Origin of the sequence: Halodesulfovibrio sp. (assembly GCF_015482765.1) — a bacterium.
Lineage (GTDB): Bacteria > Desulfobacterota > Desulfovibrionia > Desulfovibrionales > Desulfovibrionaceae > Halodesulfovibrio.
Window position 1 is genome coordinate 1 of record NZ_JADMLB010000065.1, and the last position, 57671, is coordinate 57671.

Annotated in this window: 44 protein-coding genes and 1 tRNA gene (1 of these 45 running past the window's edge); 33 read left to right on the forward strand and 12 right to left on the reverse strand. The window is 45.4% G+C overall.

Annotation, left to right across the window (positions count from 1 at the left end; genetic code table 11):
* Positions 1-11: 11 nt before the first annotated feature.
* A tRNA-Gln gene (locus QZY95_RS11540) sits at positions 12-86 on the reverse strand.
* Positions 87-264: 178 nt separating this feature from the next.
* Between QZY95_RS11540 and larB the strand changes: the two genes are divergently transcribed.
* From larB to QZY95_RS11555, 3 genes are all read left to right on the forward strand, one after another.
* On the forward strand, positions 265-975 hold the full coding sequence (gene larB / locus QZY95_RS11545; protein WP_290923618.1) for a nickel pincer cofactor biosynthesis protein LarB: 711 nt from the start codon (positions 265-267) through the stop codon (positions 973-975).
* A gap of 225 nt (positions 976-1200) precedes the next feature.
* On the forward strand, positions 1201-2181 hold the full coding sequence (locus QZY95_RS11550) for an arginine N-succinyltransferase (RefSeq protein WP_290923621.1): 981 nt from the start codon (positions 1201-1203) through the stop codon (positions 2179-2181).
* A 335-nt stretch (positions 2182-2516) separates the two neighbouring features.
* The gene (locus tag QZY95_RS11555; protein WP_290923622.1) at positions 2517-3131 is read left to right on the forward strand and encodes a TetR/AcrR family transcriptional regulator; all 615 of its coding nucleotides are present in this window, start codon (positions 2517-2519) and stop codon (positions 3129-3131) included.
* A gap of 90 nt (positions 3132-3221) precedes the next feature.
* Here QZY95_RS11555 and QZY95_RS11560 read toward each other — a convergent pair whose 3' ends face one another.
* From QZY95_RS11560 to QZY95_RS11590, 7 genes are all read right to left on the reverse strand, one after another.
* Positions 3222-4175 carry a DUF4037 domain-containing protein gene (locus QZY95_RS11560; RefSeq protein WP_290923624.1) on the reverse strand — a complete coding sequence of 318 codons (954 nt, stop codon included), beginning with the start codon at positions 4173-4175 and terminating at the stop codon, positions 3222-3224.
* A 22-nt stretch (positions 4176-4197) separates the two neighbouring features.
* Positions 4198-4773 (reverse strand): DUF4125 family protein, encoded by a 576-nt coding sequence (locus QZY95_RS11565; RefSeq protein WP_290923626.1) that lies wholly within the window; start codon positions 4771-4773, stop codon positions 4198-4200.
* A 351-nt stretch (positions 4774-5124) separates the two neighbouring features.
* Positions 5125-5862, reverse strand: coding sequence for a sulfite exporter TauE/SafE family protein (locus tag QZY95_RS11570; RefSeq protein WP_290923628.1), 738 nt, complete (start codon positions 5860-5862; stop codon positions 5125-5127).
* Positions 5863-5888: 26 nt separating this feature from the next.
* Positions 5889-7283: a sigma 54-interacting transcriptional regulator gene (locus tag QZY95_RS11575; protein ID WP_290923630.1), complete on the reverse strand. Its 1395-nt coding sequence runs from the start codon at positions 7281-7283 to the stop codon at positions 5889-5891.
* Positions 7284-7379: 96 nt separating this feature from the next.
* Positions 7380-8306 (reverse strand): glycyl-radical enzyme activating protein, encoded by a 927-nt coding sequence (locus QZY95_RS11580; RefSeq protein ID WP_290923632.1) that lies wholly within the window; start codon positions 8304-8306, stop codon positions 7380-7382.
* A gap of 84 nt (positions 8307-8390) precedes the next feature.
* Complete coding sequence (locus QZY95_RS11585) at positions 8391-10253, reverse strand: TRAP transporter large permease subunit (protein WP_290923634.1); 1863 nt, start codon at positions 10251-10253, stop codon at positions 8391-8393.
* Between the two features lie 64 nt (positions 10254-10317).
* Positions 10318-11328 carry a TRAP transporter substrate-binding protein gene (locus QZY95_RS11590; RefSeq protein WP_290923635.1) on the reverse strand — a complete coding sequence of 337 codons (1011 nt, stop codon included), beginning with the start codon at positions 11326-11328 and terminating at the stop codon, positions 10318-10320.
* A gap of 1489 nt (positions 11329-12817) precedes the next feature.
* Here QZY95_RS11590 and QZY95_RS11595 point away from each other — a divergent pair.
* The 9 genes from QZY95_RS11595 to QZY95_RS11635 all read left to right on the forward strand — a co-directional run bounded on the left by QZY95_RS11595 (position 12818) and on the right by QZY95_RS11635 (position 24889).
* Positions 12818-15298, forward strand: a complete 2481-nt coding sequence (locus QZY95_RS11595; protein ID WP_290923637.1) for a glycyl radical protein — start codon at positions 12818-12820, stop codon at positions 15296-15298.
* 192 nt (positions 15299-15490) lie between these two features.
* The gene (locus tag QZY95_RS11600) at positions 15491-17551 is read left to right on the forward strand and encodes a sigma 54-interacting transcriptional regulator (protein ID WP_290923639.1); all 2061 of its coding nucleotides are present in this window, start codon (positions 15491-15493) and stop codon (positions 17549-17551) included.
* A gap of 324 nt (positions 17552-17875) precedes the next feature.
* Positions 17876-19324, forward strand: coding sequence for a sodium:solute symporter family protein (locus QZY95_RS11605; RefSeq protein ID WP_290923640.1), 1449 nt, complete (start codon positions 17876-17878; stop codon positions 19322-19324).
* 390 nt (positions 19325-19714) lie between these two features.
* Entirely contained in the window at positions 19715-20089 is a 375-nt protein-coding gene (locus tag QZY95_RS11610; protein ID WP_290923642.1) for a RidA family protein, read from the forward strand.
* Positions 20090-20260: 171 nt separating this feature from the next.
* Positions 20261-21376: an FAD-dependent oxidoreductase gene (locus tag QZY95_RS11615; protein ID WP_290923644.1), complete on the forward strand. Its 1116-nt coding sequence runs from the start codon at positions 20261-20263 to the stop codon at positions 21374-21376.
* Positions 21377-21407: 31 nt separating this feature from the next.
* Positions 21408-21701, forward strand: coding sequence for a (2Fe-2S)-binding protein (locus tag QZY95_RS11620; protein ID WP_290923646.1), 294 nt, complete (start codon positions 21408-21410; stop codon positions 21699-21701).
* Entirely contained in the window at positions 21701-23083 is a 1383-nt protein-coding gene (locus QZY95_RS11625) for an NAD(P)/FAD-dependent oxidoreductase (protein ID WP_290923648.1), read from the forward strand. Before QZY95_RS11620 ends, QZY95_RS11625 begins: the two co-directional genes overlap by 1 nt.
* A gap of 216 nt (positions 23084-23299) precedes the next feature.
* Positions 23300-24016 carry an aspartate/glutamate racemase family protein gene (locus QZY95_RS11630; RefSeq protein WP_290923650.1) on the forward strand — a complete coding sequence of 239 codons (717 nt, stop codon included), beginning with the start codon at positions 23300-23302 and terminating at the stop codon, positions 24014-24016.
* A gap of 495 nt (positions 24017-24511) precedes the next feature.
* Complete coding sequence (locus QZY95_RS11635) at positions 24512-24889, forward strand: nuclear transport factor 2 family protein (RefSeq protein WP_290923652.1); 378 nt, start codon at positions 24512-24514, stop codon at positions 24887-24889.
* Between the two features lie 171 nt (positions 24890-25060).
* Here the strand turns inward: QZY95_RS11635 and QZY95_RS11640 are convergent, their stop codons facing one another.
* Positions 25061-26224 carry a M20 family metallopeptidase gene (locus QZY95_RS11640; protein ID WP_290923654.1) on the reverse strand — a complete coding sequence of 388 codons (1164 nt, stop codon included), beginning with the start codon at positions 26222-26224 and terminating at the stop codon, positions 25061-25063.
* 198 nt (positions 26225-26422) lie between these two features.
* On the opposite strand from QZY95_RS11640, the gene QZY95_RS11645 reads away from it, so the two are divergent.
* From QZY95_RS11645 to QZY95_RS11670, 6 genes are all read left to right on the forward strand, one after another.
* Complete coding sequence (locus QZY95_RS11645) at positions 26423-27994, forward strand: ABC transporter substrate-binding protein (RefSeq protein WP_290923656.1); 1572 nt, start codon at positions 26423-26425, stop codon at positions 27992-27994.
* 138 nt (positions 27995-28132) lie between these two features.
* Positions 28133-29107, forward strand: coding sequence for an ABC transporter permease (locus QZY95_RS11650; RefSeq protein WP_290923658.1), 975 nt, complete (start codon positions 28133-28135; stop codon positions 29105-29107).
* 16 nt (positions 29108-29123) lie between these two features.
* Positions 29124-30047, forward strand: a complete 924-nt coding sequence (locus tag QZY95_RS11655; RefSeq protein ID WP_290923660.1) for an ABC transporter permease — start codon at positions 29124-29126, stop codon at positions 30045-30047.
* Positions 30044-31009 carry an ABC transporter ATP-binding protein gene (locus QZY95_RS11660; RefSeq protein WP_290923662.1) on the forward strand — a complete coding sequence of 322 codons (966 nt, stop codon included), beginning with the start codon at positions 30044-30046 and terminating at the stop codon, positions 31007-31009. Before QZY95_RS11655 ends, QZY95_RS11660 begins: the two co-directional genes overlap by 4 nt.
* A gap of 18 nt (positions 31010-31027) precedes the next feature.
* The gene (locus tag QZY95_RS11665) at positions 31028-32035 is read left to right on the forward strand and encodes an oligopeptide/dipeptide ABC transporter ATP-binding protein (protein ID WP_290923664.1); all 1008 of its coding nucleotides are present in this window, start codon (positions 31028-31030) and stop codon (positions 32033-32035) included.
* A gap of 515 nt (positions 32036-32550) precedes the next feature.
* Positions 32551-34680 carry a methyl-accepting chemotaxis protein gene (locus QZY95_RS11670; protein WP_290923666.1) on the forward strand — a complete coding sequence of 710 codons (2130 nt, stop codon included), beginning with the start codon at positions 32551-32553 and terminating at the stop codon, positions 34678-34680.
* Between the two features lie 184 nt (positions 34681-34864).
* Here the strand turns inward: QZY95_RS11670 and QZY95_RS11675 are convergent, their stop codons facing one another.
* Positions 34865-36307, reverse strand: coding sequence for a PLP-dependent aminotransferase family protein (locus QZY95_RS11675; RefSeq protein WP_290923668.1), 1443 nt, complete (start codon positions 36305-36307; stop codon positions 34865-34867).
* A gap of 122 nt (positions 36308-36429) precedes the next feature.
* On the opposite strand from QZY95_RS11675, the gene QZY95_RS11680 reads away from it, so the two are divergent.
* The 4 genes from QZY95_RS11680 (at position 36430) to QZY95_RS11695 (ending at position 39300) form a co-directional block, all read left to right on the forward strand.
* A complete protein-coding gene (locus tag QZY95_RS11680) occupies positions 36430-37167 on the forward strand; it encodes an AzlC family ABC transporter permease (protein ID WP_290923670.1) in 738 nt (245 codons plus the stop codon).
* A complete protein-coding gene (locus QZY95_RS11685) occupies positions 37146-37481 on the forward strand; it encodes an AzlD domain-containing protein (RefSeq protein ID WP_290923672.1) in 336 nt (111 codons plus the stop codon). Before QZY95_RS11680 ends, QZY95_RS11685 begins: the two co-directional genes overlap by 22 nt.
* A gap of 387 nt (positions 37482-37868) precedes the next feature.
* The gene (locus tag QZY95_RS11690; protein WP_290923674.1) at positions 37869-38471 is read left to right on the forward strand and encodes a TetR/AcrR family transcriptional regulator; all 603 of its coding nucleotides are present in this window, start codon (positions 37869-37871) and stop codon (positions 38469-38471) included.
* Positions 38472-38634: 163 nt separating this feature from the next.
* Positions 38635-39300 (forward strand): response regulator transcription factor, encoded by a 666-nt coding sequence (locus tag QZY95_RS11695; RefSeq protein WP_290923677.1) that lies wholly within the window; start codon positions 38635-38637, stop codon positions 39298-39300.
* Between the two features lie 132 nt (positions 39301-39432).
* On the opposite strand, the gene QZY95_RS11700 is transcribed toward QZY95_RS11695, so the two are convergent.
* Positions 39433-40719, reverse strand: coding sequence for an outer membrane homotrimeric porin (locus QZY95_RS11700; protein ID WP_290923679.1), 1287 nt, complete (start codon positions 40717-40719; stop codon positions 39433-39435).
* 800 nt (positions 40720-41519) lie between these two features.
* Here QZY95_RS11700 and QZY95_RS11705 point away from each other — a divergent pair.
* Positions 41520-42638: an SEL1-like repeat protein gene (locus tag QZY95_RS11705; protein ID WP_290923681.1), complete on the forward strand. Its 1119-nt coding sequence runs from the start codon at positions 41520-41522 to the stop codon at positions 42636-42638.
* Positions 42639-42691: 53 nt separating this feature from the next.
* Here QZY95_RS11705 and QZY95_RS11710 read toward each other — a convergent pair whose 3' ends face one another.
* Entirely contained in the window at positions 42692-43138 is a 447-nt protein-coding gene (locus tag QZY95_RS11710; RefSeq protein ID WP_290923683.1) for a YhcH/YjgK/YiaL family protein, read from the reverse strand.
* Positions 43139-43479: 341 nt separating this feature from the next.
* Here QZY95_RS11710 and QZY95_RS11715 point away from each other — a divergent pair, with 341 nt between their 5' ends.
* The 10 genes from QZY95_RS11715 to QZY95_RS11760 form a co-directional block, all read left to right on the forward strand.
* Positions 43480-43878: a LysR family transcriptional regulator gene (locus tag QZY95_RS11715; RefSeq protein WP_290923685.1), complete on the forward strand. Its 399-nt coding sequence runs from the start codon at positions 43480-43482 to the stop codon at positions 43876-43878.
* Positions 43879-44079: 201 nt separating this feature from the next.
* Positions 44080-47121: a formate dehydrogenase-N subunit alpha gene (gene fdnG / locus QZY95_RS11720; RefSeq protein WP_290923687.1), complete on the forward strand. Its 3042-nt coding sequence runs from the start codon at positions 44080-44082 to the stop codon at positions 47119-47121.
* A 46-nt stretch (positions 47122-47167) separates the two neighbouring features.
* Complete coding sequence (locus QZY95_RS11725) at positions 47168-47896, forward strand: 4Fe-4S dicluster domain-containing protein (RefSeq protein WP_290923690.1); 729 nt, start codon at positions 47168-47170, stop codon at positions 47894-47896.
* 55 nt (positions 47897-47951) lie between these two features.
* On the forward strand, positions 47952-48905 hold the full coding sequence (locus tag QZY95_RS11730; RefSeq protein ID WP_290923693.1) for a formate dehydrogenase accessory protein FdhE: 954 nt from the start codon (positions 47952-47954) through the stop codon (positions 48903-48905).
* A gap of 16 nt (positions 48906-48921) precedes the next feature.
* Positions 48922-49806, forward strand: coding sequence for a formate dehydrogenase accessory sulfurtransferase FdhD (fdhD, locus tag QZY95_RS11735; protein WP_290923696.1), 885 nt, complete (start codon positions 48922-48924; stop codon positions 49804-49806).
* A gap of 34 nt (positions 49807-49840) precedes the next feature.
* Entirely contained in the window at positions 49841-51514 is a 1674-nt protein-coding gene (locus QZY95_RS11740) for an FmdE family protein (RefSeq protein ID WP_290923699.1), read from the forward strand.
* A gap of 268 nt (positions 51515-51782) precedes the next feature.
* Complete coding sequence (locus QZY95_RS11745) at positions 51783-53234, forward strand: TolC family protein (protein ID WP_290923701.1); 1452 nt, start codon at positions 51783-51785, stop codon at positions 53232-53234.
* Positions 53224-54387 carry an efflux RND transporter periplasmic adaptor subunit gene (locus QZY95_RS11750; protein ID WP_290923704.1) on the forward strand — a complete coding sequence of 388 codons (1164 nt, stop codon included), beginning with the start codon at positions 53224-53226 and terminating at the stop codon, positions 54385-54387. Before QZY95_RS11745 ends, QZY95_RS11750 begins: the two co-directional genes overlap by 11 nt.
* A complete protein-coding gene (locus QZY95_RS11755; protein ID WP_290923707.1) occupies positions 54380-57532 on the forward strand; it encodes an efflux RND transporter permease subunit in 3153 nt (1050 codons plus the stop codon). Before QZY95_RS11750 ends, QZY95_RS11755 begins: the two co-directional genes overlap by 8 nt.
* Positions 57533-57606: 74 nt before the next feature.
* Positions 57607-57671: the 5' portion of a response regulator transcription factor gene (locus QZY95_RS11760; protein WP_290923710.1), read on the forward strand. It continues 622 nt past the right edge of the window; only the first 65 of its 687 coding nucleotides appear in the window; its start codon is at positions 57607-57609; its stop codon lies off the right edge, out of view.

Below are 57671 nucleotides of genomic sequence, written 5' to 3' on the forward strand. Positions count from 1 at the left end.
TAAAGAAAATTTGGCTGGGCTACAAGGACTCGAACCTTGATTAACGGAGCCAGAACCCGTCGTCCTGCCAATTGAACGATAGCCCAGCAAGTTGTGAGAGGTGTTTTTATGGAATTTGCTACACCTTGTCAACACTGAAAAATGATTTTTTTATTTTTCCCACTTCTGTTCATTGCACTTACCCTGAATCCACCGTACGAAAGAGGCTGACCGTAGCAGTCTCCCCCTATCCAAACCATCAACCACAAAACAAGTGTGTCGTGCATGGCAATCACAGCTTGCGATACAACGCTTCATACTATGCTCCAAAATCATACCCAGCTAGACCTTAACAGATCGCAACGAACAGGATGTCCAGAAGTAATTTTCTGCGAAGGAAAAACGTCTGAACACCTTTCTGAAATATTTCATAACATGGTGGAAGCTCACGGCGAATGCTTAGGGACAAGAGCCTCCGAACATCATTATCTCGCTGTAAAAAAAATCATTCCTGATGTCCGTTATGATCCGGTGTCCCGTACGCTCATTTACGACTCGATAAATAAAAAACGCCTTGGCTGTGTTCTCGTTATTAATGCCGGAACATCTGACTATTCAATTGCAGAAGAAGCCGCACAGACTGCCGAGTTTTTGGGTAGTAATGTAATTCGTCATTTCGACTGCGGGATAGCAGGTGTACATAGAGCGTTAAATGCAGCTAAAGACTTTGACAAAGCATCAGCCATTGTTGCTGTTGCAGGCATGGATGGAGCTCTCCCCACGCTTGTTGCCGGCCTTAGTCCGGCACCGGTCATCGCAGTCCCGACAAGTGTAGGTTATGGAACAGGACTAGGGGGTGTCGCAGCCCTGATGACGATGCTCAACGGCTGCGCTCCGGGAATCTCTGTCGTCAACATTGATAACGGATTCGGTGCGGGGTATCAGGCTCATGTCATCAATAACATGGTTTGTAATCCCTTAAGAAAATCTTTATAAAGCTCTTACAACAACGCACTGTATTATCTTTCTTATGTGGCCAATCATTTTATTAGAATTCTATTAAAAGTTACATAAAAAATGGAACATACTTTGCTTTAATTTTCGACAAGAAAAACCCAACGTCTTGTTGTCGAACTACCCGTCATACCCGACACATTCAAAATGGCTACAGCAAGAAAAAAGCTAGCATCCCCTTGGAACTAAAGACTGACAGGAATTATTATGCGATTCATTATCCGCGGAGTCAGAACTGAAGATCATCAAGAGCTTTGCAGACTGGCACATCAAGCTCCTTTACTTAGCTTTCAACCATCCCCTGAACGCTTGTATAACAGGATTGAAACTAGTCTCAAATCATTCGCCGGCCTACTCCCAGCCGATTCTTCAATATACCAGTTTGTTTGTGAAGATTTGGCTACACAAAAACTTGCTGGAGCATCAGCACTCTTCGGCTCCTATATTTCTGAAACCCGTCCTCAACATTTTATTGATGTTGTAGATAATGGGGACCAGCAAACGTACCAGCGAGGCACTGAAACAACACGGACAAGCGGAGTCGGCGGCCTCATTGTTGATAATCTGTTTCGGAAAACCCATTACAAACTTGCAGCACAATTAAGCCACATACGACTGCTTTACGCAGGAATGAAACCTGAACGTTTTACAAACACCTTTGTGGTAGAAGTTTTGGGGAAAATAACAGGCAAAGGCGAATCTCATTTTTGGAACTGTTTCGGTAAAAAATTTACCGGCATGAATTTCAGCGAAGCCTATAAACGCATTGCTAATAACGATCGTTCCTTTATGGACAAATTTCCTACCAGCTATGAACTTCCTGCAAGCTGCTCTAGGCTAAAAATAAGTGAAGCCTCAGTTGGAATGTCTTCACGCGGCTCTCAGCACCTTGCAAAACGATTAGGCTTTTCATTCCAAAACAAAGTAGATCCGGTTGATGGCTCACTATGCTACAAGGCTGATCAAAAAGACCTCATCCCACTGAAGCAAGGAAATTGGCACACCACTAAAAAAGGGAGCATAAAAGGCGAAATTCGCCTGCTAGGGACTCTCAAAGACAGTGGAGAATTTTATGGAGCGATTGCACACTGCGGCTTTCAAAACGGCATTGCGATTGTACGTGAAAACATCTGCGATGCACTCCACCTTTCCGAAGGCAACTCTATTTTTGTTGCCCCTCATTGCTAAAAGCGACACTACGCCATGGAACTAGCACCTGCTAAGCAATTACTTTGTACACAGATTGTCGTTTTACGATAATGTCGAAAAACTCTCTTTACCACAACTCTCTGTAATTACATAAAAAAAACATGAACACCCCAAAGAATACTCAACATTTTATAGAAAGTTCGTTTACGTGCACCTCTGCTTGCTATATGTAGTAGCAAGATACGGTATGAAATTGCATGCAACCTGCTACAATTTATTTACTGCAGGTTCATTTGCTTCAAAAGACGAGGGGAAGTCGAAGCAACAAGGCACATTTCATAGATAAGCACCGTATGCCTGCAAAGGGAGTTCTAATGAAGAAAGATTGGACACCAGAACAAACAGAAAAACGACGGCTCATACTGGATGCAGCCCGCGAACTGTTTTCAAAAGAAGGTGTAAGCAATGTCTCAATGCGACGCATTGCTGCAAAAGTTAATTACAGTCCGGCTCTTATTTACCGCTACGTAAAAAACAAAGAAGAGCTACTGGATCAACTTCGAACTGAAGGTTATCAGATCCTTCTCAACCGCATGGCAAGACTTGAAGTGGACCCCGATCCGATCAAGCATCTTACAGATTTAGCTGTGGAATACAGCGGATTTGGCGTAGATTACTGGGAATACTATGACCTCATGTTCCACATGCCTATTCAAATCACAGAAGACGGCACTGTTCCGGTTAAAGGATACGAGGCCGTCCTTGCTATGGTTCGTAACGCAGTAGAACGCGCAATAGATGCCGGACATTTTGAAGGATGCACAGTAGATGACGCTATGATCATGTCATGGTCACAGATACACGGCCTACTTAGTCTTTATATCTCCGGCCGCACACCATTCCACATGGGCGAAGATCGTGCAAAAGCATTTCTTCAAGAAATACCTCGCCATTTCCTCCGCATTGTAGCTACAGGAAAAAAGAATTAGCGTTTCAAAAAATGCGGTAGGTACAAATTTTACCCCCCGATAAAAAACAAAAGGGCTGTCTTAACGGACAGCCCTTTACGTATTCATTACTTAACTGCACTGAACACCATGCAAGACAGGAAGATTTCGTATTTGCGGGTTCTCAATCTGACTTTGCACCATCTCGGCTTGAGTCATTAACCATGCCTCATTGCTTCGGCTAAGCCCCTTACGCTGTAATAAGGCCATCATTTCGACACAGACAGCTTCCACAGCGGCCTCTGCATTTCTATGAACATCTGCCCCCATTGTAAGGTTAAGAGCGAGAACATCGTTAAGCTTGCCGGCAATAAAAGCTCCATCTGGTAAATCCTTCATTCCGCGGAATGCCCACTTATAAAATGGCATATAGCGACCATGGATAAGGTAAAGAGCAGCGATAGTTGATTCAACAAATCGAGAAACAGCAAGCAAAGAAGCCGCGATATCGTTTCGTTTCAACATTCGCAGCAGATTATACTGTCCACTCTGAGCCATAACACCGATACGGGCTGCAAGCTTTTTCTTCATCACATCGTCTGGATAAAAACTAAGTAACGAATCACGAAACGCTGTGAATTTCCCGGAAGGGTCTGAAAAAACTTCGCCGTTCGTCGCAACCGCTAAAAAATGTTCTGGCACAGTATACCACTGTTGCCATGTAGAAAGAGGCTGCCCGCTGTTGATGAACCGACGATAAAAGCCTTCGATCGTAAACAGCCCAACACGCCCATTACGATACTTTGGTGCCATTCTGACGGGAAAGCCTTTGTAGGTTGAAGGGAGACGCGCAAACACCGGTTCAAGCAACGGTTCAACCTGTCCGGAAAGAGATTCAGGAGCCCAAACACAAATGCCGGCGCCCCAGTCATGATCTTGTGAAAAATCATCATCAAATCCGAAACATTCCGACCCTTCACCAACAAGTCCGACAGCAAGTTTATTTACATACTCTGGCAATTCAGTCTGCAGCATAGGCGCCGCAATTTCAGTATAAAAATCTTTGGATAACGCTAATCCCTGCATGGCTCTCCCCTTGTAGCTATTTCTAACTCTGATGAATTTTCTCGCGACGACGCGCTTCCAACTCTTCCAAAGTGCCTAACCCCATACGCTGATAAAAATTTGAATAGCGTTTGCGTGCTAAGTTTTCACCTGTACGCAATGCTTCATCAACACATGCCTGATACAGGTCAAGGCTCCTCTCAGAAAGGGTCTCCATTTCAGCAGGGAAATACATATCAAAACGTGCTAGTGACTGTGGAAACAGCAGCGGAAATTCCTGTAAAAGCTGCTGCATCCAATCTCTTTCAGTCGCAGTAATTTTACGAACCTTTGCAATATTGGGAGACACACAAGGAATAAGATTATCCATACGTGCGTATTTCTCTGTCATAAGGTTGCGCCCAACACGTTCAGCTTCAATAAGATCTTCTTTGTATGAAGCAATATACTCATCAGACAAAACAGAAAAAATCATCCAGCGCCACTGACGGAACATATCGGGATTTTCCTGACATGAAGCTGTACCGCCCATGTTTTTTGTATTCAAAAACATCACAAGTTCACGCTCAATAACATCATGAATTAACTCTTCACGATTCATATTGGTACCCATACCCATTTACCTTCCTACTTTTGAAGTGTTCAAGCAGTAAGCAGAACAGCTACAAGAAACAACATACTAAAAAGTATAGCCAATTCACCTACTAGGAATCTTTACCAATAGATGTACTCCTTGCCGCTCTGTTTGTGAAGGGGATGTATGAGATTTCCACAATTTTAGGGAAAAAACGACTTGAGCCGGTTCTGTTGCTTAGCACACTATGGAAGCAACGAAACCGGCTCAATCAAACGGGAATTATGTGTAGCATGTGGAACATGCCCCATAAAATATTATAAATTGGCGATACAAAGTATAAACTTAAAAATATATCTGTAAAAAAACATCACGATAGCCTTGCAGCGACCCCATTTATAATAAAATTTGTAATGCATTTCCGGCAATCTTCAGACCAAGGATTGCCATAAGAACAAAGAAAAATTTTCTATACGATGCCTCTGAGATAAAAGCAGAAAGATAGATTCCGAGTTTACTTCCAATAACCACTGCCGGAACTGATGCCGCATAGATAGTGAGTGCAAAGGTATCGATATTCCCAATAACCACCTGCGTAGACACAATCAACACACCTGTAAGAATAAATCCGGCACTGATAATTGCCTTAACAGCATTTTTAGGACACCCGCAGTATGCGGTATATACTGCAAGAGGTGGACCGTTAAAGCTGAACGCCATGCCCAGAGAGCTGGACATCACTCCGGCAACATACCCCCATGCAGGGTTAATGACTCGTCCTTCTTTCTTCTCAAAAAAAAGACTCCACAGAGCATATCCTGCAACGAATGCTCCCATGCCAAAACGCAGCTGCTGTTCTGGAACAAACTGAAGAGCATAGGCACTCAAGACAACACCCGGTACTGCACCCATTAAAAGAGTCTTAGTATATCGCCATTCAATATGCTTACGGTAAACCCATCCCGCATGACAGTTCAATGTCAGCACAATCATTGTTGCACTGGGAACGAGGATAGACACGTCCATAACGTAACTGATGATCGGCATGGCAACCATTGCTGCACCAAAACCGGCAAGCCCGTTAATAAAGCCGCCGACAAACCACCCCATCGCAATAAAAAGAATGTGTTCCATCGTGTGTTTGTCCGACGAGTCAGTGCTTACTGCTTCATCTTTCGGAAAATTGTAGTGCGGTTCACTTTAAGAACTTCAGAAGCCTTGTTCACGGAACCATATGTATCAAGCGCCTGCTGAATAACACGACGTTCAAGCTCAGCCATAATCTCTTTTAAAGATTTACCGTCGTCCTTGGCATCAAGTTCAACGTTTGGCAGACAGTCCATAGGATGTCGTGAATTAATGGAAGGCGGCAGATCATTCGCTGAAATTTCAGAATGCTCCAATGTAACCACGAGACTCTGAACAAGGTTTTCAAGTTCACGAATGTTACCCGGCCAGCGGTATTTAAGAAGCAGCTGCATTGCATCACGCGCACAAGTAATGTCTTTTTTGTACTTCTCGCCATAGATGGAAAGAAAATGCTCAACAAGCCCGGGAATCATTTCAGTACGCTCTCGCAAAGGCGGGATATCAACAACAGCTACGCGTAAGCGGTAGAATAAGTCACTACGGAAATTCCCCTTACGGACTTCTTCTTCAAGATTACGGTTAGTTGCAGCAATAATGCGTACATCAACTTTCTTTGCCACAGAAGCGCCAACACGAACAACTTCCTGATCCTGTAATACACGCAACAATTTTGCCTGCATGGAAAGAGGAAGCTCACCGATTTCATCAAGAAAAACAGTGCCTCGGTTCGCCATTTCGAAATGACCGGGCTTTCCTTTAGATGTAGCACCGGTAAATGCCCCTGGAGCATACCCGAACAGTTCAGACTCGATCAGGTTTTCTGAGATACTGCCACAGTCCACTTTCAGGAACATCTCATCCCTTCTTGGACTGCTGTCATGAGCAAGACGGGCAAACCAGTCTTTACCTACACCGGTTTCGCCAAGCAAAAGCATGGTCGCGTCAGTTTCTGCAATACGCTTAATAAGAGAAACGAGTTGCTGCACCTGTGAATCATAAAACATGTTATCAGGATTATTGTCGGTAGAATCCTGAGACGTCAGGTGAGCAAGCTGTTTTGAGAAAAGGGAGATCTGTTCTTTCTGTTGTGCAATTTGCTTACGCATTTGCCCAATAAGGGTAATGTCGCGTGCAAGTGTAACAACAAGAACCAAATCGTTATCGTCGTCAAAAACAGGAAAGCCGCGCAAAACTAGACGCTTGCCTGTTTTGAGCTGCTGAACGACGGTTGCGGGTTTACCGGTTTTTACAATTTCAGGGTTCAAGACCGCATCAAAGATGCCGCTGTCTTTTAGATACCGGACATCCTTACCACGCAGCTCACCTTCCGTAAGACCGGTAAGGCGTTCATACATGGAGTTAACAAACAGCGTTTTGCCGTCTTTATCCGTAATATAGATTCCATCATCCAGTACTTCAAATACGTGCCGGACTGAGGCTCCGATTTTATCTAAATAGGTATCCATACCCTTCTCCCTGAATATTATCTATGCAGGCCGCAAAGCAGCCTGCATAGATAGATATTGTAAGACAGGTTTCCCCCGAAGTCGAAGGTACTTTTCTTAGCTTGCGTAATTAGGAACTTGCTTAGCAATCTCCACAAGCGGGAGGAACACTTCGTTTTCGAGAGCTACATCGCCCATAGGGTACTCACGACCAAGGTTGGTGTATTTTTGAGTACCAAGGCGGTGGTATGCGAGTAATTCGTACTCTACGTCAAGATCTTTAATGTAATCAACAATCGCCTGAATATCTTCCGGAGTATCGTTAAACCCTGGAATAACAGGAGTACGCACGCGGATTTTGAGTTTTGGATGAGCTTCGCGCAGTGCTTTAATATTTTTAAGAATAAGTTCGTTGGTTACACCACAAAATTCTTTGTGCTTTTCTGGGTTCATGCTCTTGATGTCCATCATCACGAAGTTCAGGTAGTTTCCTGCTTCAACGAGAGTTTCAGTCTGAACATGACCACATGTTTCTACAGCAGTTTTAATGTAGCGACGTTTTGCTTCTTTAAGCAAGGCAATAGCAAATTTTGGCTGAGCAAAAGGTTCACCGCCGCCAAGGGTAAGGCCGCCGCCGGAACGAGCGTAGAACATAGCATCTTTTTCTACGGAATCGATGGCTTCTTTAACAGTCATCTCGTCACCGTAGTTAATGAGTGCGCCTGCAGGACAAGCTTCGGCACACGCCATACAGTTTGTACAGGTATCCCAGTTCACGGCAATTTTATCATCTTCGCCCTGAGTAAGGGAGCCCGCAGTACAAACCTCTGCACAACGCAGACATTTAGAAAGAGTCAGACACTTACCAGCGTTGTACGCAAGCTGTGGCTTAAATGACTGGGATTCCGGGTTACTACACCACATACAAGAAAGAGGACAGCCCTTCAGAAAAACAACAGTACGGATTCCCGGCCCGTCATGTACGGAGTATTTCTGAATATTGAAGACTTGACCAGTTGTGTTTAAAATTTCTTTTTGAGTCATTGCAGTAATCCTGTAATTTAAGCAGTTTGCCTGATTCGGAGAAAACGGACGCCCGTATAGGCGAACGGGCGTCCGTTCATTGAGTTAGTCTACAAAAAGCAAAGGAATTGCCGGGCAGTATGTAATAAGCAAGAGAACCGCGATCATCAAGCCTACAAGCGGCAGAGCCACTTTGGAGAGCTTTTCAATTTTAGCATTCGCAACACCGCTTGCAACGAAGAGGTTAACGCCAACTGGTGGAGTTACGAAGCCAACCGCAAGGTTAACTACCATTACGATACCGAAGTGGACAGGATCTACGCCAACCTTCATCACGATAGGGAGAAGGATCGGTGTAAGAATAACGATAGCTGCAAGAGCTTCCATAAAGGTACCAACAATAAGCAGCAGAATGTTGATAAGGAACAGAATCATCAGCTTGTTGCTGGTGAGGCTCATCATCGCATTCGCAATTGTAGTTGGAACCTGCTCAATGGTCATGATGTTACCGAAAATGGTAGCCATGGCCATCAGCACGATTACGATCGCAGAGGTAGAACAAGCTTCCATGAAGCTTGGTACCAGGTTTTTGAAGTTGAGTTCGCGGTAAACGAACACACCAACAACCAGACCGTAAAACGCTGCAAGCGCTGCTGCTTCGGTAGGAGTCATGATACCACCGTAAATACCACCAAGGATAATTACAGGAACCATGAGTGCCCACTTAGCATCCCAAAAAGCACGCATAAAAGTAGATGCGTTACGTTCACGTTGTTCGCCTTTCCAGCCACGTTTTCTTGAGTAAACGTATGCGTACAGCATGAGAGCAAGACCGGTGAGAACACCAGGAACAATACCACCCATGAAGAGCTTACCAATGGATACCTGAGCAGATACACCATATACTACAAACGGGTTAGAAGGCGGAATCATTACGCCAATAGCACCAGATGCTGCAACGATAGCAGCAGCAAAGAGCTTGTCGTAACCACGCTCAACCATCGCCGGAATGGTCAAAGAACCAATCGCTGCTACGGTCGCAGGACCGGAGCCGGAGATAGCGGCAAAGAACATACAGGTTGCAATAGTAGCCAGAGCCATACCGCCGTAAAGAGAACCGAGCATTTCATCAGCAAGGTTGAGAAGGCGTTTGGAAAGACCACCAGCACCCATGAACACACCCGCTGCAATAAAGAACGGGATAGCCATAATCGGGAAACTGTCGATAGAGGTAAATGTGATCTGAGCCACATACTCAATCGGCAGAGTACCTGTTGCGTAAATGGTTGCAGTAGCTGCAAGACCCAATCCAATTGAGATAGGTACACCAATTACGAGGAAAAGGAGGAAGTAACCGAACAATACAGGAAGAGTGTTCAGATCTTCACTAATAAGTACCGGAGCTGCAATAATTGCTGTGAACGCAACACCGAGCAATGTATCAAGAAGTCCGCATTCTTTAGCCTGTTTGTACAGGTCCTGAAGCAGACGAATTGCCATAAGAGCAAAGCCGACAGGCAAAATGAGGTACGGAATAAAGTAACTCATGTTTGTGGCCGGTGCCACCTGAGGGAACTCGAGGAGCATCTCAAGATGGTTCAAGCCCATGTAAAACACAACTGCAACAAGTACGAGGAAACAGAGGTCTACAACAATCCAACTGATTTGCTGAAGTCGAGTCGGAAGGCGGTCATAAACAATATCAACACGAATATTGTTGCGGTTTTTAATTGCTACCGGAATAGCAAGGTATGAAATCCAGATAAAAATGAAACGAGCGAGCTCTTCAGTCCAAATTGCCGCGCTGGCGTCGGAAGAAAAGTACGCTCCAATGTATCTGTAAAATGTCTGAAAAGTAATAATGAGAATGATGCTGAGCATCCCCGTAAAAAGAAACGGTTTCTCAAAGTTATCGTCCAACCAGGTAAGGAAGGACTTTTTTTCTGCTGTCTGGGAAAGGGTTGTCATTGTTTCTCCTAGTGCAGCACCGTCGTAGGGAAAGGGGCAGGCAGCAGCCCGCCCCTAAACGGAACTACTTCTGTGTGTCCTGAACAAGCTTAAGAAGATCCGCTGGGATATCCTTAGCAAACTCGTCCCAGACAGGGCGGGTAAGTTTAGCGAATTCAGCACGCTCTGCGTCACTGAGGTTGTGGATTTTGATACCCTGAGCTTTGAAAGCTTCAATAGCTTTAGCTTCAAGGTCAGCAGTAATGCTACGCTGGTAAGCGAGAGCATCACGACCGGAAGATACAATTACTTCCTGCAGTTCTGGGGAAAGACCGTCGAACTTCTTCTTGTTCATAAGAAGGATGTGCATGGAGTAGTTGTGAGCAGAATCCATCGCGTACTTAAGTACTTCAGTGTGTTTAGCATCGTTAAGGAGGGAGAAGGTGTTACCTTCGCCATCAACGGTGCCCTGCTGAAGTGCAGTGTAAACCTCACCCCAAGCAATAGGAGTTGGGTTCATACCAAGCTTAGAAGCAACAGCTACTTCAACAGGAGAAGCAGTTGTACGAACCTTCATGTTAGCAAGGTCTGCAACAGTTTTGATTTCTTTCTTGGTAGCAACAAAGTTACGGTAGCCGTATTCACTGTACATGATAGGCTTAAGGTTGATCTTCTCGAGTTCAGCCGCAAGGTACTTTCCGAGCTCCCCGTTATCTAGAGCTGCGTAAAGGTTCTGCTGATGCTTAGGGCTGGTTACGTAAGGAAGGTCAAACACCATAAATGCTTTTGAGAAGTTAGCCATGTTCGGGGAAGAGCTGGAAGCGAGGTCAAGAGTACCGCGCTGTGCAGATTCCATGGTTACACGGTCACTACCGAGAATAGCATTTCCGTAGAGCTGAACGCGAATCTTGCCGTTAGAGCGTTCTTCTACGAGCTCTTTAAATTTCTCATAGCCAAGGGTAACGTTGTTACCTGGAGCCATCGGGTGACCGAGGCGAAGAGTAATTTTGCGAGCCTGAGCGTCCATAGATGTAGCACCGACAACAAGTACTGCAGCTACAAACAGCATCATAAAGGATTTAATAAAATAGCGCATATATCCTCCAATTGATTGAAAAAAACCAAGTGCACCTATAAAGCCGTTAAGTGCACCGCAGTGTATAAAAGCAATACCAATGCCAATCGGCACGCTTTTTGTTATTATTTGTGATTTTTCGTGCAAGCAGTTTGTAGCACAAGTTACGCATTTCACCTGCCATACACTGTAACCACTCGTCACTCTCTCCTCTAACAATCTAAAATATAATGCTTTACAAGTTTTTTGACTGTCATAGCATTAAAACTGTAAATCAAGCTTACAGCCGCCATAAATTGTACTGACTTTCTCTGAAAAAAATACGCCCGTCTGTCTTCTTTTGGGTCAAATTAGCCCCTTCAGAGTTGCAAAAATGCTAGTCGCAGGTTTCCATTTTGCAACACACATCTTCTTTATTCATTTATATAGGCATATTGACTGTGGCAAAGTGAAATGATGCATTTAAACATCGACAGTTGCATTTTTGCATCAAAAAGACCTTGCTCTAAATTTCCTCGCCAAATCAACAGAATACAACCATTCTTCAATTGCAATCACTTAAAAAAACTACCGTTTATTCCCAAAATGCTCAGAAACTGTATCAAACAATGCCCTACAAACGCCATTTACGCTCGACATTGTACCTATTTTCACAAAGATATCCGCTTAATTACAATCAGGTATTATTAAACACTGGTGCTCTCCCTCTACTAGTCGTCACCATATCTTTCTCCCGTAAGCTCCGCGCCAGAGCACGGATACCACCCACTCTGACTGTTTAACCACTCAAAAATAGCTTTTACGCGCTATCATTATATAGGGCACAGTGGCATAAAACACATCTAATAATAATCATACTATTTCGGATAGTTACCGCAAGACGCCTCTCGTCATGTTGCAACGATGCAAATCCTGAACGAGCGTGGCAATAATGCAACAGGCCATAACATATTGATTTTACAGTCTTCAGAAAATATTTTTACTGAAATGTTGCAGTTAAGCATCACTTTTCCTCCTCAAAGAGCACTCTTAGAATTTCACGAGGACCTATCGAAAAGTACAAGAGCTATTTTTCACAAAGCGAATTCCAATTTCTTAATTTTTTTTACTGACGCTCTGAACAAGACAAAAACCACTTATTGCGAAAACCCCAAACTCCGCTTTATTCAATAGGATTGAGGCAGTGTTTCAATTTATTTGAACGTATTTTGGAACCCTTCAATCGACTTTCAGCATGCTTAAAAAGACTTTTTTTGCCCTCTAAACGCACAAAAAAAGCTCTTTCGGCACACATTGGCATCACCTTTGCTCTAAGAAAATCACAGGGCGCGATTCACTAAGCAGCTTGCTTTAACGATCACTGAAAAAAGCTGCTGAAGCGCAAGTCCTTATTAAAAAGAGAATCAAAATTTACTGCTGCTGAGCACACAGCGGCCGCAGCATTTTTAACCCACAGGTACAGCACATTTTATGTGCCACCTATTTTGAACCTAATTCACAGGAGTCAGTTATGTCTTGTTGTGTATCACCTCACGAACAGCGTCTGCTCGATAAAATTGAAGGCAAAGAAGATATCTACCGCGCATCCCACCCGCGTGTATTCAAAATCCTCGAAACCTTCGACAACGTTCGTCCAATGATCGACATTGAACGTGCTAAATACTTCACCGAGTCCATGAAAGAGACCGAAGGTGAAATGCTCTGCCTGCGTTGGGCAAAAGCAATGAAGCACGTTGCTGAAAACATCACTGTTTACATCGATGACGACAACCTCATTTGTGGTCGTGGTGGTGTAAAAGGTCGTTACGGTCTGCTCTACCCTGAACTCGACGGTGACTTCCTTGATATCGCAGTTGAAGACCTTCCTAACCGTACAGAGTCTCCTTTCTCTATTACTCCTGAAGATGCTAAAGTAGTAGTTGAAGAGATCGCTCCTTACTGGAAAGGTAAAACTTACCACGAAGCTCTCAACAAATCTTTCCCTGAAGAAGTTCACAAACTTACTTACGATGATCCAGAAGGCCTTGCTTCCCGCTTCATCGTTAACGAAACTTCTTCTTTCCGTTCTTCCATTCAGTGGGTTCATGACTACGAAAAGGTCCTCAAACGTGGTTTCGGTGGCATTAAAGCAGAAGCTCTCGAAAAAATCGAAGCTCTCGATCCGCTTTCCCCATTCGATAACGTTGAGAAAAAACCTTTCCTCGAGTCTATCGTAATCGTATGTGACGCGATCATCACATGGGCACGTCGTCACTCCGAGCTCGCAGCTGAACTCGCTAAGAAAGAATCTGATCCAGTTCGTAAAGCTGAACTCGAAAAAATGGCTGAAATTTGTGCTCACGTTCCTGAGCACCCAGCTCGTACTTTCCACGAAGCTGTTCAGTCTCAGTGGTTCACCCAGATGTTCTCTCGTATCGAGCAGAAAACTGGTACAATCGTATCTAACGGCCGTATGGACCAGTACTTCTACCCTTACTACCAGGCTGACGTAGAAGCTGGCATCCTTGACGACGACCAGGCTCTCGAACTTCTCGAGTGTCTCTGGGTTGGTATGGCTCAGTTCATCGACCTCTACGTTTCCCCTACCGGCGGCGCATTCAACGAAGGCTACGCTCACTGGGAAGCAGTAACAATTGGTGGTCAGACTCCAGAAGGTCGCGACGCAACCAACGAACTGACTTACCTCTTCCTTAAATCAAAACGTGAATTCCCGCTTCACTACCCTGACCTTGCAGCGCGTATTCACTCTCGTTCTCCAGAGCGCTACCTCGCTGACGTTGCTGAAACCATTAAGGACGGCTCCGGCTTCCCTAAACTCATCAACGACGAAGAAGTAGTACCTCTTTACGTTTCCAAAGGTGCAACCTTTGAAGAAGCTTACGACTACGCTGTTTCCGGTTGTACCGAAGCACGTATGCCTAACCGCGACACATACACTTCCGGTGGTGCATACATCAACTTCGTAGCAGCTCTCGAAATGGTTCTGCATAACGGTAAAATGATCAAACACGGCGACGAAGTTCTCGGTCTCGAAACCGGCGATCCTCTCTCCTTTGAAACTTGGGAAGATTTCTTTGCTGCATACGAAAAACAGCATCATCACTTCCTCAAGACTGCATTCTACCAGCAGTACGTAATTAACAACCTTCGTGCTAAGCACTTTGCACAGCCTCTCGGTTCTGCAATGCATGACCTCTGCATGAAACATTGCCTCGACCTGCACACACCGCAGATCCCAGAAGGCATCAACATGGGTTACTTCGAACACATGGGTCTTGGTACTCTCGTAGACTCCCTCTGCGCTATCAAGAAACTCGTATACGAAGATAAAAAACTCACTTTGAAAGAAGTTATCGAAGCTTGTGACTGCAACTTCGAAGGCAAAGAAGACGTACGTCAGCTCCTCATGACCGCTCCTTGCTACGGCAACGACGACGAGTACGCTGATGAACTCGCAAACAAAATTGATGCATTCAACGTTCTTTACGGCCAGAAATACGCTAAAGAACTCGGCATGCACAACGACGTTCGTTACGTACCATTCACCTCCCACGTACCATTCGGTAAAGTAGTTGGTGCAACCCCTAACGGTCGTCTTGCTTGGACTGCTCTCTCTGACGGTTCTTCTGCATCTCACGGTGCTGACAAAAACGGTCCTACAGCAGTTCTTCTTTCCAACTACACTTCTAAAAACTACGGCCACCGCGATCGCGCTGCTCGTATGCTGAACATCAAGTTCACTCCGAAGTGTGTTGAAGGTGAAGAAGGTACCGAAAAACTCGTTTCCTTCATCCGTACTTTCTGCGACCTTAAACTCTGGCACGTTCAGTTCAACGTTATCAACAAAGATACCCTGATCGCTGCTCAGAAAGATCCAGAAAAATACCGTAACCTCATCGTTCGTATCGCAGGCTACTCTGCATACTTCGTAGATCTGTCCCCAGATCTCCAGAACGACCTCATCGCACGTACTGCACACGAATCTGTTTAGTATCGCGCACTAGATGAAATAATGAGCCCCGACACGTAAGTGTCGGGGCTTTTTTTTATAGCTATGATCATGGTTTAACATCATGAAATCATTCATATTTTAAAAACTTGCCTTTCTGTTATATCTACGCAATATACATCATATGCCGTAACAAAACGTTACACACCTGCCACTGCATATGGGGGAAACATAATGCACTCAAATCAACCACACGGAACCATTCCGTTAGCCAGTGAACGCTTTGTAAGCTCGCAGGTTAATGCCCGTCGTCATGAACAGATTATCCAAGAATCTCATGCCCGTTCACGTGCGATGGGAATAGATCCAAACCAAACAGCTTCCCCCGAAAAATATAAACTCTCTCCAGAGATGCTCCGCCAGCGTATAAAAGACAGTCAGCCATTCTATGATCTTGTAACCACACAAATGTCGACCCTGTACCGAATTCTCAAAGGCTCAGGTTTTTGTATGGCTGTTTCTGATGCAGATGGATATGTCCTCCATACGTTGGGCGATGCCCAGTTAATGGAGCACTACAAAATGGGTAACTGCATGCCGGGTTACTTATGGACAGAAGAAGCAGTAGGTACTTGCGGTATCGGTGTTGTTCTTAAGGAAGGAATTTCTATCCAAATTTCCGGAAAAGAAATGTTTTGTAAACGTGCACATCACATCACAAACTCTGCCACGCCAGTACACGATAACAACGGCAACCTTATCGGTGTAATCGCTCTAAGCGGACTTGCTAGTGCGGTACACGTGCATACCCTTGGAATGGTAATTCTCACAGCAAAGGCTATCCGCTCACAAATTGGTGAAATAGAAAAAGCCAGAGAAGTCGCTATTCGAAATACATATATGTCTGCCCTTATGGAATCTGACCAACGAGGCATCATCGCTCTTAACGAAGTAGGCGATATTGTGCAGATAAACAAAAAGGCCAATGCATTGCTCGGGTTGGATCAAAATGCTTCTTCTGGCGCATCTCTTATGAATCCTGATTCAGAAATCGGTCTTAATATTTCAGCTCTTACACGCACACGTACAAACTGGAAACAAATGCTCCGCACTAAACGCGGTTTTACCGAACGAGAGGTAACATTTGTACGTGGTGATTCTCGCTTTCCTCTAGTTTGTACACTCGACCCAATTACGATGCCTGACGGTGAAAGTGCCGGCGGTATCCTTCTGGTCATGGAGCACGACAGAATGCTCCAGCTTGCAAACGAAATGGCAGGCACACAGGCACGCTTTACATTCGATTCTATTATCGGTTCCAGTATAGCCCTTGAAGAAGCTAAAAAAGTTGCTCATGCAGCAGCACGAGGAAACGCTTCTGTGCTTCTGCACGGGGAAACCGGCACCGGTAAGGAGCTCTTTGCACAAGCCATCCACAATGCCAGCCCTCGGCGCAATAAACCTTTTGTTGTCATCAACTGTGGTGCTATCCCAAACGAATTACTTGAAAGTGAACTTTTTGGATATGTAGAAGGCGCTTTTACTGGAGCTCGTAAAGGCGGTCGTCCAGGTAAGTTTGAACTTGCCGACGGCGGAACCCTCTTTCTTGATGAAATCGGCGATATGCCTCTCGACATGCAGGTTAAAATCCTTCGTGCACTTCAATCAGGTGAAGTAAACCGTGTAGGCGACATGCAACCTATCAAAGTTGATCTTCGCATTATCGCCGCAACAAACGTTGATCTGGATATGGCAATTGAACGCGGTACCTTCCGTGAAGATCTTTTCTATCGAGTCAGCACACTGAATATCACAATCCCGCCTCTTCGAGATCGCGGAGCAGATGTATTATCTCTGGCGGAAACGTTCCTGCACCGAATCCGCCCTCGTCTGGGCAAACCAGAACTTGAATACAGCCAACCGGCTCTTCAAGCTCTGGTTAACGCATCATGGCCCGGAAATATCCGACAGTTGGAAAACGCGGTAGAACGTGCAGTAAACATCTGTGAACAAAAAGTAATTCAACCAGACGACCTCGGTCTTGATCACACAGATACACGTACAGCCCGTAATTTAGCCTCCGGCAGAGCGCTTTCCAGTGTAAATGAACTCCCTGAAGAGGTTCGAAATTTAAATACTGAGAGCAAGGCAATGCTTGAGGAAATGGAAGAAGCACTCATTACCCGACTTTTGCAGGAACATCATGGCAATTTAAGTCAAATTGCCCGTGCAATGGGTGTCAGTCGGCCTACCCTATACAGAAAACTTAAAAAATACGGATTGAATGCTTCGTAGTGTAATAAAAGTTTACATGTAATATTTTATTACACATTATACACACACTCAATAACAATTTCGTTATGCACCGAAAACAGGGCTCTCCAGCCCTGTTTTTTTATTGAGTAAACAACCAACTGTAATAAAACGTTACAGACTTTAGATTTCACTTTATTTACTGATAAAATCAATGAAATCAGAGCAATAACTCATAAAATCTAAGTGGTATACTCCTTGCTCATATCAAATGCAGTCTTTGAATAGTGTGCGACAATAATCTCGCTATTCTGTCATTTGTTGGCGACTTTATGTCGATTAGCGATCAAACAATGAGGAGTATGCATGGGACTTCACTGGTTAGACATGATCGTAGTATTTTTATACTTCGGGCTTGTCATATGGATGGGCATCTACACGATGAGTAAGGTCGATAGTTTCGACGATTACGCTGTTGCCGGTCGTAGTGTGCCAACTGCTATTTTATTTGCTACAATTGCAGCAACACTGTGCGGTGGTGGTGCTACAATTGGTCGTATTGCATTTATGCATAAGACAGGCATCATTGTCTTTGCCGGTCTTATAGGTGTAGTATTAAACCAGTTCTGGTCCGGCTTTTTCATCGCGGGTAAAGTACGTGAAGCCGGTAAAAACATTTACAGTATTGGTGACTTATACGGTCTGTACTATGGTCGTATGGGACGCCTGTTCTCAAGTATCGTAGCATTCTTATTCTGCCTTGCGCTGTTCGGGGTACAGATTCTTGCTATGGGTCGAATTCTTCAGACCGCAACCGGTATGGATATTATTCCAGCCGCAATTCTCTCTTCCGTTATCACAGTTGCCTACACATGGTCAGGCGGTATGCTTGCAGTAGTTCTTACTGACGCAGTTCAGTACGTAGTTCTTGCTGTTGGTATCTCCTTGTGTGGCATTCTCGCCATGAACAACGCAGGCGGTTACGACCATATTATGGAAGTACTCCACTCTGCTCCGGAAATGGCAACCAAACTCCAGCTTTTTGCAGACTGGACTCCAATGCAGTTCCTAGGTCTGTTCCTTGCGTTCCTGCTCGGTGAATTCTGTGCTCCGTACTTTATTCAGCGTTACGCAACAGCAAAATCAGCCAAAGAATCAAAAAAAGGTGTTCTCATCTTTGCAGGTTACTACGGCTTCTTCCTCGCAACTACTGCAGGTATCGGACTCGCTTCCCTTGTCCTTCAGCCTAACGTAGAGCCGGGTCTCGCAATGACCAACCTTGTACGCGACACCTTGCCTATGGGTCTTGCCGGTATTGTTTTCGGTGCACTTCTCGCTGCCGTAATGTCCACCGGTGACTCATTCATCAACACTGCTGCGGTTATCTACACCCGCGATATCTACAATGAATTTGTAAACCCGAATGCTACGCAGGATACCCTGCTGAAACAGTCCCGTTGGGCAACTCTGGTCATCGGCGGCGGTTCCATCTGTGTTGCTGTTCTCTTCCAGGATGTATTCGGCCTGATGGTCTACGTATTCAAGCTCTGGCCGTCCGCAGTGCTGCCACCACTGCTTATCGCACTGTCAGGAAAAATCGGAACCATCAAAATCTCCCCGTATGCCGGTGCACCTGCGGTCTTCTTCGGCCTCGCAACCTGCTTTATCTGGGGTGACAAAGTGCTGCACGATCCGTTCGGCATTCCGGCGAACCTCGCTGGTATTGTTGCAAACTGTCTGGTGCTGTTTATCGTCCACATGGCTACAAAGAACATTGAGCCTAAGGGTGCATTCGTACCGGAAAAACTCCTGTAGGAGGATATATGGAAGTTCTCGTTAAGTACCTTATCTATGCCTCCTTCGCACTCAACATCATTTGCGGCGCATGGGTTGCCGTAAACGTAATAACCTGGGTGAAAAGCTTAGGCAAAAACGATTAAGAATAAAGACCGCCTGCCTAGCGGGCGGTCTTTCAACAAATTACCATACCGTTGAATCACGCAGTCTAGTTACTGAGTTCTGTTTAATCGATTCAACCTGCTGATTATACATAAAGAGATTGCGATTTTTGCTTCAAATTCAGAAGCAAACAAATGGCACCTGCGTTCTATGAAAATCCTACATAGCGCCGGAACGCAGGCGCCATTATTCATTGCAGCGTACAGCGCTGACTGTATGCGCTCAGTCAAAATAAAGGATCAAACAATGTCTGCAATTACACGACACGGTACTCATCCCCGACTTCCAGTTTCTAACGCAGTAGAAGCAAACGGTTGGCTGTATGTGACCGGTCAGGTTCCTCGTGATGCAAAAGGCGATCTTCTTGCGGGTAGCATGACAGATCAGGCCCGTTTAACATTTAAAAATCTCGTAAAAGTCGTAACCAACTCCGGCTATGAAATGAAAGACATAGTGCGCGTTGGCGTCTGGATTGACGATCCACGCGACTTTGCGGAATTCAACAAAGTTTTTGCGGAGTTCTTCGATATTGAGCATGCACCGGCACGCGTTACTATTCAGGGCACTATGATGTGTGATTGTAAAATCGAAGTGGATGCAATTGCATACAGAGAATCGTAAACCACGGGCAGTCTGCCGACTGTAGAACAGTATCGACATCAACTGCTTCCGTAATCAATTTTCCGTTTACTTATTTTCTCCGGATTTCGGAGCTGCACCGCTAATCCGGATACTGCTAAACCATATAGTAAGCAGATACGACGTTACTGCAGGAAAAAAAAGGATCGCATAATGCGACAAAATTTTGATGTGCTCATCGTGGGCGGTGGGGTTACCGGTGCCGCTGTGGGCTACGGGCTTGCCAAAAAAGGCATCAATGTAGGTGTAGTAGATGCAACACCACCAGTTGATAGAGCCTCCCGAAGCAACATGGGACTTATCTGGTGCCAGTCTAAGGCGCTGGGAAACAGAAACTATGTTGAATGGTGCTTCAACTCTTCCAAACTCTTCGGTGATCTTGCCGAAGACCTGAAGAAAACTTCCGGCATCGACATCGAATACACCGAGTCCGGTGGCATTATCCCCTGCCTCGGTGAAGAAGAATTTACAAAACGCAGTGACTATCTGGAAGCCCTTCGAAAAGAAGCTGGCGAAGAAGGATACCCGGGTTCCATGATGACTCGTGAAGAGCTTGAAGCAAAGCTCCCGAACATCACCTTCGGCCCGAACGTTACCGGTGGAACTTGGTGCGCTGAAGACGGTCTTGTGGAACCGTTGAAGCTTATGTTCGCTCTTCGGCACGGAATGGCAAACCTTGGCGGTACACTTATTTCAGATACGTCTGTAATTGACGTAGAAAAAACTGACTCCGGCTATCTGGTTACAACAGACAAAGGTGAAATTGAATGTACCCGCCTTGTTCTTGCAGGCGGACTCGGCAACCGTCAACTTGCCGGTAAGTTCGGTGTCACTGTTCCTGTTGTTCCTAACAAAGGACAAGTTTTCCTGACAGAACGTATTCCAGACATTCTGCCTTCTCCTCTTCTTGGTATCACCCGCACACGCGGCGGCACAGTCATGGTTGGTTTTGAGCACGAATACGTCGGCACAGACACTTCACTTCATTCCGAAAAATTCTGTCACGTAGCTAAATGGGCCACTGACATCTGGCCTGCACTTGCAGACTTGCGCATCATCCGTACATGGAGCTGTTTGCGCGTATGGCCTAAAGACGGCTTCCCGATTTACGACAAAATTCCGGGACACGAAAACGGGTTCATCATCAACGCGCACAGCGCTGTAACCCTTGCTGCCGTACACGTAGCAGAATTGCCGGACTTTATTATGGGTAACGATATCTGCAACACCGCAGCTAACTTTACGCTTTCACGTTTCGACGAGAAGTAGCTCGCCGTCGTTTTTATTTGGAGCTTTTTTCATGTCTACAAACACATCCATTTTGCAGGACACCGTAACCATCTACTTTGAAGATGAACCACTGACTGTCCCTGCTGATATATCTGTAGCTGCTGCTGTTCTTGGCCCTGGTCATGCCGGACACACCGGTAAAAATCCGGTAAAAGGTGACAACCGTGCACCTGTATGCCTCATGGGCGTTTGCTTTGAATGCATGATGGAAATTGACGGCGTGCCTAACCAGCAGTCCTGTCTCGTTACAGTACGGGAAGGGATGAAGGTAAAACGTCAAAATGCCATGAGGGAGAAATACTAATGCAGGAGCAATATGATCTTCTTGTTATCGGCGCAGGGCCTGCCGGTCTGTCTGCAGCCAGTGCAGCCGCTGAAAATGGTTTGGACGTAATCCTCCTTGATGAGCAGGAACTCCCCGGCGGTCAAATTTACCGCTCTGTTTCCGGTCGAAACGCGCGTAAAAACTTTCTCTCCAAAGAAGACCGCAAAGACGGTATGGAACTGGTGGGTCGCTTCAATAAAAGTGGTGCAGTGTACCTGCCTAAAACAACTGTCTGGGACGCAGAGCCGGGACGTGTTCTTTGCAGCACAGACGGAACTGCGCGGGAAATTAAAGCCCAGTGCATTGTCGTAGCAACTGGTGCAATGGAACGTCCGGTTCCTTTCTCAGGCTGGACTCTTCCGGGTGTCATGAGCGCAGGCTCTGCCGATCTTCTTTACAAAAGTGCCGGTTTTGTCCCCCATGGCCCTGTAGTTATAGCAGGTAACGGCCCCCTTATCCCGTTGGTAACAAACCATCTTGTGGAGCTGGGGGTAGAGGTTGCCGGCGTTCTCGATACAAGTCCTATCCAGAACAAAGCTGTTTCCATGCTGCACATGCCACTCGCTCTTGTTGATGTACCTTTCCTTTTGAAAGGGCTCAAAATGGTAGTGAACATGTTCCGTAGCAGAGTTAAACAGTACATGGGCGCAAGCGACATTAAAGCAGAAGGCGACGGCCAGTTGAATCGAGTGACCTTCACGCACAAAGGAGAAACCAAAACAATCAAGGCTGCCACCCTGCTTGTTCACGAAGGTATGCTCCCGCGGACACACGTATCACGTATGCTGAAGCTTGAGCATGCGTGGGATAAAACACAACGCTACTGGTACGCCAAAACAGATCAGTTCGGACGCTCCAGCAGAGATTCAATCTATGTTGTGGGCGATGGTCAAAAAGTTCACGGCGTCTATGCTGCCGCAGCCAAAGGTGAACTCGCCGGTATTGATGTGGCTCGCCGTCTTCATGTTATCAGCGAAAGCGCAGCACAACGTCAGATTAAGCCTCTCAAAAAGCGTCTGTATAAAGCGCTTGCTCCCCGTGGTTTTGTCGATGCGTTCTTTGCTCCTAAAAAAGGACTGTTCGACATTGCAGACGACGTATTAGTATGTCGTTGTGAAGGTGTAACGGCTGGCGACATCAGACAGGCTGTAAAGGAAGGCTGTCACGATGTTAATGAAATTAAACTGCGTACCCGCTGTGGAATGGGACCATGCCAAGGTCGCATGTGCGGTGGAGCACTGGCAGAGATCGCTGCTTCAGCACTGGGTAGTGAAGTTCCGAATGTTGGAGCATTGAACATCCGACCGCCGATCAGACCGATTACTGTTCGTGAATTACGAGACTTTCCCGAGGCACAGTAACTAATTCAGGCGATTCCGATATTCCACCATATCCCGATGAATACCCGCTCCTCAAGACGACACATTGCCACAACCGGCAGGTATTCATTGTTTATCGGAAAAACCTTTACATAGAACTATAGCCAAGGACGCATGGAGTGATTCTTCCGCAAACTCCGGCACGGTTCTGTTAGCGAGTCCGTGCCGGTCACTCCTCACACTTTTTTGGAGAAACATATGTTAAAAGGCGGCTACTTATACCAAGATATGCCGGTAGGTATTATCTGCCTTGAGTCATCCTTTGCTAAGCCCAAAGGACACTTGCGTAACCATTACACATTCCCGTTTCCAACAGTCCACAAGGTGCTAAAAAACATCGATATCCCACGTCTACTCTTTAATCCGACACCGGATTTAATGCAGCCGTTTATTGATGCAGCAAAAGAACTGGAAGCCGAAGGCGTAAAAGCTATTACAGGAAGCTGTGGTTTCATGGCACGATTCCAGCCGCAAATAGCAGCTGAAGTCTCTATTCCAGTACTTGTCTCCAGCCTCGTTCAAGCCCCGATGGTGCGCACCATGCATGGCAAAGATGCCGCCATCGGCATTCTTACAGCAAGTAACAAAGCATTAACTGAAGCACATTTTGAAGGTGTAGGTTCAGATATTAATGACTTTATTATTAAAGGAATGGAAGGCTACGACTACTTCTGGAACACCATTATCGAAGGCAAAAACAACGACATTGACCTCGACCGTATGGAAGCAGAAATCTGCGATGCGGCAGAAGTACTCGTAAAAGAAAACAACCTTGATGCACTCATCCTTGAATGCACTGACCTTCCTGCATTCTCTCACGCTGTGCATAAACGAATCGGGCTTCCGGTTTACGACATCAACGCGCTTATTGAATATGCTGCATTTTGTGTCCGCCGCCCAGATTACCGAAAATAATTTTATTTGTACTGTATTGTAACAGCTTATCCAAAGCCCTTGTTTAACGAATCGTGTCCCCACGAAGGCTCTGTTACTTTGCAACAAGCAGTACAAATACTTTTAGCCTTACATTGCATACAATGTAAGGCTAATTCATTGCAGTATTCACATATGAATAAATCCAGACTGTATTAATCAGAATTGAATACTCTTAAGATATAGTAAAAAAGATGTCTTTATATTCCAAAATGGTACTACAACAGAATCTTTTTAGGGTAGACAACATTTTTGCCATATTCTAACATCCTCTCTTATAGAAACCTTCTATGCAGAGAGGTGATTTCAAATAGGGAACCGTGTTCCCTAGGTTAATTCCGGCTGAAATTTGCGACAGAACAAAAACGTTACTTTTACCGAATTGCACAGCAAGCGCATAATAGGGTCTGTGCTTTTCGTTAGCAGCAATTGCCGCCCTTAACGGCATACGTTGTTTCCCTCTGCAAGGAAAAAGACATGCAAGCTGAAATCAAAGAAATTATTGAATTTTTAGAGACTTACTTCATTATGCTGTATGAAGGTGATGCAGAAACTATGGAAAAAGTTTTCCATGAAGGTGCACACATCTCCTTTGTTGATAACGGCGAAGTTACTATCGCAGGCCGCGATGTACTTAAACAGCGCATTGCAAGCCGTACGTCTTCTAAAGACGCAGGTGTACCACGCGAAGACAACATTCTTTCTATCGATTTTATCAACAAAGACTACGCAATGGTTAAAGTTAACCTTGTAATTGTTGACCGTCTCTTCACCGACTATCTTTCCCTTATCAAGAACAACGGTGAATGGATTATCGTATCAAAAACTTTCTACTCCGAGCCGATTGCTAAGTAAGCAAACAGCGACGAGTACCCGTTTTAGGCATAAGAGTTTTTAATTCTTATCTGTTCTGTCGCAAAGTTCAGTCGGAATTTGACCAAAGAAAAGGTGGAGTAGTTACCTACTCCACCTTTTTATTTAAAAAAATTCCTATACTGTTCTACCGTAACCGCAATTGCCAGACCGCTAGTCGCAACAATACATGTCCCATGCGCTTGCTACAATCAGCGTCGCCAGCACAGCCCGTTCCGGAACTGTCGAAGCAATAAGATATTCATCAACAGAATGCAGCTTACCACCGATTGGCCCTATGCCATCAATAACAGGGATGCCAGTCTGCGAAATGAAGTTCGCATCTGAACCTCCACCGCACTGAGCACATTGAATCTCAAATCCATGTTCAGTGCCGATCTTTTTAATCATGTCATAAAGACCAAGGATTGCGTCGTTTGTATCCATCGAAGGACGCGCAGTAATTGTCCGAACAGTACAAGTGGTGCCGTTGGTGAACGGATTTGCCGCCAATTTCTGAACAGCTTTCCATACATTGTCGCCACAATCCTTCTGTGTGTAGCGAAATTCAACAATAGCACGTGCTTTCTCAGCTACGGTATTAGCACCAACACCACCCTCTATTTTGCCTACATTGACACTGGTTCCCTCTTCAGGGTTATTCAGCGCTTCACATGCCTGAATCTGATGGGCAAGCTCTACAATAGCACTTGCTTTGCCGGCACCAACGTTGCCGGCATGGGCTGCTTTACCAGTAACTTCCAGTTCAAAAGTCATACGACCCTTCCTGCCGATAACCAGCTCGCCGCCTTCCTTAGTAGATTCAAGAACAAAGGCTACATGACTGTTTCTAGCCTCATTCAAAATAAGTTCAGAAGAATTGATTGAGCCGGTTTCTTCATCGGAGTTACAGATCATGGCAATGGACATGTTCTGCAATACCCCAAGAGAATCCAATGCCTTCAAAACATAAATACCCTCAACAAGGCCGCATTTCATATCAGCAACACCGGGGCCGTAAAACGTAGTGTCATCTTGCGTAAACTTGTTGAAACCGAGCTCAGGAGGAAAAACTGTATCCATGTGTCCACACATAAGAATACCTTTCTGCCCCTTTTTATGAAGCGTTGTTTCAATGACAAGGTTGTCACCAACATCTTCACGCTGCTCACGACGAACATGCAGTCCCATTGCTTCACATTCTTCCTGAATCACAGAAGCAACAGCGTCCACACCTTCTTTGTTGCCGGTGTAGCTGTTTATTTCAACAAGCTTTTTAAGCAATGAAACCATCTCTTGTTCATGCTCGGCAATAAACGTCTTCACTTCGTTAATCACGGCTAATTCCTTACTTTTTTGTCAGTTTCAACAAGACAGAATCTACTTTTTGATGTATGCAAAAACAGGCAGGCTCTTATAGCACATCACAAAAAAAGTGGCGACTTACGCGGTTTTCCAGAGACTCTCTTGATTCTCAAAGTTATTTTTCGTATAGTCGGCCGATTTTGAGTGAGACTAACAAGCAAGGAGAGATTTATGCGTAATAAATTTATGGCTCTCGTCACCGTCTGTATGCTGTTGCTCGTGGGCGCTTCCGGCGCTTTCGCACAGACGCTGACCATCGGCTTGAAAGGTGAACCAACCTCTCTTGACCCGCATTTCCACAATGTAAATGCAAATAACGAACAGGCAATTTACGTTTTTGACAAACTGATCCGTCAAGATTCTCGTCAGAAACTCATGCCGGGACTCGCTGTTTCATGGACTCCAGTAAATGACAAACTGTGGGAATTCAAACTTCGTGAAGGCGTAACTTTCCACGACGGTTCCCCGTTCACTGCTGAAGACGTGAAATTTACCATCGAGCGTATCCCTACTGTTCCTAACAGCCCGTCTTCCTACACAGGCATGGTAAATGCCATTAAAAAAATTGAAATTGTAGATCCGCTGACCATCCGTTTCCACACAGATGCTCCAGCACCTCTGCTCCCGCGTAACATGGCTACCTTTAACATTATTTCCAAGAAATACGGTGAAGGTGCTACCACTGCCGACTTCAACTCCGGTAAAGCTACCATCGGTACAGGCCCTTACAAGCTTGTTGAATGGAAACGCGGTGACTCCATTATCTACAAACGTAACGATAACTACTGGGGTGAAAAGCTTCCTTGGGATACTATTATCGCTAAGCCTATCACCAACGACGGTACCCGTGTTGCTGCACTGAAATCCGGCGACGTTGATCTTATCAACTTTGTTCCACCGGCAGACGTAGCTCACCTTTCAAAAGACGCAAAACTGACTCTTGCTAAGTCTCCATCTACCCGTCTCATCTACCTGCACCTTGATTCTGACCGTGAGTACACCCCTATGGTGACAGATAACAACGGTAACAAAATCAAGAACCCGCTGAAAGATGCACGTGTACGTAAAGCTATTTCTAAAGCTATCAACCGTAAAGCGATTGCTGCACGCATCATGGACGGCCTTGCTGTTCCTGCGGCTCAGATGCTTCCTGACGGTTACGAAGGCACAAGTAAAACACTTAAGCCTGAAGCATACGACCCTAAAGGTGCCAAAGCTCTGCTCGCAGAAGCCGGTTACCCTGAAGGTTTCAAAATTACCATCCACGGCCCTAATGACCGTTACGTAAACGATGGTGATATCGCACAGGCAATTGCTCAGATGCTGACTAAAGTAGGCATTAAAACTGAAGTAAACACTATGCCTAAGAGCGTATACTTCGGCAAAGCTTCTGCTCTCGAATTCAGCCTCATGCTCGTTGGCTGGGCTACAGACACAGGTGAGCACTCTAACTGCCTCAGCGCTCTGCTCCACACATACGATAAAGACAAAGGGTTCGGTTCTGCAAACCGCGGTCGTTACTCCAACCCGAAAGTGGATGCACTTCTTGAAGAAGCACTCGTTACTGTTGATCCTAAAAAACACAACGAACTTCTTGTAGAAGCTGTTGAGCTCGGTCTCGGTGATGTTGGTATTATTCCTATTCACTATCAGGTGAACGTATGGGGCATGAAAAAAGGCCTCAATTACAACGGCCGTACCGATGGCTACACCCTTCCACGTGAAGTGAGTGCTGCAAAGTAGCACTCTAGCTTAGCTTGCATCGCGGCTTTTTGCCGCTTCTTACAAGTTACCTTGATTGTTTCAAATCTGAAGGGACGTGCCATCACGTCCCTTCAGCCTGTTTTTACCCCTTTGGCTTTTTTGGAGCGTCATCCCTTTATGCTCGCTTTCCTCATACGTCGCATTTCGCAGAGCGCTGTCGTTCTGCTCGTTATGTCCCTGCTGGTTTTTGTAGGCGTATTCTACATCGGTAACCCTATCGATATTCTGATTGCGCCAGATGCAACACCTGCAGAATACGCTCGTGCTGTACACGAGCTGGGACTGGATAAACCGCTGTGGGAACAGTACACCATTTTCCTGAAAGGTGCGCTGCACGGCGATTTTGGCAACTCTTTTGTATACAACGAACCTGCGCTTAAGGTTATTCTTGATCGCCTTCCTGCTACATTGGAACTTGCCTTCACTGCTATGTTTATCGCTGTAATTTTTGGTATTCCGCTTGGCATGGTTGCCGGCATGAAAGCAAACCACTGGATAGGCAGAAACATCATGCGTTTCTCTATCCTTGGCTTCAGCCTGCCTACGTTCTGGGTAGGGCTCATGCTTATCATCATATTCTCTGTGCACTTAAACTGGCTCCCGTCAGGGGGACGCGGTGAAACGGTCATGCTGTTGGGCATACCGGTAAGCTTCCTCACACTTGGCGGTCTGGCACACCTCATACTTCCAGCAACCAACCTTGCTTTGTTTAAAACCTCGCTCGCTATCCGACTTACCCGCGCCGGCGTGCAGGAAAACATGCAGATGGATTACGTTAAGTTTGCCCGCGCAAAAGGGTTATCTGAAACCCGCGTGATCGGGCTGCATGTAATGAAAAACATCATGATTCCGGTTGTTACTGTCCTCGGTATGGAGTTCGGCAGTCTCATTGCGTTTGCCGTTGTTACCGAAACCATTTTTGCATGGCCGGGAATGGGCAAACTGGTTATCGACTCCATCGGCGTTCTCGACCGCCCGATTATCGTAGCCTACCTGCTCATCACCGTAACAATGTTCATCATCATTAACCTGATTGTGGACATCCTGTACTCCATTCTTGACCCGCGCGTACGCCTCGGTCAGGAACGTTAACCGCAAGGACTCTGATATGGCAGAACACACACAAGAAACTCTTGCTCAGGCTCCGGCGGTTCACGATGAGTCCCTGTTCCTGCAAGCAGTAAAAGAATTTTTCGAAAACCGCGTAGCGGCAATCGGTCTGGTCATTCTTATTGCCATGATCGCTGTTGCCCTTTTCGCACCGTATATCGCACCGCAAAACCCGTATGACCTTATGTCTATAGATATTATGGACGGCAAACTGGCTCCGGGTTCCAAATCATTCGATGAATCGGTAACCTACTGGATAGGTACTGACTCTCAAGGCCGTGATATGCTCAGCTCCATTCTGTACGGACTGCGCATTTCTCTCGGCGTAGGCGTGGTTTCAACCATTATTGCGCTTATTATCGGAGCGATAATCGGGCTTTGGGCTGCGTATATCGGTGGCAAAACTGACACCGTTATCATGCGTATCGTTGATCTTCAGCTCAGCTTTCCCGCAATCCTTGTAGCACTTATCCTGTTGGCAATTCTTGGAAAAGGTGTGGATAAAATTATTCTCGCCCTTATCCTTGTACAGTGGGCGTATTATGCTCGAGCTATCCGCTCAAACGTACTTGTTGAACGCGGCAAAGAATATGTAGAAGCGGCAAAATGCCTTGCATTACCGCAACGCAGAATCATGTTCTCACATGTACTGCCGAACTGTACTCCTGAACTTATTGTAATCTCCACCGTTAAAGTAGCGAGTGCCATTGCACTTGAAGCAACTCTTTCATTCCTCGGTCTTGGTATGCCAATCACCGAACCGTCGTTGGGTCTGCTCATCTCTAACGGATTTAAATACCTGCAAAGCGGGTACTACTGGATCAGCTTCTACCCCGGTGTAGCGCTGCTTGTCCTTATCGTCAGCATCAACCTTGTTGGTGACAGATTACGTGATGTTTTGAACCCGAGGTTGAAACGATGAGCACTCCACTTCTTGAAATCAGCAATCTTAAAACACACTTTTTCACCCGCGCAGGTGTGGCAAAAGCTGTTAACGGCATTTCCCTCACCATTGAAAAAGGTGAAGTCGTCGGTATTGTCGGAGAATCCGGCAGTGGTAAATCAGTTACCGGCTTTTCAATTATGGGACTTGTTGACGAACCGGGACGCGTTGTCGGCGGTTCCATTAAGTTCAAAGGACGCGAACTGCTCACCCAGTCTGTAGAAGAATGGAGAAATTTCCGCGGAAACGAAGTCTCCATGATTTTTCAGGACCCTATGATGACCTTAAATCCGGTTCTGCGCATCGACACACAAATGATTGAAGCAGTCCGATGTCATGAAAAAGTCAGCAAAGCTGAAGCTCGCAAACGAGCTATCGAAGCACTCGCAATGGTAGGCATTCCGTCTCCGGAAGAACGAGTAAAAGCGTACCCTCACCAATTTTCCGGTGGGATGCGCCAGCGAGTTGCCATTGCGACAGGACTTTTAAACCGTCCGGATCTCATCATCGCAGATGAACCGACAACAGCACTTGATGTAACCATTCAAAGCCAGATTCTCTCTGAGATGCAAAAGCTCTGCAAAAAAACAGGGATGTCTTTGATGTGGGTAACGCATGACCTTACCGTTATTGCAGGTCTCGCGAATCGCGTTGCTGTAATGTACGCAGGGAAGATTATTGAAGAAGGCGCTGTTGAAACCGTACTCGACAAGCCATTGCATCCGTATACAGAAGGGCTTGTCGGATCTGTACCGAGTCGTAACCACCGCGGCGAACCACTGTATCAGATTCCGGGTATGACCCCCTCACTGATTAATCTTCCAGAAGGCTGCTCTTTCCGTATGCGTTGTCCTAAAGCATCTGAAAAGTGCCATTGTGAACCGCCTGTAACAGAACTGGAAAACGGACGCCGCGTCCGCTGCTTCCACCCTAACCTGTAACCCGCACTGGAATACATTATGAGCGATACCAATACACCATATCTTCGATGTGAAGGACTAAGCCGTGCTTTCGTGAAAAAGCTCGACTTGGCAGGACGTATTGCCCGTTCCCTTGGTTCCAAGCTTCGGGAAGAACGGGTACAGGCAGTTGATTCAGTAGACCTTTCAATCATGCCGGGTGAAGTTCTCGGTCTTGTTGGTGAGTCCGGTTGCGGCAAATCTACGCTTGGTCGTATGCTTTGCGGTATTCTTCCGCGCAGTGAAGGAAAAATCTACTACAAGGGGCAAGACATCGACACCCTGAAGGGTCAAGATCTCAAGGACTACAACGTCAATGTTCAAATGATCTTTCAGGACCCTTTTGCATCCCTTAACCCGCGTAAGCGTGTCAAAAATATTATCGGAGAGGCTCCGCTTTTCCATAAAATGACGACTGCTTCGGAACTTGATGAATATCTTGCTAAAGTTATGACCCGCTGCGGTCTTGACCCTTCATACACTCATAGATACCCGCACCAATTCTCAGGCGGACAACGTCAGAGAATCGGTATTGCAAGAGCCATGGCAGTTCAACCTGAGTGTCTTGTATGTGATGAATCTGTTGCGGCACTGGACGTTTCGATTCAAGCGCAGATCCTCAACCTCTTTATGGAACTCAGAAGCGAACTGAACCTTACCTGTCTTTTCATCAGTCATGACCTTGGGGTGGTTGAACACATCTCAGATAGAATTGCAGTAATGTATCTTGGTCGCGTAGTGGAGGTTGCTCCAGTTGAGGACATATTCAACGATCCTTTCCACCCGTACACAAAAGCATTACTCGACGAAGTTCCTCGTCTGGACAAGCGAGGGGTAGACTTTACTCCTTTGGAAGGTGAAATTCCCTCCCCGCTTGATCCACCATCCGGCTGTCATTTCCATCCACGCTGCCCTCATGCAATGGATATTTGCAAAAAAGAGGCACCAGTGGACACTGAAATCGCACCGGGACGTCGAACCTGCTGTCATCTCGCTACGATGCCATAATCTATAATAAGCTCTGTTTGCTGAATAGCTTTCAAAAAAACAAAAAAGGCTCTGTAATAACAGAGCCTTTTTTTATTTAAAACAGTCTGCAAAAGCATACAGAATAGTTACTGCATATTTTCACTATTTATCTTTACTTCTACAAAGTATTACTCTCTTATCTTTTATAAAAAATCGAATTTCTAAAAGACAACCTTATACTTTTTTACATTTAGTTGTTTAATCAAACAGTCTATATATAATCAGTAAAAAGTCACGACATCCCTCATATATCGTGTTCTAAAGATAGAATTTTTTCTTCTCTTTTTTCATCTAAAGAAATGTAAAATTACGTCTGTTTCATTAAAGCAAACTGAATGTATTCCGAGAAGAATAGGTAGGCTTAAAACCATACTATGAGCACGGTAATTCATAAGAATATATGCACATTTTTGTAAACTTACCGTCATAGTACATTATTACAGACGCCTTAATCTTGTAATGAATACTTATTGCCTCACCATATTGGAGGAACGATGCAGTTCAAGTCTCTAAAAATGAAACTTCTCTTAATCATTTCTGGATGCTCAATCGTATTCATAGGAGCGTTGTTAGCTGTAACGATTAATTTCACACGTACAGCTGCAATAGAGACCGCTCGAGTCATGACACAAGAAGCGGCAGAAAAACAAGCCCTGCTCGTTAAACGCGAGTTTGATGAAGGCTTTGCAGTTGCCCGCACTTTGGCAAACACAGTTGAGGGAGTCAGGACATATTCTGACAAACCTGACCGAGAACATGTTGCCCGCATTATGCAGGAAATTGCTCAGAAACAGAGCAGACTGTACGGTGTTTGGATGGCAACGGAGCCTATGGCCTTTGACGGCGAAGACAGCCGTTACCAAAATGACGGTAGATTCAGCGCAGATGACGGCAGATTCATTCCATACTGGAGTAAATCCGACGGTGCTCTGGCACTCGCACCTTGTACTGACCTTAACGGGGCATGGTACACATACAGTCGGGATACCAGAGAAGAAGCTGCTACCATTGTAACTGAATACACAAGCACTGGTGGTTCTGTGTACAGTGTATCCAGTTTATCTGCCCCTGTGATTGTCAACGGTAGCACCATCGGTGTCGTTGGCGTTGATCTTTCAGCAGGCTTCTTAACAAACATTGTAAACAACATTGATGCCTTTAAAGGGCAATGCGTAATGACCTTAATTGCCTTTGACGGCAATATTCAGGCAGCTACACGCATGCCAGACCTCTTCGGTAAACCATTTGCTTCAGTTGTTGAAGGTGGTGGAACACTGCTTTCAAAAGCTAAACGTGGCGAAGTTGCTGTTAGCGAAACAGACAAAGAGTTACGTGTTCTTGTTCCAGTTACTTTCGGGAAAGCACAAAAAAACTGGGTAGTTTCTCTGTCAGTGCCAATGGACGTAGTTCTTGCTGAAGCTAATGAAATTACCAAGACCCTCATTATCACAGGAATTGCCGGCTTACTTGTAGCACTTGCTGGAATATACTATCTTGTAAGCATGATTTCCCGCCCGATTATCGATACTTCTTCCGTTATTTCAAAAATAGCTGAAGGCGATCTCACTGTCCGCTGTAATCCTAAAGGACAAGATGAAATTGCTGAAATGCAGAATGCAGTAAATAGTATGGCAGGAACGCTTGAAAAGAACATGAACGAAATTGAACAGAATATGAAAGAGGTTCAGTTACGTTCAGAAGAAGCTGAAAAGGCGACAGTCCGTGCAGAACAAGCACAGGAAGAAGCAGCTCAGGCGCACCGCAATGGTCAGCTTGCTGCTGCTGAACAGCTTGAAGTTCTGGTTCAAAACCTGACAAACGTTTCATCTGACCTTTCAACGCAGGTTCGCACTACGTCAGAAGGTGTAGAACAGCAAGATTCCCGTAACAGTGAAACTGCAACTGCCATGGAAGAAATGAACAGTACAATTCTAGAAGTAGCTCGAAACGCATCTGAAGCTGCTTCAAGTGTTGAAACTGTATACCACGAAGCACAGTCTGGTCTTGAAGTCGTAGGCAAGTCAGTCTCTACCATTCAAAATGTGTACACCTTAAGTGAACAGTTGAAGGTCGAAATGGGAGAGCTCGGCGGACAGGTTGAATCTATCAGTGATATCTTAAATGTAATTAGCGACATTGCTGACCAGACAAACCTTCTGGCACTTAACGCTGCGATTGAGGCCGCCCGTGCCGGTGATGCTGGCCGCGGATTTGCGGTTGTTGCGGATGAAGTCCGTAAGCTTGCAGAAAACACAATGGAAGCGACCAGCAAAGTCGGTAATGCAATCCAGACAATTCAATCCGGCACACAGCAGAATATTGACGCCATGACAAACACTGCTAATGCTGTTGAAGAAGCCACTAAACTTGTTACAGAGTCCGGTGATGCTTTTGATAGAATTGTTTCTAAGGTAACTCCTGCAACAGATCAGGTTCGAGCCATTGCCACGGCTGCAGAACAACAGTCTGCTGCAAGTGAGGAAATCACTCAGGCAATCGACGAAATCAGCCATATCTCAACTGTTACAGCAAAAAAAATGCAAGAGGCAGAACATTCAGTAAATACTCTTTCTGGTGTTTCTGATTCTCTGAAAGATATGATGCACAGCCTGCAACAAGGCTAGACAACACAATAAAAAGCCCCTGTTTATTAAACAGGGGCTTTTTATTGTTGTTTTACCCCGTGCAACGGGATCACAAACAACACCTCTCATAGAAACACCACCCTCGAAAGATTCAAGGTTCAGTTTCAAGCTATACACTTCTCAAAAATTCACTGATCTCACTGAGTACCCCTACCAACCTAATCTAGGTTCGTTGCTCCGCCTGCTCTTTTGCAAGCCGCCCAATGGTCTCCAACCCAGCTCGCATGTCATCATTCCAGAAGCCTACACACGACAACCGAATAAAGTTTGTGAAACTGTCACTGGTGGAAAAAATCGCACCGGGAGCTATGCTAATCTTATGTTTCTTCACATCAAAAAAGAGCTTTGTTCCATCTAACTGTTTAGGAAGTTCCACCCACAACACGCCGCCGCCTTTGGGCTGTGTAGCGCGTGTACCTTTTGGAAAATACTCCGGTAAATACTGCTGCATAACAGCTCGTTGATTACGAATACATGTTCTTAGCTTGCGCAGATGTCGGTCATACATACCTTCTTCAAGGTATTTACCAACTGCCAGTTGCGTTGGTGTAGAACAGGAGACATTAGTCGTTGCCTTTATCTCCATTGCTTTTTCCAGTTTCTTTCCTGGAATCATATACCCCACACGAAAACCGGGGGAAATCGTTTTCGAAAATGAAGAGCAATGGATAATATTCCCAGTCTTGTCGTACGACTTCAACGGCAATGGACGACTATCTGTATCGCAGTACAGATCGCCGGAAACATCATCTTCAATAAGCGGAATAGAGTACGATTCGCATAGCTCAACAATTTCCCGTTTCACCTCATCCGGAATAAGCGCCCCATCAGGATTATTAAAGTTAGGCGCAAGAATACATGCTGCAATATCAAAACGGGAAAAGGCTCTATCTAAATCCCGTGGAGAAACACCATTCGTCGGACACGATGCAACTTCAATGGCCCGCAATCCGAGATTCTCTAATAGTTGTAGAAAACAAAAATAAGTTGGTGACTGAATAACTACATTATCACCAGGTCGAGTTGTTGAACGCAGAGCAAGATACAAAGCTTCCATGGCACCAAATGTGATCAAAACATCATTCGCAGTAACTCTGCTCCCATGCTCCTGCATTCGCCAGCTGATCTGCTGACGTAATAACGGATTTCCTTGAATAGACTCATATCCCATCACGTCCTGACCATGAGATCGCAACACTGAATTCATAATTCGAGCCAGCGCCTTATGAGGAAGCAATGAGCTGTCAGCACAAATACAGCCGAATGGCAGCATGTCCTTTTCCCCGACAATTCCCAGTACAGTCTGAATCAGTTGAGTTCGGCTCAACTTGCCCATCTGAACATCGTGCTCCGGTGATGCTGGGATAGGTAGATGCGGTACAGTCTGGCGCACATAATATCCGGAACGAGGACGAGCCTCGATAATCCCCTTCTTCTCAAGCTCCATATATGCATGCGTTACAGTGGCCAGAGATACATGCATTTTTTGGCTGACGTCACGTAAAGACGGTAATTTTTCACCAACACCGAACCGACCTGATTCAATCATATCCAATAAATAATGCTCTAGATTTTGGTATTTAAAATCCTTTGAAACCACTTGCATATGTACACCTGTCTATTTTTGCTAATCTGTACTTATCGTTTTTTGTAAAAACTGCATCTGTTATGTTGTCAGAATTCATGTTTCAATTCAAGAAGATTGAAACGCACAGGAAGGAAACTACAATGCCAAGTGAAGTAATTGAAAACACACCCCAAACATCCTGTTATGCAAAAAACAGGACACGCTCAGAGATAATGGATGGATTTAAGCAGGCAATACCAATTATTGTCGGCTTTATCCCTGTGGGCTTTACATTCGGCGTTCTGGCAACCAAAAATGGTTTACCGGGACACCTTACAGTGCTCATGTCATTTCTAGTTTTGGCAGGCTCCTCGCAGTTCATTGCAATCAGCCTGTTTGCGGCCTCTATGTCGCCAATTACCATTATTGTAACAACTTTTATTGTAAACCTGCGACACTTCCTCATGTCCGCGGCAATTGCTCCGCATTTATCAAAAATGCCGATGCTCCGAAAACTCATGTTCAGTTTTCAACTAATTGACGAAACCTTTGCTATCCATATGGCGAATATCGATCGAAATAATTTCGGCGAAGCACAAGCCATCACACTGAACTGCATAGCCCATTTCTGCTGGACAGCTGGTACTGCAATTGGTGTCTGCGGATCGCATCTTATTGCAGATATTAAACCCCTTGGTTTCGACTATGCCCTGCCTGCAATGTTTGTAGTGCTGCTCATCTGGCAAATAAAATCCAATATGCACGCAATGGTTGCAGCCATTTCTGCATGCACTGCCGTCGGGTTATATCTGGCAGGAGCCCAACAGCTTTGTGTCATTCTCGCCTCAATTTTCGGAGCAACAGCAGGAGTTGTATTATGCACTATTCGCAAGAAATAATTATACTGACGATTATCGGCATGATGGCAGTTACGTACATACCGCGCCTGTTGCCCATAGCGCTGTTATCCAAAAAACAGTTTCCAGAGGTTATCACTCAGTGGCTGGCATACGTTCCGGCAGCAATTTTAAGTGCGCTCTTAGCGCCATCACTTTTCATAAAAGATGGCGAGTTCTCTTTGTCTTTCGACAATATGTACCTTTGGGCAGCCATTCCTGTTTTTTTTGTAGCTATTAAAACAAAAAGCTTTTTCGGGACAATCCTTACCGGAATGATTGTTATTGCCGCATGGCGTTACCTGCTGGCCATGTAGCCATCTTAACGTTTGTTATTTGTTCCATGCGGCATAATTGTAACGACTCATCAAGCATTAGGCTTCCTTCAATTCCATTCGTTCTGACTTGATAGCAATACCTCTTGCCTGACTTATGTCGTTACAACTTAAAGCCTTGCCATCTGATGGCAGGGCTTTTTTTGTGACCACTGTCAACCTTCTATATAAACGATCACTTTCTACATATTTTTCACGACAAACAAATAGACAATAACATTAGTTAGATAAAACACCCTCCATATTTTCCCAAACAACGTGCTTGACTTTATTTTTAGCTTTCCGTTAGGAGTATTACTCACAAAGTGACTGACGGTCATTTTATGAACATAAATTCATTTTCAAGTAATCTTATAAAGAACACAGACTGTGAACGATAAAATAACTAGAAAACAAAGGGCAGAACAACTGACACGCCATGCAATTCTATCCAGTAGTGTCGTCGTGCTTCAAAAACACGGACTGAAGAATTTCACTATGGATAAAGTTGCAGAAGAGGCAGAACTCGCAAAGGGTTCTTTGTATAGGTACTTCAAGAATAAGAATGAGCTCATTTTATCTGCAGCCGACCACTGCTTTGAGCCATTATGCGAGGATATTCGTAAGATTTTTGCAAGTACCATCAGCCCTATTGAAAAACTTGAACAATATGTTGCGGCTTCCTACCGCCATACAGAACAAAATAAAAAACTGTTTTACGACATTAAAACAGTTCTCCTCACTCAACTTGAGAAGGAATTTAACGATAGAACATCTGGCTATTGGGAAACAATAGACATAATTTCTCAAACTTTTCAGGACGGAATTAACCAAAACTTGCTCCGCCCAATGGATACAAATAAAGTTGCCATATTCTTCATCGACTCCATTGACCGAGCCATGATTCGAAGAATTATTACAACAGTTGATGACTCTGCTGAAGATGATGCCCGTGAATTACTCAAGATCTACCTGCACGGGCTGGCACTCTAACAACTGAAACATACATTTCGGTGCGGCATGACCACTGCACTGTTTTAGCCTTTGAGTCGAAAAGTAGGACAGTTACCTCTTTTCTCGTATTCACCACTGACCTTGAATACCGTAAGGCTACGGATGACACACACTTTATCTTTTACTTTAGTTGGAACTACACATGAAAAACAGCCCTACTAAACCGATTCGTATTCTTATCGCTGATAATCACGAAATTTTTCGGACTGGGTTACGCGAAGGTCTCTCCCACAATTCAGATATGCTGATTATTGGAGAAGCTTCAAATGGCGAGGACGCGCTTTCACAAGCAGAACATCTGTTACCTGATGTCATTCTTATGAATATTGGAATGCCTGTAATGGACGGAGTTCAAGCGAGTTTAGAAATAAAAAAACGCAACCTCTCCTGTAAAACAATTATCATAACCAACAACACTGCCGGCGACACGGTCTTTTCTGCAATCAAGTCTGGTGCCATGGGATACTTGTTAAAAGACATCTCAATCAATGACCTTTCAGACAACATTCGACGTGTCCAGAATGGAGAACCTGCCTTTACCCCTTCTATCGCCCTTGAAGCATTATCCATAATTGCTTCTCCAGGTGAGCATAAACACACCGAACAACACCCTCTTACCCCAAGAGAAGTTGAAATTCTTCAACTTGTTGCAGAAGGAAAAGGAAACAAAACAATTGCTGACGAACTTACAGTAAGTGAGGCAACCGTCAGCACACATATGAATAATATTCTCACAAAACTTCACCTTTCTAACAGAGTACAGGCAACTCTCTACGCACTCCGTAAGGGACTTTCCTCACTTAATTAGTAAAGTAAAAAAAGCCCCCGCTTGAAAAATTTCAAGCGGGGGCTTTTTGATATCCAATAAAAAAGAGGTACCCCGAAGGGTACCTCTTATAGTGGCTGTTAGCTCACTGACTTTGTAAAAAGCACTTCTAAATTAGAAGTTGTATTTTGCGCCGATAGCAGCTTTGAAAACGTCGTCAGTTTTTGGAGCTGCGTCGTCGAGATCAGTTACTACGTATGCGAGGTCAACGATGAGATCAAGGTTCTCGTACATTGCGTAGGTAGTTACGAAGTCAAATTCGTAAGCTTTGTCATCAGTGGTCCAGTTTTTGAGATTTGCGCCAGCTGCGAGATCATCGTCGTTGGTACCCTGAATGTAGGTAGCACGTACAGTGTGAGAAACTTTCTCGATGAAGGAAATTTCAGAAGCCTGAAGGGATACGCCCCATTTACCAACTGCAGAGCCGAAGAGCTCATCAGAAGAGTTAGCAGCAGCACCGAAGCCTACGAGAGTAGTAGGAACGAAGTCATTACCGCCAATTACAGGGAAGAGGTTGTCGCCTTTAGCGTTGTCTGCACCAGAACCGTACCATGCGAGGATAGCAGGAACTGCGAAGTCAGTTGCGTAAGCAGCTTTAGCAGCAAGGAAGAAACCAGCGTCACGGGAATCAACTTTACCGTAGATACCGTCGAAAGTAAGAGTAAGGTTTTCGATTGGAGCAGATTCAACTGCGATACCGTACCACTGAGCTTCTTTACCTTTACCGTAAACAACATCAGCGCCGTTAGCATCTTTTGCTTTACCGAAGCCAAGATCGGAGTTGTAGCCATTGTTTGTAAACATGAAGTAAGGAGTTACAGTAACAACATCAAAGTCTGCTGCAACGATAGCACCAAAGAGATCTGCTGTGCCTTCAGCTTTGTTGTAATCGGTATCAGTTTTAAAAGAAGTAGAAGGACGAGCGAAGAAGGCAGTTACGTCAATGTTATCGAAAGAAGTGCTTGCTACGATTGCAGCAACGTCATCATCGATGATTGGGGAACCAGCTACAGCGCCTGGAAGTGCGAGACCCTGAATACCAGCACGTACTTTAACAGCAGTGTTAGGTACGAGGAAAGTCATGTAAGCACGTTTGGTCTGAACGTTAACACCATCAGCGCCAATCTGGCCACCAGAACCGCCGCCTACTTTGTCGTTTTTGGAACCCCAAGTCTGGTTGATTTCGAAGTATACAGTACCGGAGAGGGACTCAGATGCGATGATGTCGATCTGAGAACGGAAACGCTGGGAGAACGCGTTACGGTTGTTATCGTTGTCTACGTTGTAGTAGTCGTAACCAGCGTAGAGGTAACCAGAAGCCTTGAACTCAGCAGCAGATGCGCCAAAAGCAGCACCAAGCACCATGCATGCAGCAAGTGCGAGAACGATAATACGTTTCATGATAAATTTTCCTTCTTAAATTCACTAAATTCCAAAGTCAGTGGCTGTACAATTTTTTGTACCCATAGGGACAAAAATAAACAGCCGGGATGAAGCTCTTGTTTCAGGGTGGCTTCATACAGATTACTTGCGGCTAACAAGTCTTCTATATGTCCCTGGGGCGAACTTCATATATTGAATGAGAGTGGCTAACTCTCAGTTCAAGCGAAAGAATTTTATTCCTAGATAAACCTCGTAAAAAGTGTTCAAACTTTTTCATGAGAAGCGTCTACGCAATTATCTAGAAATTAAATTTGTTTTTCTGCAATAGACCTATACGTGCTTTCATATTTTTACATCAATAAAATTATTGATATAGCAAGTAGCTTTTCTGCATAAAATGTACTAGATCGGTCTTTTTTAGCAACAATTTGTCTCCCCTATTCCCTTCCTATTACATATTTTTGTACGGTTTTTCTAAATTCTGTCTAAAGAAAAGCTTTGATCTACTTTTCACATATTTGTTCTTCACCTAGTACTCAATTAACTACCTAGTTTTTTGGACTACCAGTTATACATAAATTTTTTCGCAACCAGACTAGACAAATTACCGCATCATATCGTCCTACTTCCTCACGAGAAGTTACGAACCAACTTCCCTTCTTGATAAGCTACTTTTTATTTTTTACATATACACGAACGGTGGCTCTATACATTTTTCCCCAGCGTTACGACTTATCTTGTACCTACTGGAGTTACACGGTAAGCAATCGCTTCGTATTACCGCTTTAAAACATTATTCACGCCTGACCGGAGCATTTGTGTTTTCTTCCGTAAAAAAAATATTCTCCAAAGCTTCATTTAACTCGTCCCTCGAACAAGCTCTTGAAGCATACGAACACGAAGAGTACGAACTTGCTATTTCCCTATTTGAGTCTTTAGCACGTAATATCACGCCGAAAGCTCTCTACTATCTTGGAACATGTTACTTTTGGGGACTCGGCACTGAGCAGAACCAAGAAAAAGGATTACGCCTTTTCATCGCTTCTGCTGAACAAGGATTCTGTCTGGCACAAGTCGAACTGGGGGATATATATCGACACGGTACCGGCGTAACTGCTGACAGTAAAACGTCTCTACAGTGGTACGAGCGTGCTCAAGCAGCAGGCAATCCGGATGCAACCGCTGAAGTTGCCCGCCATTATGAATATGGAGACGGCACAGAACAGTGTATTTCAAAAGCTCTGACACTATATGCAGAGGCAGCTGAAGGCGGAAATGCAATGGCGCAATACTCTCTTGCCTGCTTCTACAATCAGGGAATTGAAGTTGAGTACGACCCCATTACAGCTTTCTACTGGTTTAAGCGTTCTGCCGACCAAGGCTATGCTGATGCTTACATTCATGTAGCAGCAAGCTATGCTCGTGGTGAAGGTGTAGATACGGATCTGAACAAAGCCATTTCCTGGTATGCCAAAGCTGCTGAGCATGGAGATGCTGTTGCCCAGAATAACATGGGATATTATTACGCAACCGGAACCGGTGTTGTGCAAGACGAAGATAAAGCAACGTTCTGGTATTACCACGCAGCCAAACAGGGACACGCCATAGCGCAATACAACCTTGCCGAACGTTACAGAACAGGCAACGCTGTTGAACAAGATATTGCAGAGGCAGCCTATCTTTATGAACAAGCCGCTCTGCAGGGGGATAAAGATGCCCAATTCCGCTTGGCCATGTGTTATAAAAACGGTGAAGGATTTTCGACAAACATCGACCAGTTTGTTTACTGGATAGAAAAAGCCGCTCGCCAAGAACAGCAGGCAGCCATTGAAGAAATTCACCGTTACACATCTGCTGATTCTACACCTCCCCCGAATCCAGAAGGTACACCAGTCCCAGAGGAATCAATTCAAGATGAGTCATTTCTGATTGAATAACTTGCAATACCAAAAAAAACGTGTGTGGTTCATACAACCACACACGTTTTTTATTAAACAGCCACCTTCACAATTACCTTGTGAATTGATCCTTCTGAAATCAACGGCATATGTGCATCTTCTGGGAAAAAAATAGCAAATGCCCCCGAATGAACCGTGTTCCAACTTGACGGAACATCATCATAAAAGAAAACATCATCAAATTGCTCCGGCTTCTCACAGCAGGCAGTAAATTCTCCCCGCGGCTTCCACCCCATTGACTCTGTTCCCTCCAGAACAAATTGAATATCTATATAGTTATCATGCGCTTCAAGCTTTGCATCATCCGCGCTAATTCCCTGTTTATGAACAATTGTTGCAAAAATCTTCTGTTCATTAATTTCGTACTGCCCATCTGGAAGCTCTGACAAATCTTCACGGCGCAAAAAAGCAAAAGCCTCTGAAAAGTACGGGGATAATATTCCATACCGTTCAGCTCTTTCTAATACATCGATAATCATTGTTTTTTCCTCACTGAATAATCAAAACAATAGGCACTCTGCATTATCATTCCCGCGTTTGCAACAGCCTACCCACAACCTCTTCTCTACCATGTTAAACAAAACCTATGTCTAAAAAGACATAGGCTCCTCAACACGCCACAGTTCAGAGGAAAATGGTATGTTTTATTTAACATATCCTTTTGTTTAATTCGTAATTTAACAATCAAACAATTGATTTTACAGATTATAATCATTCTTGTGTCAAACAATGGGTAATTATTAAAAAACTTACTCCTTTTGCAATTTGTTATATCCAGTTAGGCATAATAAAAGTTCAACGCTTACCACGGATATACATAATGACATCAGGCGCTCCGACAATGCGAATTCATCTCTGGCTGGAAACTTCAGCCGGAGTCCTCATGGGTCAAGGAAGGCTACAACTCCTTGAGTACATAGAACACACCGGCTCACTCAGTGCTGCTGCCAAAGCACTGGGCATGTCATACAGGGCAGCATGGGGAAAAATCAAAGCGTCAGAAAAAATTCTCGGTGTTAAGCTGTTAGAACAGCAGGCGGGAAAAGGCTCTTCTGCTCAGCTAAGTACAGCAGCAAGGCATCTTATTTCCTCCTACAAAGATTGGCTGGAAAATGTAGAACAATATGCACTCTCTTCCGCTGCTGAACACTTCGGCTATGCCCCTGATAAGTATTGGTCGATAAAAGATCTTCCACCTCCGGCAATCACCAAAAAATAAGGAACGTTTTTTCCAATTTGAACATGTGCTTTCAATAAGCAAAGCTACATGAACGGGAAAGGTGCGCCCATAGCCGTGCTAAAGTTAACATACTGATTTTATAGATTTATATTGCATAAAAATCATACAGCGTGTGAAACTTTTTTCTGAGCATTGTATGGATGCAGTGCAATTTTTTTATTCACTACAGGAGGCCAACGCATGAGTTTTACGCGGCGAGGATTCCTTAAGCTCACCGGCGCAGGGGTAGCATGCCTATCCCTTGGTCAGCTGGGCTTTGATTTGACAGAAGCGCAGGCATACGCGACTTCTCTCAAAACAAAGGGAGCTAAGGAAGTCATCACTATCTGTCCTTTCTGTTCTGTAAGCTGTCACATCATTGCACATGTTCGCGACGGAAAGCTCATCAGTACAGAAGGTGATCCGGACTTCCCGGTCAACGAAGGCGCTTTGTGTGCAAAAGGCGCAGCCCTCCTTTCCATGTCCCGCAACGAGCACAGGGCTAAAAAGCCTATGTACCGTGCTCCGTACAGCGATAAATGGGAAGAAAAAGACTGGGAATGGGTACTCACTAAAATTGCCAAAAGGGTAAAAGAGACCCGCGATAAAGAACTTATTCTGAAAAATGATAAGGGACAGACGGTCAACCGTCTTGAGTCCATGTTCCTGCTCGGTACATCGCATGCGAGCAACGAAGAATGTGCCCTTATCCATCAAGCTATGCGAAGCCTGGGTGTTGTCCACATGGACCACCAGGCACGTATCTGACACAGCGCAACTGTAGCGGCTCTGGGAGAGTCGTTTGGACGCGGTGCTATGACAAACCACTGGATCGACATCAAGAATGCCGATTCAATCCTGATCATCGGCAGTAATGCCGCTGAACATCACCCTATTTCCTTCAAATGGGTACTACGGGCTAAAGATGCGGGTGCAACAGTGATGCATGTTGACCCTAAATTTTCCCGTACATCTGCCCGTTCTGATTTCCATGTACCAATCCGCTCAGGTACAGATATCGCCTTCATGGGCGGTATGATCAACTACGTACTCCAGAACAATAAGTACTTTAAAGACTACGTAGTAGATTACACGAACGCTCCATACATCGTCAGCGACGGTTTTGAGTTTAAAGACGGTCTCTTCAGTGGATACGATCCTAAGAATCGCACATACGACCAGAGCAGCTGGAAGTTTGATCTTGATTCAGATGGAATCCCTAAAAAAGATACCTCTCTCAAGCACCCGCGCTGCGTTTTCAATCTGTTGAAAAACCACTTCTCACGTTACTCAATGGATAATGTTTCCTCAGTAACGGGCGTTTCAAAAGATAATCTGAAAAAAGTGTATGAGGACTTCAGTTCAACAGGAACCGGCACCCGTGCTGGTACCATCATGTACGCTCTGGGCTGGACTCAGCATACAGTAGGCGTACAGAACATCCGTAGTGCTGCAATCCTCCAGCTGCTTCTCGGTAACATCGGCGTTGCAGGCGGCGGTATTAACGCACTGCGTGGTGAACCGAACGTACAGGGTTCTACAGACCATACACTCCTCTACCATATCATTCCGGGCTACATGGCAATGCCGAAAGCCGACTGGCAAACCTACGATGAGTACAACAAAGCCAACACACCAGTATCCAACGATACCCAGAGTGCTAACTGGTGGCGTCATAAGCCGAAGTACTTCACAAGTCTGCTTAAAGGCTGGTTCGGCGAAAATGCTACAGCCAAGAACGGATACTGTTACGAACTGCTCCCTAAAATTGAAAAAGGCGCAGATCATTCTTACATGTTCCTGTTCGACCGCATGTACAAAAACGAGATCACTGGCGGTTTCATTATCGGCCTGAACCCGATGAACAGTGTACCGAACTCCAACAAAGTTCGTAAGGCACTGGACAATCTGGACTGGCTGGTTACGCAGGAGCTGCACCATTCTGAAACAACAGACAACTGGCAACGCCCGGGTGTTGATCCTAAGAAGATCAAAACCGAGGTATTCCTGCTGCCGTCTGCTCACCGTGTAGAAAAAGAAGGCACCGTAACCAACTCCGGTCGCTGGATTGGCTGGCACGACAAAGCAGTAGAGCCGGAAGCAGAAGCACGCTCCTTCGGTGCAGCCTTTGTACCGCTTATGAATAAAGTACAAGCGCTGTATAAAAAGGAAGGCGGCAAGCTGCCGGAAGCAATCACCTTGCAAAACTGGCCGAAAACATACGATGCCGAATACTGGACACGCCTCATTAACGGGCAGTTCACTAAAGACACCGTTGTTAAAGGTAAAAAATACAAAAAAGGCCAGCAGGTTCCGTCCTTCACAGCGCTTGGCGACGATGGTTCTACCATGTCCCTTAACTGGCTCTATGCAGGCAGCTACACTGAAGAAGACGGCAACAAAGCAAAACGCCGTAACCCAAAACAGACTGACATGCAGGCAAACATTGGCCTGTACCCTAACTGGGCATGGTGCTGGCCTGTTAACCGCCGAATTCTGTACAACAGAGCCTCTGTAAATGCAGACGGTATGCCGCTGAACCCTAAAAAAGCTGTCATCAAATGGGACGGTAAAAAATGGATCGGCGATGTACCAGACGGTGGATGGAAACCAATGTCCAGCGGCGAAGGCAAACATCCATTTATCATGAGTAAACATGGACACGGCCAAATCTTCGGCCCGGGCAGAAAAGACGGCCCTATCCCTGAGCACTACGAACCGGTTGAGACTCCTATCGATTCCCATCCGTTCTCAAAACAGCTCAGCAGCCCTGTTTACAAGCGCATTGATAGTGAAATGGATAAGCTCGCTAAACCTGCTGATCCGAAATACCCGATCGTGCTCACCACTTACAGCCTCACAGAACACTGGTGCGGCGGCGGTGAAACACGAAATGTACCGAACCTGCTTGAAGCCGAACCTCAGCTGTATGTTGAGATGAGCCCGGAACTGGCTAAAGAAAAAGGCATTAAAAACGGTGACGGTGTAATTGTAGAAAGTATTCGCGGTAAAGTTGAAGCCATCGCGATGGTGACAGTTCGTATGCGCCCTCTCAAAGTAGAAGGCAAAATCGTTCACCTTATCGGTATGCCGTTCTGCTTCGGCTGGACAACTCCAGGAACAGGCGACTCTACGAACAGACTTACTCCTTCAGTAGGTGATCCGAATACAACTATCCCGGAATACAAGGCTAGTTGCGTCAATATCCGTAAAGCAGACAAGCTTACAGAGATTGTAAGGTAGATCATCACCTCTGCTGCAAATGCAGTGGAATTAAAGGAGCAAGAACATGTCAAAAGCCTTTCTTATAGACACCACACGGTGCACGGCTTGCCGAGGCTGCCAGCTTGCTTGCAAAGAATGGTACGAGCTTCCGGCTAACAAAACCAAACAGGTAGGTACACACCAGAACCCGCCTGATTTGAATGCAAACAACTACAAACTGGTACGTTTCAGCGAGCATCTGGACGGAGAAACCATCACATGGAACTTCTTTCCGGATCAGTGCCGCCACTGTGTAGAACCGCCTTGTCAGGGCGCTGCCGATACAGTGGAAGAAGGTGCCATTATCAAAGATGAAGCCACTGGCGCAGTCATCTTTACAGATAAAATGAAGCAGTTCTCTGAAGAAGACCTTGAGTACGTCAGAGATTCTTGCCCGTACGATATCCCACGCTGGGATGCAAAAACAAAGCGTCCAGGCAAATGCATGATGTGCATCGATAGACTTCAAGCCGGTAAGCTTCCAGCATGCGTGCAAGCATGCCCTACCGGTACTATGAACTTCGGGGACAGAGATGAGATGCTCGCCCTTGCTGAAAAACGCCTGGCTGAGGTTAAGAAGGATCATCCTAACGCAATGCTGGCAGATCCAGATGATGTAAGCGTTATCTACCTGCTCGCAGAGGCTCCGGAACGATACCACACCCACGTTGTCGCAGAAGCTCCTACACCCACATCCCGTAGACAGCTCTTTGCCTCACTGCGTCCCTCTTTAACTTCAGTATCTAAATCCTAGCTATTGACCATGGGGGCGGCTGAAAGGCCGTCCCCTATCCGGACAGGAGAACTCCATGCAAACCGTTGCTGCCACCCCGCAAAAGCCACTTTCCACGGGAAAATCCCTTTCTGTATCGCAAACTCTGCATGCAGCATGCGAAAGACATCCGGCACTTGCTCCGCTTATTGATCATTTTTCTGCACTCTATACAGCCCGTGCGAACTGTATTGAATCTCTTGCCCAGAAACTTGCAGAAGATCCGCACTGCCCTGCTCCGGCTATTCACCCAGAGCGCCTTGAGCAAGGTGTTCCAGTCCTCTCTGATACTGATATAGAGTGGGCTGCTGCATACTATCCTGAAGTAGAAGCAACTCTGTTTGAATACTTAGAAGCAATCGGTACACTGGAAAAAGCAGTACTCCAGTTCAAAACTGCCGTTGCAGAATCCAAAATTTCCATTATTCAGCTGCTTCGTGCCGCAGTTGATTCAAATGAATCAGTTTTCAATAAAAACGGTAAAACAGCAGAGATAGAACCTGCTATTCTGCTTTTCATTACCCAGCAGGTACTAAGCTGTATCCTCGGAGCCTATGTTACGGTTCACGCAAAACCGCTCTCTGAAATCTTCTGGCGTGAAGCATACTGCCCTGTCTGCGGCTCATTCCCCGATATGAGTATTCTTCAGCGTCCTGATGCCGATCAGTCAGAATTTCTGGCAGGTGGCGGTGGCAAAAAAATGATGCACTGCTCCTGCTGTTCTCATCAGTGGCACTTCCGTCGTGGAACCTGTCCAGCATGCAGTAATGATGAAGCAGGAGCCATTCACTATTTCCATATTGAAGAACAAAGCGGCGAACGCGTTGAGTACTGCACAAAGTGCAACACCTATCTTAACAACATTGACTTGCGTAACTCAACAGCAACCCCTGATTTTACCGTAGCTCCGCTCACCCTCATTCATCTGGATATGAAAGCTGCCCAAAAAAAACTTAAGCCACTTGTTCATACCCTTTGGAACACCTTTTAGTTGAGCAGGTTTCCCTATGTCGAAAAAACTATCCATTGAACAAAGCAACGAGTCGACGGTGCAACAAATGTTGACCCGTACTATTTTGCGATACCGTGAACAAAGGGTACATCCCTCTAATGATCAGATTCTTGTTGAGTTTCCCCTTCTCATAACTCTGAACTCGGTTCCGATAGCGACACTCGAATGCACGCCGGAAAACGAAGTTGCTCTTGCGCTCGGCTTCTGCATCACAGAGCAACTTATTTCCAGCACGGAACACGTAACGCTCAAACACCACACCCGATCTCAAGAAAAGGCAGAGGTTGCTTTGACTATCGAAGGCGGTAAAGAGCGCGTGTACCAAATTTTACGCCACAAAGGTGTGCGCGTAAGCAGCTCCTGCTACGGAAGCGGCTCTCATGGAAGACTCTCCACATTCCCACAGGTGGGTAAAGACTTCACCCTTAACCCAACGCAAATTCACGCCCTGCAAAAAGAATCTGAAGCCTGTCAGGATCTTTTCAGTAACACAGGCGCAACACACTTCTGCGCCTTGTACAATAGAGACCTCTCACTCATTGCCTACAGTGAAGATGTAGGGCGGCATAATGCACTGGATAAATCAATAGGGCAGACCATGCAGTCCGGTTCAATCGACGATATCCGTCTCATTCTGCTCTCTTCACGAGTAAGCCATGAAATGCTGCGTAAATCAGCTGCGGTAAACGCGCAGGTCATTGCCGGATTCTCCGCAGTTACGAGTTCCGCTATCCAATTGGCAGAAAAGACTAACAGAACTCTGCTGGGCTTTGTGCGCAATGGCCGTATGAATATTTACTCTCATAGTGAACGACTCGGATTCACTTCTCCGACAACGCACGTTCCACTTGAAGCTACTGCTGTAAACTACGTTCTGTAACCCTTCCCCAACGTATTGATTATTGGAGAAAACAATGTCCCAAGCTTGCGACCTTCAATCTGCTTTTAAAAACATAGGTGATCACACCTTTGATGAATTTATAGACATGGCCACCCTCTTTCACAACTATCCTGCACCGGGTCTGCTCATCGGTGGTTACATGGTTGAAGAGGCTCGAAAACATATGCCGGAAGGCACACTGTACGAAGCTATTTCAGAAACAACATGGTGTCTTCCGGATGCCATCCAGATGCTGACTCCATGTACAATCGGTAACGGCTGGATGAATGTTCTGAACCTCGGACGCTACGCTATGAGCCTGTATGACAAATTTACCGGTGAAGGAGTCCGTGTCTGGCTCGATATAAATAAGATTCCTAAAGACTCAGAAATTCTTGTCTGGCTTATGAAAGAGAAACCGAAACAAGAACAGGATTCAGATAAGCTACGGAAAGAAATCGGCTGCTACGGCGCAGACATTCTCTCTACTATACCGATCACTGTCCCTAAGCCCAAACTCATTAAAAGAAGCAAAGGGAGCATCATCCCGTGTTCTTCTTGTGGGGAACCATACCCTTCTGCACACGGCGCACTCTGCCGCGCCTGTCAGGGAGAATCCCCATATGCCGGTGACACTACTCTTTCAGTTCCAAACGACATCGTCTTTCCGGTTCCTGAAGCAGTCAAAGTCGTTCCTGCAGACTCAGCAATGGGCAAAGATGCCGTGCACGACATGACAAGCATTGTACCGGGAACTAGCAAGGGAGCAGCATTCAAACGTGGTGATACGTTTGGTGCCGGCGATTTATGTCGCCTGCAACAGATGGGTAAAAACAATGTGTACGTAACAGAAAATGAGATTGGCAAAGAATGGGTACATGAAGATGACTGTGCCAATGCGTTTGCTACTGCCATGTGCGGCACAGGCGTAACCCCGAAAGACGCCCCGCATGAGGGTAAAGTAACACTTGTTTCAGAACTGGATGGGCTGTTGCGCGTCAATACAGATGCCATGAAACGTTTTAACATGTGTTCCGGTGTGATGGCAGCATCCAGAAACGGCAATACAATTGTTCGTAAAGGAACAGAGATTGCCGGAACCCGCGCTATCCCGCTTTACTTGCAACGTCTTCAGTTCCAGCAGGCGCTCCAGACATTACAGGAAACACCACTCTTTGAAGTCCGTCCTCTCATGAAAGCACGCGCGGGTGTCCTGATAACCGGAGACGAAGTATTCAACGGTGTCATTGAAGATAAATTTCATGACATCATCCATAAAAAATTGCTTGGATTAGGTGGCGACATTCAGCGTTCCATCATCGTGCCGGATGACAAAACCGCTATCAGCGAAGCAGCTCAGGAACTTGTTCAGGCAGGCTGTAACATCATCATAACAACTGCGGGTCTTTCTGTTGATCCAGATGACGTTACCCGCATGGGGCTATTGGAAGCCGGAGCCCACAATCTCCTTTACGGCGCACCAATACTTCCGGGAGCAATGACCCTCGTTGGAAAAATCGGCTCTATCCCGCTCCTCGGCGTTCCTGCATGCGCCCTGTTCTTTAAAAACACCAGCCTTGATCTGATCCTTCCGCGACTACTCGCTGGAGTACAGGTTACTCGAGAAGAGCTTGCCTCTATGGGTGAAGGCAGTATGTGCCTTAACTGCGCCAACTGCTCATTCCCTAAATGCCCTTTTGGAAAATAATTCAATCATACCGAGCTAAGCATATCGTAAGGCAAGGTGTTCGAACGGCATATCGAAACCCTACCCGCGTAAGGGGGCTCTATCGAGTCCCCTTACTGCTGCCTGATAATTTCCATTCGTTCATAATTACATTTTATTTTAAAAGCATACAAAAAACCCTTCTCTTTAACGATATATTAACACCCTCCTTGCTATTTTTCTTTCAGAACATGGTTGGACACTACGCCAACACGCCAACCATGCCTTCGTTTTCAGACCCTGAAAAAACATGAAAAATATGCAAAAAAATATTTCTACCTATCTGCTCATTGTAGGGCTTCTCTGCTTCTCAGCCAGTCTCGTCACGGGCTGCGCTTCGCGTATTGATATTCCGGCTCGTCAAAAAAAGCTCGCACAACAATTTCCTTCATCATGGAATGAATCGATTACGACCATCGGAACAGCTGCTCATCTGGAAGAGCTGACAACTAATCCGGAATTAAAAAAGCTTATTCTTGAAGCACTTAAAGAAAACCCGAACCTGCTTGCTACAGCATACAAGTTAAAAGCCTCCGGCTTACTGCTGAGTGTCAGTTCTTCAGCCTATCTGCCATCCCTCTCGCTGGAAGGTTCCGGTACACGCAGCAATGCTATAGGGAAAGAGGCAGATTCATATTCTACCGCTGCGAAAATTCAGTGGGAAATAGACCTTTGGGGAAAACTGGCTGATCTCTATGAAGCCGACAAACTGGGGGTTGCAGCAAAAGCAGAAGACTATATTGCAGCGCGCAACGCTCTTATTGCACGGGTAATAACAGCATGGGTTGAACTCTCTTCACAATATCAGGCCGTTTCCATTCAACATAAACGCGTAACGGCTCTTCAAAATACTCAAGATATCGTTCTCGATAGATACAACATCGGCTTGGGAAAATCTGAAGACCTTGCAACCGCCAAAGCAAACACAGAAGCCGCACGTCAGGTACTTTTAGAAAACATGCTCGTATTATCCAAAAAACGACGAACACTTGAGTTACTCACAGGGAAATACCCTTCAGGACGTATACACGGAGAGACAACGTTACCAATCATACAGACACCCGTGGTCGCAGTTCCTCTGTCTGTGTTAACCGGAAGACCCGATATCAAGGCTGCATGGCTGCGTGTTCAACAGGCAGACACCACTGTCAGCGCAGCAAACAAAGCATTTCTTCCAAGCATAAACCTGACTGCTGATCTCGGTTACTCTTCAAACGGATTCACAGCCATAGGAACGGGGCCTTCCGTATGGAATGCCATCAGCACAATAAGTCAGCCGGTGTTTCAAGGTGGAAAGCTTGTAGACACAGCTAAAGCCCGTTCAGAGGAAAGTAAGGCAGCTTGGGAAGAATATAGAGAAACGGTTTTGAAGGCTGCTCAAGAAGTAGAAAATGCTCTTGAAAACGAGCAAAGCCTTACTTCACAAGAACACTATCTCCTGTCTTCTCTTAAATATGCAACAGAAAGCCGTATCAACTATGAACAGCAATACAATGAAGGACTTACAGATATTTTAAACCTGCTTACAGCTAAAAACAACGAGCTGAACACAGAAGCACAACTGCTTGCAATACGGACATCACGCCTGACAAACCGCATATCTCTTGCACTTGCTGCCGGATTGAACAGCGTTCAAGAATCTGCGGAAAAAAGCGCTTCATCTGTAAGACACAACATAAAGGAACCTGCTCATGCGCAATAATTCCCTAAATATTCTCGTCGGCGCAATCATTCTCACAAGCACTATTGCGGCCTGCTTCTGGCTTGTTTTTACTCCGGTTGAAGCAACAATTACTGAAGAAAAAAGCGTACCTCACCCAGTTTCAGTCATTCAAGTTCGCCCACAGCAACACACTGCAACTATTACTGCTTACGGACAGGTTGCACCTTACAGAAAAACAAACATTGTTTCTGCCATCTCAGGACGACTGGTTCAACGAAGTGACGTATTCGACAAAGGAATGCGAGTAGTAAAAGGTGACCTGTTAGCAACTGTAGAAGACGTTGCATACCGATCAGCTGTATCTCAACAAAAACAAGAGCTTGCAAACGCAAAGCTCGCCTTGATGCAAGAAGAACGACGGGCTTCTCAAGCCAAAAAAGACTGGGAACGAATGGGAAATAAATCTGCTCCGTCTTCTGCTCTTGTCCTGCATACACCCCAGTTAGATGCTGCAAAAGCGCGCGTACATGCTGCAAAAGCGTCACTGGCAAAAGCTGAAAACGACTTGCGTAATACTAAAATAACTGCACCGTATGATGCTGCAGTTATTTCAAGAAATGTTGCTATTGGTTCATATGTTTCAGAAGGAACTGTTGTCGGAACTATTTTTGGTACGGATCTGTTGGAAGTGCAATTGCCGTTAACAGAAAAGCAGTTCTCTTTACTTCCTATTCCTCCAGAACATCAGAATTCAGTCTGGAAAGAACTTCCAGTGAAGCTTTCATCCGTCACAACCCCTGAAGAGACATGGGAAGGTAAGCTGGCAGCCGTTGATTTGCAGATAACAAAGGCTACACGACAGCGTATTGCTATTATCAGAATTTCGCATCCTCTAACGAAAGTACATCCGTTACTCCCCGGTACTTTTGTTAAAGCTGAGATATCTGGTGTTTCTCTAGAGAATATCTATGCTTTACCTGAAAGTTCTTTAACACAACAAGGAGCGGTGTGGACAATAGACAGCGAAAGCACTCTGAAGAAAGTACAAGCAGATATTAAATTTCGCTATCAGGGAATGCTCTACGCACGTTTACCGAATACATCTCCACTGAACATTGTGGTGAAACCACTGGGAAGTTACCTAGTTGGAACCGAGGTTACTCCAGTCTCCGCCGAGGTTGCCCATGAGTAAAAAGCATTCATCCGGCGTGATTGCATGGTTTGTTCACAACCCAGTAGCTGCAAACCTGCTTGTTCTCCTTATTCTTGTTGGCGGCTGTGTTGTAGGGTTCAATCGGCCAAAACAGGCATTCCCGCCTTTTCCTCCAAAACTAGTTACCATTTCAGTAGACTACAACAGCAGTTCAGCAGAGTCCGTTGAGAAAGGTATTACTATTAAGCTTGAAGAAGCATTAAACGATATCAACGGGATTCGTCGTATAACAAGCAGCTCAACCCGCAGTAACGCAACAGTTATGGTTGAGAAAAAAACAGATTACTCCCTTGCAACGCTCATGCGCGATATAAAAAGTAAGGTAGATGCCATTGCAACGCTACCAGCAAGAGCTGAACGCCCAGTAATATCACAAGAAGAATGGAATGATCACATTGTGTACATCCATCTCTTTGGAGATGCACAGCAGGAAACGTTACAAACTCTTGCAGATACCGTTCGCCGTAAACTGCTCGCGAAACCGAACATCAACAAGGTCAATTATCTGGGCAGACGCGCCAAAGAAATTTCCATAGAAATTCAAGAAGGCATGTTGCAAGCAACCGGATTAACATTGCAGGATATTTCCCGGCGAATTCAAAATGAATCTGTTATCGATTCAGGCGGCGAACTAAAAACAGACTTTTCAACCATCACATTACGAGCTGACAATCAGGCGTATAGCGAACAAGACTTCCGCGCTATCCCATTGCGTACAGAATCTGACGGTTCCATTATCCGGCTTGGAGACGTGGCAACCGTTCGCGAAACATTTGAAGAAGAAACCATCCTCAACAGAATCCAAGGTAAGCCCGCAATAGGGCTCCTTCTCGTGGAATCTGGCGGCAACGATACATCTGCAGCCTCTAACGATGCGCAACAGGTCGTCGACGCTGTGCAGCAGGAAAATATTCTCCCGCATAATGTCTCCATCACCATGTGGAACGATCAGAGCAAGTTTATCGACAGCAGGGTCTCCCTGCTTCTTTCGAACGGCATAATGGGGATGCTCCTCATCATTGTTGTGCTTGCACTTTTCCTGAACTTGCGTCTTGCGGTCTGGGTTTCTTTCGGTGTTCCGGTCTCCATTGCCGGAGCCTTGCTCCTTATGGGCAACAATGCATTTAACTTTTCTATCAACGAACTCACGTCGTTCGGCTTTATCGTCGCATTAGGTATTCTGGTCGACGATGCCATCGTTATCGGCGAAAATATTTTCACAACCCGACAAGAAATAAGCGATCCAACAACAGCTACAATTAAGGGGGCTTCAGAAGTCGCAACACCTGCGACTTTCGGTGTGCTGACAACAGTCGCTGCCTTTCTCCCTTTAGCCTTCATTAAAGGCGAATTTGGAGATATCTTCGGGCAATTTGCTATCGTCGTAATCTGCTGTCTGCTTTTTTCCTTACTGGAATCTAAATTTATCCTGCCATCACATCTGGCACAAACGTCCTTGGAGCCATCGCAGTCAAAAATCACAAAGCCGCTCAGAGCAGCACAACAAAAACTCACTCTGGGATTAGAGAAGATTAAGACTGACTACTACACGCCATGCATGCTTCGAATTCTCAAAGCACCAGGACTTACCTTACTCAGTTTTGCCTGTCTGCTCCTTCTGCTCATTGCCCTGATGTTCAGTGGACGTATCCGAACAGTCTTCTTTCCAAACATTACAGGCAGCGTTATCACTGCAACATTTACGATGGATCAAGAAGCTGGAAAACGCCTCACAGTACAAAATGCAATCAAAGTAGAAAAAGCATTATATGCTGCAAGTGATGAACTTCAATCGGAATATAACCTTCCTGAAGCTCCGGTAAAAATAGCACAAACGGACATCACCGGTTCCGCAGATTTTTACGTTACAGCTGAACTTAACTTGAAAGAAGACAGCACCGTTTCAACAGAAAAATTAATCAGCACATGGCAAAAAAAAGTTGGTGCGCTTGAAGGCGTTGATACTACAAACTTTAATGCTAACACCACTTCCATGAAAAATATCGATATCGAACTTATCGGTGCCACACCTGAAGTGCTTTCAATCGCAACAAACGCTGTAATCAACAAATTGAAAACATATTCCGGAGTGTACAACGTTAGAGACAACGTAAAATCAGGACAGCCGGAACTTCGCCTCACAATCAAGCCGGAAGCACGCAGTCTAGGTATAACGTTAAGTGAGTTAGTCTCACAGCTCCAAGGCGGGTTTCAGGGGTATGAAGCTCAACGTTTCCAGCAAGGTCAGGATGATGTAAAAGTTCTGGTTCGCTACCCTGCTACAGAAAGACAATATTTTGAAGACCTGCGCCGCACACGAATTCGTACTGCGTCTGGCGCCCTTCTGCCCTTGGAAGTAGTTGCCGATATTACCGCAGGCTATGGACCGTTAGAAATTAACAGAGCAAACGGAGGAAGAGTCGCTAATGTTTTTGCGTCAACAAATAAAGATATCACCTCTCCGTCAACGGTTCTGGAAAACTTAGAGGCAACATTTTTCCCAGAACTTCGCGCTCAATACCCTGATGTAAAAATTAATCTTTCGGGTGAGGCTTTAGAGGAAGCTGAAGCAACAGGTTCAATGTGGCATGCATTTTTTATTACCTTACTCATGATCTATGCCCTTATTGCCATCCCGTTACAATCATACACGAAACCTCTTATCATTATGTCTGCAATCCCCTTCGGCTTTATTGGTGCCATAGGCGGACATATGATACTTGGATATCCAATAAGTATGTTATCACTTTTCGGAGTGCTCGCACTCTGCGGAGTTGTAGTGAATGACAGCCTGTTACTGGTTACAGAATACACAGCGCAACGTGAAAAAGGGCTGTCTATTGACTCAGCACTTATTACAGCAGCTTGTAAACGCATGCGCTCTATCATTTTAACATCTGTAACCACATTTATCGGGCTTGTACCGCTTCTTCTGGAAACATCAGAACAGGCGCAGTATCTCATCCCGGCTGCAATATCCATGGCATATGGCATTCTGTTTGCCACAGCCATCACGTTACTGCTTATTCCGGCGCTGTTACGCTTCTCACACAATATGCACGAAGCCATCAGCAACTGGAGATGCTCTGTTTCCAAAAATACAGAACAGATTATTCATGAATAAAATCTGTTATAGTAATAAACAGCAAACCGTATATTCGTTTGCTCTACATATCAATTGCCTTAGAGGAGGTTATGATGAACCTGCACGTATTACTTGTTGAAGATGATTATGATCTGGCAGCCTCGCTCGTGGAGTACTT

What these genes read in the sequence shown, in the direction of transcription:
- larB (WP_290923618.1), top strand. Translation starts at nt 265, where the DNA reads ATGGCAATCACAGCTTGCGATACAACGCTTCATACTATGCTCCAAAAT.
- QZY95_RS11550 (WP_290923621.1), top strand. Translation starts at nt 1,201, where the DNA reads ATGCGATTCATTATCCGCGGAGTCAGAACTGAAGATCATCAAGAGCTT.
- QZY95_RS11555 (WP_290923622.1), top strand. Translation starts at nt 2,517, where the DNA reads ATGAAGAAAGATTGGACACCAGAACAAACAGAAAAACGACGGCTCATA.
- QZY95_RS11560 (WP_290923624.1), bottom strand. Translation starts at nt 4,175, where the DNA reads ATGCAGGGATTAGCGTTATCCAAAGATTTTTATACTGAAATTGCGGCG.
- QZY95_RS11565 (WP_290923626.1), bottom strand. Translation starts at nt 4,773, where the DNA reads ATGGGTATGGGTACCAATATGAATCGTGAAGAGTTAATTCATGATGTT.
- QZY95_RS11570 (WP_290923628.1), bottom strand. Translation starts at nt 5,862, where the DNA reads ATGGAACACATTCTTTTTATTGCGATGGGGTGGTTTGTCGGCGGCTTT.
- QZY95_RS11575 (WP_290923630.1), bottom strand. Translation starts at nt 7,283, where the DNA reads ATGGATACCTATTTAGATAAAATCGGAGCCTCAGTCCGGCACGTATTT.
- QZY95_RS11580 (WP_290923632.1), bottom strand. Translation starts at nt 8,306, where the DNA reads ATGACTCAAAAAGAAATTTTAAACACAACTGGTCAAGTCTTCAATATT.
- QZY95_RS11585 (WP_290923634.1), bottom strand. Translation starts at nt 10,253, where the DNA reads ATGACAACCCTTTCCCAGACAGCAGAAAAAAAGTCCTTCCTTACCTGG.
- QZY95_RS11590 (WP_290923635.1), bottom strand. Translation starts at nt 11,328, where the DNA reads ATGCGCTATTTTATTAAATCCTTTATGATGCTGTTTGTAGCTGCAGTA.
- QZY95_RS11595 (WP_290923637.1), top strand. Translation starts at nt 12,818, where the DNA reads ATGTCTTGTTGTGTATCACCTCACGAACAGCGTCTGCTCGATAAAATT.
- QZY95_RS11600 (WP_290923639.1), top strand. Translation starts at nt 15,491, where the DNA reads ATGCACTCAAATCAACCACACGGAACCATTCCGTTAGCCAGTGAACGC.
- QZY95_RS11605 (WP_290923640.1), top strand. Translation starts at nt 17,876, where the DNA reads ATGGGACTTCACTGGTTAGACATGATCGTAGTATTTTTATACTTCGGG.
- QZY95_RS11610 (WP_290923642.1), top strand. Translation starts at nt 19,715, where the DNA reads ATGTCTGCAATTACACGACACGGTACTCATCCCCGACTTCCAGTTTCT.
- QZY95_RS11615 (WP_290923644.1), top strand. Translation starts at nt 20,261, where the DNA reads ATGCGACAAAATTTTGATGTGCTCATCGTGGGCGGTGGGGTTACCGGT.
- QZY95_RS11620 (WP_290923646.1), top strand. Translation starts at nt 21,408, where the DNA reads ATGTCTACAAACACATCCATTTTGCAGGACACCGTAACCATCTACTTT.
- QZY95_RS11625 (WP_290923648.1), top strand. Translation starts at nt 21,701, where the DNA reads ATGCAGGAGCAATATGATCTTCTTGTTATCGGCGCAGGGCCTGCCGGT.
- QZY95_RS11630 (WP_290923650.1), top strand. Translation starts at nt 23,300, where the DNA reads ATGTTAAAAGGCGGCTACTTATACCAAGATATGCCGGTAGGTATTATC.
- QZY95_RS11635 (WP_290923652.1), top strand. Translation starts at nt 24,512, where the DNA reads ATGCAAGCTGAAATCAAAGAAATTATTGAATTTTTAGAGACTTACTTC.
- QZY95_RS11645 (WP_290923656.1), top strand. Translation starts at nt 26,423, where the DNA reads ATGCGTAATAAATTTATGGCTCTCGTCACCGTCTGTATGCTGTTGCTC.
- QZY95_RS11650 (WP_290923658.1), top strand. Translation starts at nt 28,133, where the DNA reads ATGCTCGCTTTCCTCATACGTCGCATTTCGCAGAGCGCTGTCGTTCTG.
- QZY95_RS11655 (WP_290923660.1), top strand. Translation starts at nt 29,124, where the DNA reads ATGGCAGAACACACACAAGAAACTCTTGCTCAGGCTCCGGCGGTTCAC.
- QZY95_RS11660 (WP_290923662.1), top strand. Translation starts at nt 30,044, where the DNA reads ATGAGCACTCCACTTCTTGAAATCAGCAATCTTAAAACACACTTTTTC.
- QZY95_RS11665 (WP_290923664.1), top strand. Translation starts at nt 31,028, where the DNA reads ATGAGCGATACCAATACACCATATCTTCGATGTGAAGGACTAAGCCGT.
- QZY95_RS11670 (WP_290923666.1), top strand. Translation starts at nt 32,551, where the DNA reads ATGCAGTTCAAGTCTCTAAAAATGAAACTTCTCTTAATCATTTCTGGA.
- QZY95_RS11675 (WP_290923668.1), bottom strand. Translation starts at nt 36,307, where the DNA reads ATGCAAGTGGTTTCAAAGGATTTTAAATACCAAAATCTAGAGCATTAT.
- QZY95_RS11680 (WP_290923670.1), top strand. Translation starts at nt 36,430, where the DNA reads ATGCCAAGTGAAGTAATTGAAAACACACCCCAAACATCCTGTTATGCA.
- QZY95_RS11685 (WP_290923672.1), top strand. Translation starts at nt 37,146, where the DNA reads ATGCACTATTCGCAAGAAATAATTATACTGACGATTATCGGCATGATG.
- QZY95_RS11695 (WP_290923677.1), top strand. Translation starts at nt 38,635, where the DNA reads ATGAAAAACAGCCCTACTAAACCGATTCGTATTCTTATCGCTGATAAT.
- QZY95_RS11700 (WP_290923679.1), bottom strand. Translation starts at nt 40,719, where the DNA reads ATGAAACGTATTATCGTTCTCGCACTTGCTGCATGCATGGTGCTTGGT.
- QZY95_RS11710 (WP_290923683.1), bottom strand. Translation starts at nt 43,138, where the DNA reads ATGATTATCGATGTATTAGAAAGAGCTGAACGGTATGGAATATTATCC.
- QZY95_RS11715 (WP_290923685.1), top strand. Translation starts at nt 43,480, where the DNA reads ATGACATCAGGCGCTCCGACAATGCGAATTCATCTCTGGCTGGAAACT.
- QZY95_RS11725 (WP_290923690.1), top strand. Translation starts at nt 47,168, where the DNA reads ATGTCAAAAGCCTTTCTTATAGACACCACACGGTGCACGGCTTGCCGA.
- QZY95_RS11730 (WP_290923693.1), top strand. Translation starts at nt 47,952, where the DNA reads ATGCAAACCGTTGCTGCCACCCCGCAAAAGCCACTTTCCACGGGAAAA.
- fdhD (WP_290923696.1), top strand. Translation starts at nt 48,922, where the DNA reads ATGTCGAAAAAACTATCCATTGAACAAAGCAACGAGTCGACGGTGCAA.
- QZY95_RS11740 (WP_290923699.1), top strand. Translation starts at nt 49,841, where the DNA reads ATGTCCCAAGCTTGCGACCTTCAATCTGCTTTTAAAAACATAGGTGAT.
- QZY95_RS11745 (WP_290923701.1), top strand. Translation starts at nt 51,783, where the DNA reads ATGAAAAATATGCAAAAAAATATTTCTACCTATCTGCTCATTGTAGGG.
- QZY95_RS11750 (WP_290923704.1), top strand. Translation starts at nt 53,224, where the DNA reads ATGCGCAATAATTCCCTAAATATTCTCGTCGGCGCAATCATTCTCACA.
- QZY95_RS11755 (WP_290923707.1), top strand. Translation starts at nt 54,380, where the DNA reads ATGAGTAAAAAGCATTCATCCGGCGTGATTGCATGGTTTGTTCACAAC.